Source organism: Streptomyces goshikiensis (assembly GCF_014650555.1).
In the GTDB taxonomy this organism is placed as follows: domain Bacteria; phylum Actinomycetota; class Actinomycetes; order Streptomycetales; family Streptomycetaceae; genus Streptomyces; species Streptomyces goshikiensis.
Genome location: NZ_BMVE01000022.1, coordinates 1 through 55,216 on the forward strand (window position 1 = coordinate 1; position 55,216 = coordinate 55,216).

Below are 55,216 nucleotides of genomic sequence, written 5' to 3' on the forward strand. Positions count from 1 at the left end.
GGCCGGCCTCCAGGCCGTCCTCACGGACGTCGACCTTCGGGTCGATGTCACCGAAGAACTCGGCGACCGGCTCGGTGCGCTCCCAGCCCAGGCGCGAGGGCGCGTACGCCTTCTTCGCCGCCTCGACGTCCCCGGCCTTGACGGCATCGGCGAAGGCCTGCGCCTTCGGCAAGGTCTCGTCGGCCTGCTCCTGCGCGTACGCGCGGTAGGCGGCGACCGCGGCATCCAGCTCGGGGCTGCGCTTCTCGCCGCCCTTGCCGGTGGCCTTGACCTTGGTGCGGATGCCGTCGCCCTTCATGCCCGGCTTGCAGGCGAACTCGTAGTCGCCCGCCTTGATCTCGGCGGTGATGGTGGCCTTGGTGCCGGGGCCGATGTTCTCGCGCTCGGCGACGATGCGGCCGTCCGGGAAGAGGACGTACAGCTCGGTGACCTTGGCGCCCTTGTTCTCGACCTCGATGGTCGCCTTGCCCGCCGGGAAGTCCTTCTTCGAGACCTCGCACGCCGTGTCAGAGGCCGCCACCTTGATCGCGCCGTCGCCATCGGCGCCGCTCTTCTGGGCGCACCCCGTGGCGGCGGCGACGGCTATCGCGAGACCGGTGGTCGCGAGGAGCGCCGAACGGACAGTGGTGGACATGCGTACTCCCAGGCAGGGCGGAGCGGATGGACTTCGATGGATCACGGTAAGGCAAGGCTGCCCTTTCGTCTACGGAACTGTAGACGATCGTGGGCCGGGCGGCGCCGGCCGGTCGGTGCGGTACGTCCTCGCGGCCCACGCGGCCGCGGCGGCGAGCCAGGTCAGGGCGTAGAGCCAGCCGCCCAGCACATCGCTGGGCCAGTGCACGCCGAGGTAGCCGCGGGTCAGGCCGACCGCGACGGCCCAGCAGGCCAGCACGCACCAGCCGGCCCGGGCGGCGGCCGGAGTCGCCGTCCGCCACAGGGCCCATGCCAGCAGCCCCGCCGCCGTGGCCGACGTACTGGTGTGGCCGGAGGGAAAGGCGAACCCGTGGGCATGGGTGGCCCAGCCCCCGGCCGGCGGGCGGGGCCGGGACACCGCGAACAGGACGGCGTACCGCATGCCCTGGACCAGCAGCAGGAACCCCAGGGCTCCCGCGACCGGCGACAACCGGCCCCACGCGCCCCGGCCCACGCCCACACCCACGACGAGACCCGCGGTGACGGCACAGAGGTAGGGAACGGGACCGGTACCCGTCGCGGTGATCGCGCGGGCGACGGCCAAGAGGACCGGGGGGCGGTGCCGTACCGACCACAGGTACAGGCTCCGGTCCAGGGCCCAGGGGGTTCCGTGACGGGCGGTCACGAGGAGGGCCAGGAGCCCGAACAGGGCGGCGGACAGGGCCGAGACCAGCGCCCAGCGAGTCGGGAGGGAGACCGCGCCCGGGTTCACCGGGGGGCGACCAGGGGTCGCAGCGCGGTGGAGTCCAGCCGCTTCACGAGCGGGGCTGCGCGGCGGGCGGCACGGGTGAGCGGCCAGGCGACGCACACGCCGACGGCGAGGCCGAGAAGTACGTCGTGGGGGTAGTGCGCGCCCACCCAGACGCGGGACAGGGCCATGAGCAGCGCGGCGGGGACCGCGATGGCCGCGAGCCGGCGATCGAGGAGCCACAGGGCCGTCGCGGCGGCGGCCGCGATCGCGGCGTGGTTGCTGGGGAAGGACCAGTCGCCCAGGGGCGGACAGGCCTCCAGCGTCAGCGTGTGCAGGGTCTGGCAGGGCCGCTGTTCCCGGACGAGGGACTTGATGCCCGTATCGGCCAGGAAGGCCGTGGTGACCACGAGGGGCGCGGCCAGCGCCGTCGCCGTTACGTGCGGATCGCCGGCCTTCCTCGCGCGCCACCAGCCGAGCAGCATCAAGGCCGCGAAGAGGGCGAGGCCGTAGGTGGACCAGGCGGAGATCAGGCCGTCCAGCCAGGAGGGGGCCTGCCGGGCGACTCCCGTGAGCCAGGTGTACAGGTTTCCGTCGACGGCGGGTCCGTCCAGGGCGATCGGGCTCAATGCGGGCTTCCGTTCGAGGTGCGGTCGCTGTGGCGGCGGATCATCTCCACCGCCAGCGGGGTCAGGGATACGAGGACGACGAGGGCGACGATCGGCAGCAGGTAGCGGTCGACATCGGGAACCGAGGAGCCGAGCCCGTAGCCGGCGAGAACCAGGCCGACGGTCCACACGAGGCCGCCGACGACCTGCCAGAGGGTGAAGACGCGCGCGGGGACGCCCAGGGCGCCGGCCATCGGGTTCGCGACGGTGCGCACGATCGGGACGAAGCGGGCCAGGAGGATGGCTTTGGCGTGTCCGTAGCGGTCGAGGAATCCCTCGGCCCGTTCGGCTCCCTCGTGGAGTTTGCGGCTGCGGCTTCGAGCGAGCAGGGCGCCTCCGCCCCGGCGGCCGATGAGATAGCCGGTCTGGGCGCCGAGGAGGGCGCCGGCCACCGCCGCGCACAAGACGTGCGGGAGGGAGAGGTGCACCGGCCCGTGGTTTCCGCGCACGCACAGCAGGCCTGCGGTGAAGAGGAGGGAGTCGCCGGGGAGGAAGAAGCCGACGAGGAGACCCGTCTCGACGAAGAGGACGACCGCGACGCCGAGAGCGCCGAAGGCCGACAGGAGCGAGCCGGCGTCGAGCAGGTTGACGGCCTGTGGACCGAGCGTCCGCGACGCTGCCGCGAGGATGTGCAGGGGCATGCCGAGCAGCTCCCGTGAGGTGAGAGGAACAGGGGCCGGGCCACGCCCCGCCACCTACGACTACAACTCTGTAGACGGTCTACGTTACTGTAGACGACCGGTGAGGAAAGGAGCGAGCGCATGGGCGACACACACGGGGAGCGGCGTCCCGCCGGCGAACTGGAGGCGGGGGTCCTGGCCGCGCTCTGGGCCGCCGGACGGCCGTTGACGCCGGGACGGGTACAGGAGGCCCTCGGCGGTGCGCTCGCCCGCACGACGGTGACGACGATCCTGACCCGCTTGTACGAGAAGGGGACCGTGAGCCGGGAACGGTCCGGCCGCGGCTTCGCCTACCTCCCGACCGAGGACGCCTCGGGACTCACCGCCCGGCGGATGCACGCGGAACTGGCGAAGGACGAGGACCGGGGCGCGGTGCTGAGCCGGTTCGTCTCGCAGCTGGGCGACGAGGACGAGCGCCTGTTGCGCTCGCTGCTCGACGGGGACGGACGCCCTTCGTGATCTACACCGTGTGGCTGCCCCTGGTCCTGCCGTTCCTCGCCGGTCCGGCGGCCCGGCGGCTTCCCGCGAGCCTGCCGCCGCGGCGCGCCGTCCTCGTGCTGGCCCTGGCGGCGATCGGCCTCGCCGGTGCGAGCACGTGCGCCCTGGCCCTGCTCGTCGTCCCCGGCGCCACCCACCTGCCCGTCGTGGCCGCCGTGGGGCACCTGCTCGTACCGCTCGCGTCCGGGGCGCCGGATGCCGTCGTCGCCGTCGCCGCCGTGGCGGCGGCCCTCCTGGTCTGCTGCACCACCCTGCTGGTCCGGGGAGCCGGGCGGCGACAGCGGCGGCTGCGGCGGGCACGGGCTCTGGCGGCCCGGTCGGAGGGCGAGCTCGTCGTCCTGGCCGACCACCACCCCGATGCCTATGCGCTTCCCGGCCGCCCCGGCCGCATCGTGGTCACCACGGGCATGATCCGTGCGCTCTCCGCGCCCGAGCGCGAGGCCCTGCTCGCCCACGAGCGGGCCCACCTCAAGGACCGCCACCACCTCTTCACCGCGGTGGTCGACCTGGCCGGCCTGTGCCACCCGGGCCTTCGCGCACTGCGCGAACCCCTGGCCTACGCGGTGGAACGCAGCGCCGACGAGTCCGCGGCCGCGGCCGTCGGAGACCGCGGTCTGACGGCCCGGGCCATCGCGCGGGCCGCTCTCGCTGCCCGCGCCGCGTCCGCCGCCGCGACCCCGCGCCCGGGACCGGCCCTCGCGGCGACCGCGGGTCCCGTTCCGAAGCGCGTCGCCGCTCTGCTGGGCGTCCCCGACCCCGGCTCCGGCAGGGCGATGCGGCCCCTCGTCCGCCGGGCGGCGGCGCTCGCGCTGCTGTCCTGCGTGGTCCTGTCCGCCGGGGCGTCCCTCCACGCGGCCGACGAGCTGCACGACGGCATCGAGATCGCCCAGGGCGAATCCCCCTGAGGTGGTACTCCGAGGAGTACGGGGCCGCTTCGCGCCGGCCCTCCGGGCCCGGTCGGCCATGGCGGTACGGCCTGGGCCCGGCCTGATCCGCGCCCCGTAGAGTGAGCCAAGGCAAACCTACGTATCAGCGTCCGGGCGCATCGGTCCGGTACAGCAGCAGGGCGGTAGCGGGATGGTGGAGGACGGTCGGGACGCGAGGCGTCCGCACGGCGAGCTCGTCGCGGACGTGCTGGCGGTCTTGTGGGCGGCCGAAGGGCCTTTGACGCCGCAGCAGATCAACGGCGCGCTCGGCCGGGACCTGGCCCGGACGACGGTCACGACGATCCTGACCCGGCTCCACGAGAAGGGCACGCTCGTACGGACCCGCTCCGGCCGGGGCTTCGCCTACGCGGCGGCGGACGACGCCGCCGGCCTGGCGGCCGGCCGCATGCGGCGGGAGCTGGACCGGGAGCCGCAGCGCGACCTCGTACTGAAGCGGTTCGTGTCCTCACTGTCCGGGGATGACGAGGAGGCGCTGCGGCGCCTGCTCCTGGAGTCCGAGGACGGCGAATGACCCTGGTGCTGGCCCTGGTGGCGCTGGCGCTCGTACTGCCGTGGGGCGCGGCGGCCGCCGCCCGCCGGCTGGCGGCGCTGCTGCCGCCGCGAGAGGCCTGCGCGGCCTTGACCGGGGCGGCCCTGCTGCTGGCCGGGGGCACCGTGGCGGCGTTGATCGGCTTGTTCCACGTCCCCTTCCTCGCCGCCCTCGAACAGGTCCCCCTCCCCCGCGCGGCCGCCGAATGGCCGGCTACCGTGCCGGTCGCCGCCGCGGCCGGAGCGGCACTGGCCCTCCAGACGGTGCTGGTGGTCCGCCGCTGGCACGAACACCGCTCCGTGCTCGCGCGCGCCTGGTCCGCCACGGGCGACGCGGTGCCCGACGGTGACCTGCTGGTGGTACCGGGCCCCGACCCGCAGGCGTTCGCGCTGCCGGGGTGGCGGGGGCGCAGTGGGCGGATCGTGGTGACGACGGGCATGATCCGGGCTCTTGACCCGGCGGAGCGCGAGGTGCTCTTCGGCCACGAGCGGGCCCATCTCGCGGGCCGCCACCACCTGTTGTCCGTCACCGCCTATCTCGCCGCCGCGGTGCACCCGGCCCTGCGGTCCCTGCGCCCCGCCCTGGACCTGCACCTCGAACGGTGGGCGGACGAGACGGCGGCCTCCTCGGTGGGCAACCGGCGGCTGGCGGCGACCGCCATCGCGCGTGCGGCGCTGGCCGCCGCCTCCACCGGGCAGCCCGGCAAGGGCCACGGCCCCCTCCGGTCGGTGGGCAGCGGGCCGGTCCCGCAACGGGTGGAAGCCCTGCTGCGGCCGGCGCCGGTCCGGCCGCGGGCACGCGGGGCACAGGCCGCCGCGGTGGGCCTGGCGACCGCGGTGGCGGTATCGGCGGTACTGGCACTGGGCCTGGCGTACGGGCTGCACGAGTACGTGGAGTTCACCGCGCGGGCCCTGCTGAGCGGCTGAGCCGGCGGCCGTCGAGGCCCCTGAGCGTCGACTTTGATGTAGACCAATCACCCTGGGTTTAAGTATGGTGAGCCTGGACTTGCCGCATCTACCTCGGCACGCCCGAGTGATTGGATGCGACGTGTACGACAGGGGGAACGGGTCATCGAATCCCTCCGGGACGACCGTGGAACTCCTGGCAGCCGCGGGCAGATCCGTCGAGACGCTGATGGCCGAGAGCCTGGAGGCGCGCGCGTCGAGCGTGCTCCACCAATCGATCCTCAAGGTGCTGGCCGATCTCGGCCCGCACGCGCGGCGCGACCTCGCAGCGCAGGTGGACGCCCCGGCGGCCGTGGCCTCACGGGTCATGGACGACCTCCAGAGCCAGGGTCTGATCCAGGCGTTGGTGGTCAACGTGGGTGGCCGGCAGGAGGTCCTGACGCTCACCGCGGCGGGTGCCGCGGCCCGGGCGACCGCGCTCGACCACGTGAACGGCGTACAGGACGTCCTCCTGGCGTCCCTCACGAAGGGTGAGCGCGCGCAGCTCCACTACCTGCTGCGCCGGGTGTGCGCGACAGCCGCCCGGTCCGGTGGGGCGCAACGGGGTTTCCGGATCTAGAGGAGCGGGCCGGCCGGTCAGCCTGGACGGGGCTCGTTGAAGTCGGTCCGTACCTCCGCGCCGGCTCAGGGACCGATCTCGAACTCGGGCGGTTCGAGGCCCTTCAGGCATCCGGTCTTCGGCGCGGCCGGGGTGTCGAAGAAGGAGGTGGCGATCTCCTGGGCGCACTTCGAGGTGGCGAACACCACGTGCGGCTCGTAGGGGACCGTGACGACCTTGGCCTTGCTCAGCGTACGGGCGACGTACGGCCCGTTGTCCGCGCCGGTCTGGGAGTCGAAGCCGCCCGACAGGGCGAGGGTGGGGATGTCCCCGCGCGTGGCGTCCCGGATCGAGGGCGCCGCCGCGGGGACGTTCCAGGCGGCGCAGTCCGGATGCAGGAACGTGAGCTGCGGAGCCTGGGCCTGCACCGAGCGGGGGAAGGACGGGAACGCCGCCTGTCCGCCTCGGAGTGCCGCTTCCTCGCTCTCGTACGGAGTCCACGCGCTGCAGAAGACCCCGTAGCTGAGACCGTGCGCGACCCTGCCCACGGCCGCGGGGCTGAGCTTGCCGCCGGCCCATTGCGTGGCGATCCGCTGGGGCTTGCCGTGCGCCAGCTCGTCGAGGGCGATGGGGACTTGGGGTGCGACGTGGGTGGCGGAGGTCATCCAGTTCACCAGGGCCCCGCCGTCCAGTACGACCTTCACCGGCTTGTCGCTCCCGGGAAGGGTGACGGTGGTCGTGACCGGCTTGGCTTCGAGGTCGCGGACGAGCTTGTCGAAGGTGGCCGGCAGGTCCGGGTAGCGCTTCGCGCAGGCGGGCTGGTCCGCGCAGGCCTTGAACAGGCCGTCGAAGCCCTGCCGGGCGCTGCTCCAGGTCAGGGCCGAGCCGCCCTTGGACGGCGGCAGTATGCCGTCGAGGGCCACCGAGCGGAGCCCGCCGGGGTGCAGGCGCATGTAGACCAGTGCCAGGTGGGTGCCGTAGGAGATGGCGTACAGGTTCCACTGCTTGATGCCGAGCGCGGTGCGCAGGTCGTCGTAGTCGGCGGCGCTCTCGGTGTCGTTGTAGGCGCTGAGGTCGATGCCCCGGGCCGCGAGCCGGTCGCGGCAGGCCTTCGTGGCCTTGACGTGCAGCCGCTCGGTGGAGGGCGCGTCGTAGACGAGGCCGACGGCGCGGGCGTTGAACTCGTCGATGTTGGGGCACAGGAGGTTCGGCTCGGCCGAGTACGTGCCGCGCTGGGACATGAAGACCACGTCGCGGTCGCGGTTCAGGCCGCCGTCGATCGCCATCTTCGCCTCCCCGACCGCGTCGTCGCCGGGTCCGCCCGCGAGCCACACGACGGGGTCGGGTTTCGGTGTGGGGGACTCGGCGGGCACGATCGCGACGCCGAGCCTGATCGTTTTGCCGGTCGGCCTGGCACGGTTCTCGGGGACGGTGAGGGTTCCGCAGCGGGCTCCCTTGAGCGCCTCGACCGGTTCCGGCGTCCTGGGGCAGGGGCCCGGTTCGTAGCGGGCGTCGCCCACCGTGCGGGCGGTGGTGCCGATCGGCGCCCCGGGGCCGGTGCTGCTGTCGGTGCGAGAGCGCGCCTGGGCGGGCGCCACGAGCAGGCCGGTGACGAGGAGCCCCGTCGCCAGGCCGGCCGACGTGGCCCGCAGTCGTCGTACGACGCTCCGCCGACGGGGCGCGTGGTGGCGTGTCATCTGGCCTCCCCGCTACTTCGGGATGATCGTGAACGGTGTGGGTTCGAGACCGTCCACGCACGAGGTGTCGGGCGCGGTCGGGCGGGCGAGGAACGACGCCAGCACGCGCTGCGCGCAGGGCGACTGTGGGACCACCCAGTGGCCGATTCCGGGGACCTGTACGGAGGTCGAGCGGGACAGGTCGCGGGCGACGCCCTTCGCCCAGCTCGCCCCGGTCTTCACGTCGAACGTGCCGGAGACCAGCAGCGCGGGCACAGAGCTGACCGTCGCCAGCCGCTGGACCTTCGCTCGGTCCGCGACGTTCCAGAGACCGCACACCGGGTACTGGAAGGGCAGTTGCGGCACTTGGGCCAGGACCGTGTCCGGCCACCCGGGGAAGGCCTTGCGCCCCGCCTTCAGCACGTCGGACTCCGAGTAGCCCGGAGCCCACTCGCCGCACGCTATCGAGTTCGTCAGGCCGTGCGCGAACATGCCGACCGGCTGGACCGAGCCGGCGGCGCGGGCCTGCGCGAAGCGCTGCGGGTTTCCGCGGCTGAGCTCGTCGAGCGCCGCCGGGATGTCCTTGGGCCGGGGGGTGAAGGCGACGATCAGGTTCAGCAGCGCGCCCCCGTCGAGGACGGTCTTGACCGGCTTCCCTCCGCTCGGCGGCTTGACGTACAGCGTGAGGGGGTGGGCCTCCAGCTTGCGCACCTGCTCCGTCAGCGTGCGGGGGAGGTCCGGGTAGCGGTCCTTGCAGGCCGGCTGCGCCGCGCACGCCGCGAAGATGTTGTGGATTCCCTCGGCGGTGCTGCCCCAGGTCCACGGCAGGGTCACGTCCCGGGGAGGTGTGACCGAGTCGATCGCCACCGACCGGATCCCCTCGGGGTGCAGGCGCAGGTACGTGAGGGCCAGGTTGCTGCCGTAGGAGTAGCCGTAGACGTTCCACCGGGGTATGGCCAGCGCCTTGCGCAGGTCGGCGAAGTCCGCCGCGTTCTCGGTGGTGTTGTAGGCGCTCAGGTCGACGCCGTCGGCCGTGAGGCGGGCGCGGCAGTCCTTCACCGCCTTGAGCATGAGCTGTTCGGCCTGCGGGGCGTCGTAGCCCAGGCCCACGGCCCGCTCGTTGAACCGGTCGACCTCCGGGCAGGCGAGGTTCGGCTGGTCGTACAGGTTGCCGCGCTGAGCCATGACGATCAGGTCGCGGTCCTTGTTCAGGCCGGAGTCGATGAGGAACGGTATGTCGTCGAACGTGTCGGCGCCGGGGCCGCCCGCCATGAACACCACCGGGTCCGCGGCGGGCTTCGCCGTGGCGGCCGCGATGACCGCCACGGCCAGCCTGACGGTCCGGCCGCCGGGGCGGGAGCGGTTCTCGGGGACCTCCAGGAAGCCGCACCGCGCCTTGGCCAGCGCTTCCATGGGCTCGGGCGTCTTCGGACAGGTTCCGGGCACGAACCGGGGGGCTGCCGGGGTGGGCGTCACGCCGGGCGTCGCACCGGGCGTCGCACCGGGCCAGGCGGCGCCGTCGGATGCCGTCGAGGCGCTGACCGGTGCGGGGCCGAACGCGGCCAGGCAGGCCACAGCCGCCGCGGCGGCCACGGCGCGGATCGTGTGCTTGGGCATGTGATCTCGTTCCTTTGCCGACATCGGCGGCGGCCTCCGACGGGACCGGGCCGCAGCGGTTTGCGGGAACGTTGTGGGCCGAACATGCGCTTTCGACGCTACCGGGTGAAGCGTTCGGGTGCACGCGGAGTGGTCACGACCCGTACCCACCGGCCGTCCGACACGATGGGGCACCCCCTACCCACCTCGTCGGAGTCACCGTGACCCCACCGCCCGGCCCGCCGCCGGACCCGCCTCGCCCACGCGGCTCCGGCGGGTCGATCCTGCCGGTGCTGCTGCCCATCGCGGTCCTGATCGTGGTGGCGGTGGGTGTGGGCTCGTGGCTGCAGTTCACCGAGCGGCAGGCGGTCGACACCGTGCACACCGTCGGCGCCTCGGCCGCCGACCGGGTGGACGTGGACGCCGTCATCCAGAACGTCGACGCCACGGGCAGAGAGCTGGTGCTGCGCGTCTGGGTCACTCCACGCGGAACCCTCGGCGAAGCGGAGGGGACCGCACCCGTGGCCGATCTCAGACTCAGGACCTCCGGGGCCACCCTGGGCGATCTGATGTTCAAGGCCCACGAGCGGCTTGAGACCAGGGACGTGCAGGTCGCGCTCACCGGCGGATCGGTCAGCGACTACCCGTTCGACAGCTACGCGACCGCCATCGGCTTCCAGGCGCAGCTCGGGGACGAGCAGGTGCCGGTGCGCTTGCACTTCTCCAACAAGGACACGCTCTTCTCGGCCTCCGCGAACCAAGCGGCCTCCCGGCAGTCGGCCGTCGTGGCGCTGAGGCTGTCCCGGTCGGGCAGCGTGCTCGTCTTCGCGGTCTTCATGATGGTCGTGATGTGGGCGCTCGCGGCCTCCGTGCTCCTGGGGACCTGGTACCTGACGACCCGCGTCGAGGGACTGGTCTGGCCCGCGCTCGCCTGGATGGCCGCCACCCTGTTCGCCCTCGCGGCGTTCCGCAACACGGCTCCCGGCACACCCCCGATCGGGTGCGTGCTGGACTGGTTCGCCTTCCTGTGGGCCGAGACCCTCATCGCCCTCTGCCTGATCACCGTGGTCCTCACCGGCGTCCGCACCGCCCTCCGGCCGGACGAGGACCCCCAGCCCGCCCTCTGAGGAGATGCGGGACTCAGCCGAGGGCCGGGACCGGGGCCTGCCGTCGACTCGTCCGGGCGAGGCCCGGGGACGGGGCCCGGGCCTCCGCTCGGGTGCGGTCGGTCATCGGGCGCCGGTGATCCATCGCTGGATGGCCGCGTTGACGGCGTCGTCGAGTGCGGAGACGGCTTCGATGGCGCGCAGGTCCCCGGCGCGCGGCGGGATTCCGGCGGCGGTCAACGCGGCGTGCAGGTCGAGGCGCCGGTGGTCCGTCGCGCTGATCCGGCTGACGGACTCCTGCTGCTCCTGGCTCGGGTTCGCGTTCGGCGGGGAGTTCTGGAAGCACCTGTCCTTGTTGCGCTCGAATCCCCGCAGACCGGGGAAGCGGTAGGGGTCGAGCTCCTCCGGTGTCTTCGGCGCCTGTGGGGGAACTCGCCACGTGTTCATGCCAGGACCTCCGGGAGTCCGGTTGGTGGTGGGGGAAGGTGTGGTGGGAGGGCGCCGGCTCATGTCCGGTGCTCCTGCAGGACGTGGGCACCCGCGGCGATCACCTCGGCGAGCTGGTTGGCGAGGTCGACGCTGCATCCGCCGAGCCGGACGAACCCGCGGGAGCCCAAGGGCCCGTCGTTGGCCAGGGAGGGGAGGGACAGCCCCGCGAGCGCGAGGGCTGCCTCAAGGTTGGTGACGGCGTCCAGGCCTGCCTGGTAGGCGGCGTCCTGAAGCTGTTTGTACTGGATCCGCTCGGCGTAGGAAGTGTCGTAGGGCATGGTCGCTCTCCTCTTGCAGGTGTTGGGGGGTGCCGAGATCGCGGATCGCCCGTGACTTATTGGATCCGATTGTCGTTCCCCAGGTGAAGATCATCACTTCGGCTCGGGGAAGGACTCCGCTCTCCATGTGGCTGGCGCTTGTCGCGTGTCCGTCGATGGCCGTGGTGGCCCCGCTCCGCCCGGGCGTCGTCACGGTCTTCACCGCTCTCGACGCACCCGGGCGACCGCCCTCCGAGCACAGACCCACCGCGCACGCGGCGGACCGCTTCCCGCCGGGGCCTTCGCGGAGGTGACCGTCAGCCCCGGTGATGGAGCTTCGAGGCGGGGGAGGGCCTGGAATTACGGTGTCGTGGCGTCGGCTGGCGAGGGGGTCGGGTGAGCGTGATCGTGCGGACGAGCTGCTGGAAGCAGGCGAGCGCGGCGATGGCGGGGAGGGTCGCCGATGCCTGGGCGGCGAACGTTCTCGGCGCTTGAGACACGCACAGGAGCGTGGCCAGCAAGGAGAACAACAGGACGATGGACCAGGAGTGGGCGGCTCGGCGCTGGTGCAGGGCCGCCCTGAGGATGGACAGGGAGCCGACCATCCAGGGCCCGTAGATCAGCAGCGGCCACCAACTGACCACTTCGTGTGCGGTGTGGGGCGTGGCACTGTGCCGGAGGGCGTCGCAGAGGGCGAGGCCGCTGAGGATGCTCACGACGGCGGCGATGATCGCCACCAGTACCGCGGTGCAGAAGCTGCCCGTCCGCATCAACGGCGCCGTCGACCTCTTCGCCGTCGCGGTCCGGCGGTGCCCGCCGGACACGTGTGTCCGGGGCATTCCGATGGTGTCCGACGGTCCGCCCACCAGACCGGTGGTACGCATCGTGTCGCCTTCATCGTCGAAGACGATGCGGTCGAGGGTCTCCCCCTGGCCGGCGGCCATGCTCCCCTGAAGAAGACAGGCGAGCTCCTCCGCCGGATCCCATCCGCCGTTCTGCTGGCTCAGCCCGAACGCCGCGTGCATCGCGGCGATGTCCTCTTCGGGATCCGGTACTTGCCGGAACGTGTGGGGATCCGGCTGGACGGGAAAGCCGTTCCTGCCGTGATGACCGTAGGGTTCATACACGGGCGCGGAGCCTCACTTGATCGTCGGCGCACATCCGGGACGCGTCCAGGTCCTGCGACCGTCGATCGAAATCGTGATGGATCACTTCCATCGCCTTGAGGAAGTCCTCGAACACCGCGGACGAGTATCTCAGCTCGATTTCCCCACCCTCGTGGCACAGGGTCGCGTGTTCGCTCTGGGCGCGGTCCGATGAGGCCGGCATGAATGCCCATTTGCCCATCCGGGGAACCTCGGAACCGATGGAGGGAACCTCCCCCGCCGTATACCGATGAAGGATTGCATCAAGGTTTGCCGTTGTCATAGTCCAACTAACGCTCCCGGCCTCGGACAGGGCATGCGCCATGCGGGTGATGATGGCGGAGCGTATCCAGGTTGACCTGTCGGGTTTCGCTTCGCGCGCCCTCCCACAGCACGTCGTCGCAGCTCAGGACGGTGAGGGCGGGGCGGCGACCGGCGCGGCGCAGGGGAGCGCGCTCCCGGCTCGCACGGCTCTCGCGAGACCTGGCACCGCCCGGGCGGGGCCGCCCGATCCCCGGCGAATGGCCAGGCCGTCGCGTTCCCGACCGGCCCCGCCGAGGCGCCCGGGCCGCCTGATGGAAGTCGGAAGTAACGGTAATCCGACAGGTGCTGCTTATGGCTGCAACAAGAAGACGGGGCATAACTCTGCATATGCCGAAGCGTTATGACGAACTGTTGGCGAGGGTTCGACCGCGAGCCCCTGAACCAGTCCGCCAGCGGAAAGGACTTGCCGTGGCAGACGTGTTGTTGAAGGTTGTGCTGGTCTGCGCCGTACTGGGAGCGTTCTGGGGCGCGTTGGCATCGTCGGGGGTGGGCCGGATGCGGCACGGGGACATCCTCGAACTGAGGCGCCAGCAACGCTTCAGGCACGTTCTGGACAGGAACGTGCAAGCCACCTGGCCCTCCTACCCGGAAGTGCCGCTGGCTGCCGTGCCGGTACGAGAACCCGTGGGCGCGACCACCTGCGCCGCCTGTGGAGCGCTGTCCGGACCGGGAGGTGGTGTCGCCGGCTGAGTACGGACACCGCCTGCGGCTCACGGGGGTCAGGTGTGGATCCGGAGGGCGTCGTGGATGAACTCGCGGCTCTGTTCGGGGCCGAGGGCCTGCGCCTGGAGGTGGTCGTACATGAACTGGTAGGGCCGGCGGTCCGCCGGCTTCTCCAGGTAGAGGTCGCTGGTGAAGCGCTCCAGGTACACGGCTCCCCCGTCGCTGTCGGGAAACGTCAGGATGGAGAACTGCCCCGAGACTCCGGGGTGCGCTCCCGCGCCGTGTGCGAGGACCTGCGTCGTGACGTGCGGCTGGGCGCTGAGGAGGTGCAGGTGTTCGAGCTGCTCGCGCATGATCCCGGCGGTACCGACGGCGCGGTGCAGCACCGATTCGTCCAGGACGACCCACAACCGGAGGGAACGGGCCGGATGGTGGGCGCGGTGCTGGCGCCGTAACCGCACCTCAAGACGGGTGGCGACCTCCTCGGCCGTGATGTGAGGGTTCGTTTCCCTGATGACCGCGGCGGCATAGGCGGGGGTCTGCAGCAGGCCGGGGATCACCAGTGGCTCGTACGAGTGGATGGAGGCGGCCTCGGTCTCCATCCCGACGAACACGCTGTACGGGACGTCGCCGTAGGCGACCCACCAGCCCTGCCGGCCGGACTCGCTCGCCATCCGCATCAGCGCGGCGACGAACGACTGGTCGGTGACCTCGTAGAGCTCACACACGTCCCGTACGTCACGGGGGTTGATGGCGCGACGCCCCGTCTCCAACAGGCTGATCTTGGACTGGGACACCAGAAGCCGCCCGGCCACCTCTTGGGCCGTCATACCTGCGGCACGGCGCAGGCGGCGGAGTTCCGCACCCAGGCGCCGCCTTCTGATGGTGGGGCTTCCGTTCGCCGCCATGGGCGGTCTACCTCCGACTACAGGACCTCATGCTGAGACGCACACCCAGGACAAGCGGCAAAAGCATTCTGCGTATCCGGACCGCCGAGGAGCCACACCAGGACCACGAAGATCACCTATTCAGCCCAGAGGCCCAACGCGCCCGGCGCTGCGCCGGGGCATTCACGGCTCCCGCGCGGTCGGCTCACACCCCGGACGGCGCGGATCGCCCGTCTGCCGCTCCCGCTGGGCGGGGCGGGACCAGGCGTCCTAGCCTCGTGCGAGTCCGCTCCGGTGTCGGCGGGGCGGAGGAGCGGCCGGGCCCGATGCCCGGGGCGCGGGTGGCGGCTCTTGCCAGGTACACGATTCTCAGGGAGCCCGTGTGAGCATCTCCGAACGGCAGCTGATCGGATCACCGGAGCCATGGAGCCGCGGCCCGTACGCGGAGGCGATGTTCGCTCCCGCCGGCGACATCACGCTGCGGGACTGCGAGGGCTGGACCTTCCCGTTGGAGGTCGGCCGCTGGTCACAGCGGGTGGACCCGACGGACCGGACGGTCCTGGAGCGCTGTGCCGGGCGGGTCCTGGACCTCGGGTGCGGGGCCGGACGCCTCGTTGAGGCACTCGCTTCGCGGGGCCACACCGTCCTGGGCATCGACGTCTCCCCGGTCGCCGTCATCTCCACGGTGTGCCGGGGCGGTCCCGCGCGCAGCGGTACGGTCTTCAGCCCGGTACCGGACGAGGGCACGTGGGACACGGCGCTCCTGATGGACGGCAACATCGGCATCGGGGGCGACCCGCTCCACCTGCTGCGGCGCGTCCACGACCTCGTACACCCGGGAGGGCTCCTGATCGTGGAGGCCGCGCCCTCGGAGGTGGACGAGAGGCGACGGGTACGGATCCATTCCGGGCAGGCGGCGATCAGCACCGTCTTCGCCTGGGCCCGAGCGGGATCCGGTGCGGTGGTCCGGTACGCCCGGCTGTCGGGCTGGTCTCCCGTCGAGGAGTGGACCGTGCCCGGGACACGTCACTTCGTGGCCTTGCGGGCGTGTGTCTGAGCCCTTGCCCCGTTGCGTTCCGGTCGCAGGCGCAGCCAGGTCCGTACCGTCCAGACGGGGAGGTGGGCCAGGTGAACAGGTAGAAGCCGAGCCAGCCCTTGTCCGGCGTCTGGTCGTTGCGGGGGGCGAGGTCGGGGTTGTAGGCGGCGTACGACAGCAGGCCCGTCACGAACAGCACCGTGACCCCGGCCAGCAGGACCAGCCCGAACACTGCGGTCAGCCACGGCCCGCGCAGAGGGCTGCGCCAGAAACCCGGACGCGTGGGGCCCGGAGGCGGCCCCGCCGACCGTGCCCGGCCCACCGCGCTCCGCACCCGCTCGCCGAACCGCGCACATGACACGCGGAACCGCCCTGCTCCCCCGGTCGGCGCAACGGCCCCGCCCAGCGACGACGAACGGGGTGGGCCGGTCACCGCGTGCGGTGACCGGCCCACCCGGCGCTCTGTCGTACGGATGCCCTGACCGTAGGGTTACTTGGGCATCAGGACCGTGTCGACGATGTAGACGGTCGCGTTGGCGGTGGGGACGTTGCCGCAGACGACGTTGGAGGTGTCGTTGACCTTGTAGGACTCACCGGAACCGCTGGTGGTGAGCTTGGTCTTCTCCAGGGTGTCGTAGGAGCCGTTCTCCAGCTGCTTCGGGGTGAGCTTCTGGCCCACGACGTGGTAGGTGAGGATCTTGGTGAGCATGGCCTTGTCGGCGAGGACCTTGTCGAGGTCGGCCTTCGGGATCTTGGCGAAGGCGTCGTTGGTGGGCGCGAAGACGGTGATGTCCTTGGCGTTGTTCAGGGTGTCCACGAGGCCGGCCTTCTTCACGGCGGCGACCAGCGTCGACAGGGCGGGGTTGTTCGAGGCGGCGGTGGCGACCGGGTCCTTGGCCATCCCGTCGAAGGAGCCCGCACCCTCCTTCGGGACGCCCGCACACGCCGAACCGAACGGCTTGTCCATCGCCATCGCCGGCTCGGAGGCGGCACCCGAAGCGGATCCGTCCGTGCTCGCCGAGGCGGCGGAACCCGCGGCGGGAGAGTCGCTGTCCCCGGAGCATGCGGTCAGCGCGAAGGGCAGCACGGCGGCGGCTGCAACGGCGACGGCGGTACGACGGAAGCGAAGCGTGTGCACTGTGTTCTCCATGGGGTGTCAGTGTGTGGTGACGAAAGAAGCGGAACCTGCGGACCGGATGCGGCGGCGGTGCAGATGTGCGATACGGGGTGACCAGATCCGGTGCCCCTCACGACCTGTATTCGGCGCCCCGAGCACACCGGATGGGTCTCTCATACGATCGAGTGAATATCTCTTGTTGTGTTGACGAGCCGGGCCCTCCCCGCTCCCGGGGAGGGCCGGGCTCCGGCCTACCGTCAGGCGTTGACGCAGGTGTTGCCGAAGGCCGGGTTGAGCAGCCCGATCACGCTGACCGAGTTCCCGCACGCGTTGACCGGGATGTGGATCGGGACCTGGATCAGGTTCCCCGACAGCACGCCCGGGGAGCCGATGGCCGCACCCTGCGCGCCCGCGTCGGCCGAAGCCATCGAGGCACCGCCCACCACCACGGCGCCGGCGGCCAGGGCGAGGGCTGCACTCTTCAGAACACGCGACATGACGATGTCTCCCTTGATGAACTCTCAGCGCCGCCCCCTGTGGGGGGCGATGCGCACGGCCCTGGATCAGGCCCGCGTCCCCCCTTCGTCGCCCGGGCCCGCTCCGGCTTGGCCGCGGACGGCTGCTTCCCTCCAACGGATGACGGCTCCGGCCATACGGCCGAATGCTCACGGATCCGTGAGCAGGTCAGGACGTCCGGGGCCGCGACCGGGGCGCTGCGGTCCGGCGTCATCGCCGTAGAGCGCCTGCACCCAGTTCGCCTGGTAGACAGTGTCGAGGTAGCGCTCCCCCAGATCGGGGGCGATGGCGACGGCGGTGAGACCGGGATCCTGATGGCGCGCCAGCCAGTCCTTCGCCCCGCTGACGACGGTGCCGGTCGAACCGCCGAAGAGGAAGCCGCGTCGGGCGAGGCTCCGGCAGGTGCGGATGGAGTCCGACTCCTCGACGATCACCGCCTCGTCCACCAGGGACCTGTCGAGCAGCGGAGGGGGCACGCTCATGCCCAGGCCCGGAAGCATCCGTCGCCCCGGCGCACCGCCGAAGGTCACCGAACCGGCGCTGTCCACGGCGATGATCTTCACGGGCCGGTGCCAGTGCCGGAAGTAGCGGGCGCACCCCATGAGGGTCCCGGTGGTGCCCGCCCCGACGAACAGGACGTCCAGTGCCGGAAATCCCCTGGCGATGGCGGGCGCGGTGTTTCGGTAGTGGGCCTTCCAGTTGCCCGGATTGGTGTACTGGCTGAGCCACACGCAACGGTCGTCGGCTTCGCACAGCCCCTGTACGTAGGCGAGACGTGCGGCGAGGAAACCACCGGGGACGTGTCGGTCGGTGATGACGTGGACGGTACTGCCCAGGGCCTCCATCATGAGCCGGGTCGCCAGGTTGCAGCGGGGGTCCGTCACGCAGATGAAGCGGTACCCCTTGCTGGCCGCGATCACGCTGAGGGCGACCCCGAGGTTCCCGGAGGAGGATTCGACCAGGACGGAGCCCGGTGTCAGGGTGCCGTCCTGCTCGGCGGCCTCCACCATTTCCGTGGCGGCCTTCAGCTTGACGGACCCGGCGAAGTTGAATCCCTCGCACTTGAGGAACAGTGGGCAATCGAGACTCGGGCGGAGGTCGACGAAGAGTTCCTCTTCGTTGAAGGCGTAGGGAACGGATATGAAACGCACGATGATCTCCTCAGGTCAGCGCGAACCGTGCCGTCCGGGTCATCCGTAGCGGGTCAGTTCGTGGAAGAAGTCGTCTACGGTCCGCAGTTCACGGGAGCGCACCACCTCGTCGTAGACGTACTTGCCGAGGGCGAGGTCGAGCACCCCGAGTCCGAACGGTGAGAACACCGTGGTCCTGCCCGCCGGTACGGTCACCCGCCCGGCCATCACGTCGTCCAGGGTGCCCGCGAGGAACCGGCGGCTGCCGGTGAGCTGTTCGGTGAGGTGGGGTGAGGTGTCGGCCCTGAGGCAGTGGTCGATGTCGTCGACGATGTTGGTCGAGCCGAGCAGGACCTGTGGGGCGAGGTCGCGCAAGGACAGGTGCAGGACCAGCGGATGGTGGCCGAACCACGCCGGGTCGACCACATGGGGCCTGGCGGCGACGGTGGCGAAGACCACCAGGTCACTGACCCGGACGAGCGCCTCCGGGCTGTCGTGGATGGTGATGTGGCCGGTTGCTCCCGACTGCTCCAGGCACATGCGGAATCCGGACGCGCTGCTGGGTGACAGGTCGTGCACCCCGATCTCGTCGAAGGTCCATCCGGTGGCGGCCAGGAACGTGTGGACGTAGCGGGCGATCAGGCCCGTACCGAAGAATCCGACGCGGGTGGGGCGGGGGCGGCTCCGGCTGAGCCGGTCCGCCGCCAGGGCCGCGGACGCGGCGGTTCTGCTGGCGCTGATGATCGAGCTTTCCAGGCAGGCGAAGGGGTAGCCGGTGGCCGGGTCGTTGAGGATGAGAACGGCCGAGGCCCTGGGTACTTCGCGCGCCACGTTCTGCGGGAAGCTGGAGATCCATTTCAGCCCGTCCACGGGTGCCGGTCCGCCGATGGACGCGGGCAGCGCGATGATGCGCGCGCTTCCGCGGTCCGGGAGCCTGAGGAACGAGGACGGCGGATTGACGGTCCGCCCGACCCCGTGCAGGCGGTACGTCTCCTCGACGACCCGCACGATGTGCCTTTCGCGTCCCCGCAGGGCGCTGTGGACCTGGGCTCCGGGGATCACCGCGAACGGTGGCACGCGCAGCCGGTTCTGTGACGGGTTCGCCGCGGCTCCGCCGGCGGTGGTCATGGGAGGTCACCTCGCTGACGGGAGCGGTCGTCCGGATGCGGTGGCCCGCCCATGGCCACGACCACTTCGCGGGGTCCCTCGAAGGCTTCCCGGCCGTGGGCGGTACGGAGGTTGTCCACCAGGAGGAGATCGCCCGCCCGCCACGGCCGGCGGACGGTGTGGGCCTCGTAGACGGCGTTGACGAGCCGGACGGTCTCCTCGGTGACGGGGTCGCCATCGCCGTAGTAGGTGTTGAACGGCAGGCCGTCCGCGCCGTACTCGGCGAGGAGGTACTCGCGTATCTCGGGGTCGAGGGTCCATTCGTTCAGGAACGCGATCTGGTTGAACCAGCAGCGGTGTCCGGTGACCGGATGCCGCAGCACGGCGCTGCGTCGCTGCCGGGTGTGGAGGGTGCCGTCGGGCCGCCAGGCGAAGGCGATCGCGTTGGCCCGGCAGTAGGTCTCGACGCGTTCCCGGTCGTCGGTGCCGAAGGCCTCCGCCACGGAGGCTCCGATGCCGTTCCCGTAGGAGCGGGCGAGCTGCCAGCCTTCGCGGATGAAGCGCTCGGACACGGTGGACGGCAGTGCGTCGAGCACGGCTGCGGAATCCGCGGTCACCGTGGCTCCGCCGGCGGTGGGTGCGCTGAGGCAGGCGAACAGCAGGAGGGAGGGGAACTCAAGGGCGTAGCTGAGTTCGTGGTGCATGCACATCGGCTGGTTCGGGGGCCATCTCGACGAGGAGTAGACGCCCGCCGCGTGTCTCTGGCGGGGTGCGAAGGCCTCCTTCTCCGTGACCGCCGGGGCGCCGAGGCCGCGCAGGAGCTCGCCGGCCATCGCCGGATCACCGATGCCGAGGCCGCGGACCCGCACGGCGCCGTGCTCGACGAGGGCGGCGCGCAGGGCCTCGCGGTGCGCCGCGGCCCAGTTGGCCGGGTCGGCGGGGCCGTCGGCGCGCAGCAGCGGGGTGGGGTCCGGCCGTGGGTCGGGGAAGGCGACGGGACCCGGGACGGGGGTGGGGATGGGGGTGGTCATCGGGTTCTCGTTTCGATCAGGCGGGCGAGGTCGGCGAGCCGGGGATGGAGGGTGATGTCCTTGAGTGACACGTCCCGGTTCAGGGTGACCACGACCCGCATGGCCGACAGGGAGGTCCCTCCCAGGTCGAAGAACCGGTCCTGTCGGCCGATGCGGTCCAGGGGGATGCCGAGGGCCTGTGACCAGGCCGCGGCGAGGCGTTGTTCGGCCGGTGTGCCGGGAGGGTGCCGGTCCTCCCGCGGGACGCCCCGGTCCGCGGCGAGGGCGCCCAGGGCCTTCCTGTCGGTCTTGCCGTTGGCGGTCACCGGGAGCCGGTGGAGCCGGTGGAAGGACGACGGGACCATGTACGCCGGCAGTTCGGCGCTCAGGAGGTCCCACAGGCGCTTCGGTTCGCACCCCGTCGTACTGGTGTAGAAGGCCGCCAGATGTGGTCCGCGGCCCGCGCGTCGTACGGCGACCACGGCCGCGTCGTGGACTCCGGGCAGACGCAGCATGGCGCTGTCGATCTCCGCGAGCTCGATCCGGAGTCCGTGGATCTTGACTTGTGTGTCGCGGCGGCCGAGGAACTCGAGCTTCCCGTCGGGGAGCCACCGGCCGTGGTCCCCGCTGCGGTAGAGGCGGCTCGCCGGACGGTAGGGGTCGGTCGTGAACGCGAGGCGGGTCCGTTCGGGGTCGCCCGCGTACCCGCGGCCGACGCAGACGCCGGAGAGGACTATCTCCCCGGGCGCGCCGAGGGGCACCGGCTCCAGGGCGGCGCCGAGGACGTAGGCGCGCACGTTGGCGACGGGCCGGCCGAGCGGGACGCGTTCGCCGTCCGGGGGCCGGTCCATGACCTCGTGGTTGGTGTCGTCGCAGGTCTCGGTGAGCCCGTAGGCGTTGACCAGCCGGATGCCGGGCTCGCGGGCGAACCAGCGCTCGACGAGTTCCTTGCTCACCGCCTCGCCGGTCACGGACACGCAGCGCAGGTCGGGCAGGTCGCGGGGGCGGCGTCGCAGACAGGCGAGCATCGCGTCGAGGTAGGACGGCACGACTTGGAGCACGCTGGCTCCCCCGGCGGTGACGGTGTCGAGGAACCGCTCGATGTCCAGGACGCGGTCCTGCTCGACGAGCAGGGTCCGCCCGCCGGCGAGCGGCCCGGCGAGCAGCTGCCACAGGGAGATGTCGAAGCACTGCGGCGCCGTCTGGGCGACGACGTCTCCCTCGCGGATCCCGAGGTCGTCGATCTTCGCGTAGAGGTGGTTCAGCATTCCCTCGTGCTCGCACATCACGCCCTTGGGCTCGCCGGTGGAGCCCGAGGTGAAGTAGATGTAGGCGAGGGAGTCCGCCGGGACGGGGACCCGCGGGTCTTCGCCGCCGCGGCTCTCGTCGTACGCCGTCTCGATGGGCAACAGCCGGACCTCGGGCAGCGCGTCCAGGGCCCGGTCGAGCAGGCTGGTGGCGGACTCGGTCAGCGCGAAGCGGCACGAGGCGCGCGTCAGCATGGTGGTGATGCGGTCGGCGGGGAAGCGCGGATCGATCGGCACGTACGCTCCGCCCGCCTTGAGGACGGCCAGGACGGCTGCCATCCAGCCCAGACCGCGCTCGCTCACCACGGCGACGGCGTCCTCCCGGCGCAGCCCCAGCCGGAGAAGGGCGCGGGCCAGCCGGTTGGCACGGACGTTCAGTTCGCGGCGGGTCCAGTGCCGCTCGCCCCGCACGGCCACCACGGCGTCCGGGTGGGTGCGCGCCCGCTGCTCGAACAGCTCGTGGACCCGCAGGTCCGGCAGGTCGCGGCGGCGCGGGCCGGCGAGTTCGGTGAGCTGACGGTGCAGTTCTACGGCGCCCACCAGGCTCTGCGGCCCCGGTGCGGCATCCGGGCCGGCGACGATCAGTGCCAGCGCGGTGAGGTGGTAGCCGGCGATCCTGGCGGCGAGGTCGGCGTCGAGCACGTCGGTGCGGTACCGCAGCCGCAGCACGCGTCGGCCGTCCCGGTCCGCCACCGAAACGTGGAGCGCGGGGGCATCGGCGGCTCGGGCGGCGCCGTCACCACGCGGATCGAAGACGACTTCGGGCGGGGCGTTGGGGAGGCGCGGCTCGGCGCGCGGGGCATCGACCGGGAAACGGTGCGCGGCCACCAGCCGTGCCTCGGCCCGGTCCGCTTCGCGCAGCAGGGTCCGCCAGGAGCGGGAGTCGGCCGTCATCCGGCAGGGCAGCGGGGAACCGCCCGGCACGGCGACGTAGCCGCAACCGACGTCGGGTTCCCCGGACAGCGCGCTGAGGACCTTGAGATGTGCGGCCAGCAGCACCGAGGTGGATGTCACGCCCAGTGCGTCCGCCAGTCGGCCCAGCGAAGCGATGAGGCCGGCGGGGACCGGTGTCTCGTACTCGGCCGTCCCCGGCTCCGGTGCGCGGCTCCAGCGCGGTACGGCGGTGAACCCGCCGTCAGCGGAGGCGCGTTCGCGGCGTTCCGCGTCGGGCTTCACTGGTGTTCCCATGACTCCCACCTCTTCTTGGTCAGGTGCTGTCCGCCCGGCCGGTCTGTCGGGCCGGGTTCCCTCCCCAGTGCGCGTTCCGGGGAACGGTCTCGCCTTTCATGAGGAAGGAGTCGGGGGCGAGCACGGCGCCGTCGCCGAGGGTGACCCCGTAGTGGACGAGGGCGCCGGTGCCGAGCGTGCAGTCGGCTCCGACGGTGCTGGGGTCGGACTTGAAGGCGCCGTCCTCCTGCGAGTGGCACTGGACGACGCTGCCGGCGCCCAGCGTGCAGCGGTCGCCGAGGGTGACCATCGTCCGCTCGGTCAGGTAGCAGCCGTCGTCGAAGACCCTGCGGCCGAGCCGGACGCCGAGCAGCCGCCAGATCGCGTTCTTGAACGGCGTGCCGTTGAAGAGCCGCAGATAGGTTTCCGACGGCACCTTCCAGAAGCGTTCGCGCTCCCAGAAGCGGAGGTCGTAGATCGAGCAGAACAGCGGACCGGGCGGGCGGCGGGAGATGACGACGCGTTCGACGGCGGCGAAGTAGAGGACGGTGACGAGCAGGGCCAGTACGTTGGCCAGCGCCACCACGGCCGCGTCCAGCACGTCGTAGAGCTCGGCGGCGACCGCGAACAGCAGGCTGATCAGGAAGAAGTAGAGCCACCGGACCAGCAGGTACCAGGCCATGGTGAGGGCGTTGTGGCGGTTCTTGGCGCGCAGCAGGCCGTGTGGCGGCCGGCCGCCGGTCAGCCGGTCGACGCCGGCGTCCCGCCGGACCGACCGGGGAATCTCGAAGCTGGGCGACCCCAGCAGCCCCACGCCCTCGCGGACCTTCCCGTCTACGGGCACCATCACCTTGGTCGCGAGGAGGCAGTTGTCGCCCGTCCTGCCGCCCGGGGGGTAGGCGATCCGGTTGCCGAGGAAGTTCCGCGGCCCGATGGTCACACGGGACACCCGGAAGGACGTGCTGGAGAACTCGGCGTTGTTGATCGACAGGCCGTCCGCGACCATCGTCGCGCTGCCGACGGAACTCAGGTACGGGGAGTCGTGCTTGACCTCCGTGCCGAAGTTCGAACCGGTCTGCTCGACGCGGGAGAGGTCGTAGCCGAGGTAGCGCAGGTAGTGCACGACGGCGGAGCTGTCACCGAACAGACGGGTCAGGAAACGCTGGTTGGTGATCAGGGTGATCGCCCGCTGCGCCCCGTACCGGAAGCCGTACAGGGGGTACACCCTGCCCGGGGTGATGGCCCTGCCGAGCAGCCGGGGAACCGTGGCGACCGCCGCCAGCCCCAGGGCGATGGCGCCGAAGAAGAGGACCAGCGAAGCCGCCAGGGCCTCGGCGTAGAACGTCCACGTCGTCAGGGCCGTCGGCCCCGGTTCCAGGACGGCGGCCAGTTGCGGTGCCTCGGCGAGCAGGAGGCCGACACCGCCGAAGCACAGGGGCAGGTAGACGAGCAGGACGGCCAGGATCTGCCAGGCGCCGTGCGCCGCCCGACGCAGCTCGCCGCAGCGGGCCGGGGCGAGCCGCGGGTATGCGGCGTCGGCCCGCGACGCGGGCGAGCCGTGCCAGTGCTCCCCGTCCGGCACGGCCTGCCCCCGGTGCAGGGAGGAGGCGTGGCCGAGCCGCGCGCGGTTCCCGAGCGAGGTTCCGATGTCGAGGACGGTGGCCTCGCCGACGACCGCGTCGCTCCCGACGGAGACCGGGCCCGTCTGGATCAGGCCGGCATGGGCGCGGTAGCAGTTGACGTAGGAGTCCTTGCGGATCACCGTGCCGGCCCCGATGGTGAGCAGGTCGGTACAGACCGGTACGTTGCGGGAGAAGATGGCGGCGCCCCGGCCGATCCGCGCTCCCAGCGCCCTGAGGTAGAGCACGTACAGCGGTGAACCGACGAGCAGCGCCGGCGGCGCGGACCGGACGAGGGTCTTGACCACCCAGAACCGGAGGTACGCGATGCTCCAGACGCGGATCTGGCAGGGCTGCCACCGGCCTATCAGCACCCACTTCAGCAGCACCGGGAAAGCGCACAGCCACAGCAGGACGGCCGCACCGAACACCACCGACCGCAGGTACACGCCGCCGGGACCCGATCCGGCGGAGATCCAGTCGTAACCGCGGACGCCCACGAGCGCGATGAGGTAGGAGTACGTGAGGAACGCCAGAAGTTGCAGCGCACCGCAGAGCACGTAGTGCGGGGCTCCCCCGGCGGGCTCCGGCAGTGGCGGTGCCTCGGCGACGGGGCCGGCGGCGCTCGCGGAGGCGGGCACCGCGAGCGCCGCGGCGAGTCTCCCGATGGTCGGGTGACGGTAGACGTCCTTCATCGACACCGCCGGCAGGCCCCCGGCCTTTCTGGCGCGTGCGCAGAACCGGGCCATCACCATGGAGTCGGCGCCCAGGTCGTCGAAGAAGTGGCTGTCGACGGACACCCGGTCGCACCCTGTGACGTCGGCGAGGATGCCCGCGAGGACGCCCTCCGCGCGGGCGGGCGCCGCATCGGCGGTGTCCACGCCCGTCACACGCTCCCGGGGGACGGGAGATGGATGGTCTACCGGTCCTCTGGTCACTGTGGGCTCCCTCGGAGAGCTTCCCCCGGCGCGGGCGGCGGCCGTACGCCATGTCCCCTATTCGTCGCCACCGCGCAGAAGGATGGGAAAGCCGCAGAAATAACCTTTCGGCGCAAGTCCTCTGAAATGCAGTGATACGCGGATCCCGGTCGCTTCGGACCTTCCTCCACCAGTCCGCCCGCCCCGGGGCAACGAATGACTCATCGAGGGTGAGGACTCCGCGTCCGCACTTGAGTGATCGGACCGGCCGCGGTCCCTCCCCCCGCGAACCGCCGACTCGGGGAACGAGCGGACCCCGTGACGGGGCGACCCGTCGGGCCCGCCTCCAGCAGGAGGAACGAATGACCACTCATCGCACGCGCCGCTCCGCCGTACTCGGCGCAGCCGCGTTCACACTGCCCTTCGTCCTGGGCCTGGCAGCCCCGGCCTTCGCCGACAGCCAGCAGAGCGGACCCTACGGCCCGGCCTGCGCGTCAGTCCCCAAAGAGGGTGCCGGCAGCCTCGCGGGCATGGCCAAGGACCCCGTGGCGACCGCGGCTTCCAACAACCCCGCACTGTCCACGCTGGTCACGGCCGTCAAGCGGGCGGGCCTCGTCGACACCCTGAACAACGCCAAGGACATCACCGTCTTCGCGCCGACCAACGAGGCGTTCGCGAAGATCCCGAAGGCCGACCTCGCCAGGATCCTGGCCGACAAGACCGAACTGACCAAGATCCTCACCTACCACGTGGTGGGCGAGAGGATCACGCCGAAGCAGCTCACCTCGGGCCCGTTCAAGACGCTCGAAGGCGGCTCCCTCACCACGGCGCGATCCGGCGGTTCCTTCACCGTCAACGACAAGGCGAAGATCGTCTGCGGCGATGTCCACACCTCCAACGCCACGGTCAACATCATCGACACGGTGCTCACCCCGATGTGATCCCGCGACCCCATGTGACCCCGTGTGACCCCGTTTTCCGGTCCCCTTCCGCGTGTCGCGCGCATCCGCGCGCGGCGGCGCGGGAGGGGACCGGATGCCAATCCGAGAGTGACGGAGCTACGAATCACCCGCTGAGGAGGACGGACCGACCGGCCCTCCCGCTGGAGGAGGCGGTCCCCATGCTCACCCTGGTCCTCATCGGATTGCTCGGCGGCCTCATCACCGCGGTGTCCCCGTGCATCCTGCCGGTCCTGCCGGTCGTGTTCCTCGCCGGCGGAGGCGATGCGGGGCCCCCACCCGGAGCGGGCCCGCCCTCGGCGGCGCGCGACCGGGACCTCGCGGGGCCGGCCCCCGACGAGGACAGCGCCGTACTGGTCGACGATCCCCCGGTCCAGCCACCCCGCCCGCGCCGCAACCGGCGCCCCTACGCCGTCGTCGCCGGGCTCGTGGTCAGCTTCAGCTTCTTCACCCTGCTGGGCGTCACCATCATCTCGGCGCTCGGCCTGCCGCAGGACATCCTCCGCTATCTCGGACTGGGCCTGCTGGTCATGATCGGCCTCGGTCTGATCCTCCCGCCCGTCGAGCGCCTGCTGGAGAAGCCCTTCGCGCGCATCCCGCAGCGCCAGGTGAACAAGGAGGGCAGCGCCTTCGTCCTCGGTCTCGGGCTCGGCCTCCTCTACGTTCCCTGCGCGGGCCCGGTCCTGGCCGCGATCACGGTGGCCGGTGCGCGCGGCGAGATCAGCTCCGGCATCGTCGCCCTGACCCTGTCCTTCGCCCTCGGCACCGCCATCCCGCTGCTGGTGTTCGCTCTCGCCGGGCGCCGGGTCAGTGCGCGGGTCGCCGCCTTCCGCACCCGTGCCCGCGGACTGCGGATCGCCGCCGGCACCCTGATGATCGTGCTCGCGTTCGCCCTCGCCTTCGACGCGACCACCGCCCTCCAGCGGGCGCTGCCGAACTACACGGCCGCCGCGCAGAAGGAGGTCGAGGACAGCGACGGCGCCCGCCAGCAGCTGTCCGGCCTCTACGACGACTCGAACAAGGAGCTCTCCGCCTGCGAGGACGGCGTGAACGAGCTCCGCTCCTGCGGGCAGGCCCCGCCCGTCACCGGCATCGCCAAGTGGCTCAACACGCCGGACGGGCAGCCCGTCGACCTCACCGCGCTCCGGGGCAAGGTGGTTCTGATCGACTTCTGGACCTACTCCTGCATCAACTGCCAGCGCAGCCTGCCGCACGTCAAGGACTGGGACCGCGTCTACAAGAGCAGCGGCTTCCAGGTCATCGGCGTCCACTCGCCCGAGTTCGCCTTCGAGAAGGACCCCGGGAACGTCGCCGACCAGACCCGCAAGCTCGGCGTCCGCTACCCGGTGGCCCTCGACAACCGGCTCGACACCTGGAACGCCTACCGCAACCGCTTCTGGCCCGCCAAGTACCTCATCGACGCCAACGGCACCGTCCGCTACTTCACTTTCGGCGAGGGCCGCTACGACCAGACCGAGGACCTGATCCGCACCCTGCTGCGGCAGGCCGACCCCGGCGTCAAACTGCCGCCCAGGACCGGCCGGGGGAACGACCGCCTCACGGCCGGCCGCACCCCCGAGACGTACCTGAGCACCCTGCGCCTGCGCGGCTACACCGGCACCCCCCTCACGCTCGGCCGGCCGGCCGCCTACCGCTTCCCGGCGGCCATCCCGCTGAACGGGCTCTCCCTCGACGGGACCTGGACCGCCGCCTACGAGCAGTTCACCGCCGGCGACAACGCCCGGCTCGCGATCACCTACCGCGCCAAGAACGCCAACCTCGTCCTCGCCGGCGAGGGCCGCGTCACCGTCTTCCTGGACGGCAAGAAGACCAAGACCATCCAGGTCCACGGCGCCCCCACCCTCTACCGCCTCACCGACGACGACCACCCGCGCAAGGGCCGGCTGGAGATCCGCCCCGCCCCCGGGATCCAGGCCTTCGCCTTCACCTTCGGATAGTCGGACAGCGGGCGCGGCTCCCTGGAACGGACAGAAAGGCGATGAAACAGGTCATCCAAAGAATGGATTTCGACCAGAGATTTGATACTTTCATATATTTTTCGCCTTGGGGTCAGATCATCCGACCGAGCGAGCAGACTTCAGGCGCGTCGACGCGGACGAGCAACGGCGCGCATCCGGAAACTCGGAGGTCTACTTGAAGAAGGCCCTGTTCTCCCTCATGACGGCCGCGGCGCTGGTCACGTCCGTCATGGCCGCCACACCGGCTCAGGCATCGGTTTCCTACCAGGTGAATCCGACCCGCGCCTGCCAGCAGCAGTACGGCGGCGGCGTGTTCGGTGCCAGCCACTACAAGTGGTCGCCGGACGGCCTGTACTGCTACGGCCTGTCCTTCCCGGCCGCCATCACGTGGATCGGCACCCTGGACAAGCACAGGATCTACAGCTATTGCCGCGCGACCTACGGCAACCGCGCGGACGCCAAGGTCGGCGCCGGCTGGCGGCTCCCCGAGAGCGCCTGGTGGTGCGTCATCTCGTAGCCCGCGTGTCCGGACCGCCCTGATCGGCCTGCCCCTGCCGGGGTGTTTCTCCGGCGGGTTGCAGGTGGGCGGTCCACTTCTCCTCGATGCGGCCGTACTTCCACAGCACCAGCGCCAGGATCCAGGTGACGAAGAACAGGCCGACGACGACGAAGCCGATGGCGTTGAGGTCCAGGCCGCCGGCCCAGTCCCAGAAGGTGCCGTGGAGGTCGAGCTTCTCGGCCAGGAGGCCGAGGACCTCCACGGTGCCGATGACGAGGGCCACGGCCACCGAGAGCCCGGTGACGGTGAGGTTGTAGTAGACCTTGCGGACCGGCTTGGAGAAGGCCCAGCCGTAGGCGAAGTTCATGAACGAGCCGTCGATCGTGTCGAGCAGGGACATGCCCGCCGCGAAGAGGACGGGCAGGCAGAGGATCGCGTACCAGGGCAGTCCCGATGCCGCGCCGGAGCCGGCGAGGACGAGCAGGGCGATCTCGGTGGCGGTGTCGAAGCCGAGGCCGAAGAGGAGTCCGAGCGGGTACATCTGCCAGGGCTTGGTGATCGACTTCATGGTGCGGCCGAGGAGCCGGTTCATGAAGCCACGGTTGTCCAGGTGCCTCTCCAGGGCGGCCTCGTCGTACGCGCCGGAACGCATCTGACGGAAGACCTTCCAGATGCCGGACAGGATGACGAGGTTGATCGCGGCGATCACGTAGAGGAACGCCGCCGAGACACTGGTTCCGATCAGCCCGGTGACGTTGTGGAGCTCGGAATCGTCGTCGCGGACCGGCCCGGCCAGTGCCTTGATCCCGAGGGAGAGCAGGACGGCCAGGCCGAAGACGATCGTGGAGTGGCCGAGGGAGAACCAGAAGCCCACCGAGAGCGGGCGCTGCCCGTCGTTCATGAGCTTGCGGGTGGTGTTGTCGATCGCCGCGATGTGGTCGGCGTCGAACGCGTGGCGCATCCCGAGGGTGTACGCGGTGACGCCGATGCCGATGCCGATGCCGAAGGTCTGGGCGCCGATGCTGTGGTGCTCCGGGGTCACGATCGCGACGAGCGTGAACCAGCCGATGAAGTGGAGCGACAGGATGAAGGCCGCCATCCCGCCCAGGCGGGCCCATTCCTTGCGGTTCAGGGAGCGGCGAACGCGACGGAGACGGTCCTTGGGGCCGGATGCGGTGACCACGGGCGGACGACCTTCCTCGTGCGGCGCCGCCTGGTGCGGTCGGGCCTCACCCGTAGCCCTATCCTTATTGCGACCTAGTTGCAATAACGCCACTCAGGCAGGAAGAGGGGTGCTGTGGTGAGCTCTCCGGTGGTGCTCGGGATCGAGTCGTCGTGTGACGAGACCGGCGCGGGGATCGTGAAGGACGGCAAGCTGCTCGCGCACGTGGTGGCGTCGAGCATGGACGAGCACGCCCGCTTCGGCGGCGTCGTGCCCGAGATCGCCGCCCGCGCGCACCTGCACGCCTTCAACCCGGTCGTCCGGGAGGCCCTGGACCAGGCCGGACTGCGGCTCGGCCAGATCGACGCGGTCGCCGTCACCACCGGGCCCGGCCTGTCGGGCGCGCTCCAGGTGGGTCTGGCCGGGGCGAAGACGCTCGCGTACGCGGCCGGGGTGCCGCTGTACGGCGTCCATCACCTGGCCGGGCACGTCGCCGCCGACACCCTGGAACACGGCCCGCTGCCCGACCCGTGCGTGGTGCTGATCGTCTCCGGCGGCCACACCTCGCTCCTCCTGGTCCGGGATCTGGTCCGCGAGCCGATCCTGCACCTCGGGGACACCCTCGACGACGCGGCGGGCGAGTGCTTCGACAAGGTCGCCCGGATCCTGGGCCTGCCGTACCCGGGCGGGCCCGCCATCGACCGGGCCGCCCGCGACGGCGACCCGAAGGCCGTGGCCTTCCCGCGCCCGCTGACCCGGCCCGGGGACGACCCGTACGCCTTCTCCTTCTCCGGCCTGAAGACGGCCGCGGCCCGCTGGGCCGAGAAGCACCGCCAGCGCGGGGAGGAGCCGCCGGTCGCCGACGGGGCAGCCGCGCTCCAGGAGGCCGTCGCGGACGTGCTGACCCGCAAGGCTCTCGCGGCCTGCCGCGCCTACGACGTGAAGACGCTGATCGTGGTAGGCGGCGTGGCCGCGAACTCGCGGGTCAGGGCGCTGGCGGAGCGGCGATGCGCCTCCGCCGGCATCGAACTGCGCGTTCCGCCCATGACCCTGTGCACGGACAACGGAGCCATGATCGCGGCCGTCGGCGACCTGCTGGTCCGCTCCGGCGCGGAGCCCGCCCCGCTGAACGTGTCCATCGACCCGTCCGCACCCCTGGAGTACGCCTCGCTGACACCGCTCCCCGCCCGGCCCGTCGCAGTCCCCCGGTGACACCCCGCCCCGTCCGGCCGGTCCCGGGCGGGCGGGCTCCGCGCGGCGGTGAGGCCTGGGTGTGCGTCGCGCGGCGCCGGGCCGTAGCCTGCGGCCATGACTGAGATATCGATGCCCACGCCCGCCGAGGCCTTCGACATGCTGCTGTCCGGCAACCTGCGGTTCGTCGCCGGCTCGCCGGAGCACCCCAACCAGGACGCCGCGCGCCGCACCGAGACCGCCCCGGCACAGCAGCCGTTCGCGGTGATGTTCGGGTGCTCCGACTCCCGCCTGGCCGCGGAGATCATCTTTGACCAGGGGCTCGGCGACCTCTTCGTGGTGCGCACCGCGGGTCACGTCGTGGGGGCGGAGGTGCTGGGCAGCATCGAGTACGGGGTGAGCGTGCTGGACTGCCCGCTGGTCGTGGTGCTCGGCCATGACTCCTGCGGGGCCATCGCGGCGGCCCGCGACGCCGCCGACGGCGGCCAGGTGCCGGCCGGTTTCGTGCGTGACGTCGTCGAGCGGGTCACCCCGAGCGTGCTGGCGGCCCGCGCCGCCGGGCGTGACTCGGCCGATGAGATCCTTCACCACCACATCCGGCACACCGTCGATCTGATGCTGGAACGCTCCCGCGTCCTCGCCGAGCGCGTGGCCTCCGGCCGGCTCGCCGTGGCCGGCCTGTCCTACCGGCTGGCCGACGGCAGCGCGCAGCTGGTCGCCGCGCACGGCCTTCCCGTACCCGCCGCCCAGGCCTCGTGACGCAGGGGCGCCGCACGGAGCACTGCCGGCCGGTGTTCAGCGTTCCCGCAGGTCCGGTGTGACCTCTCGGAGCCGTGCGGCGCTCAGTGCGCCTTCCCGCAGCAGGACGGGGGTCTTGGCGGTGACGTCGACGATCGATGACGGGACGTCCGCCGGGGTCGGGCCCGCGTCGAGGTAGACGGCAACCGTGTCGCCCAGCATGGCCAGCGCCGCGTCGCAGTCCTGCGGGGAGGGCCGGCCGGTCAGGTTGGCGCTGGAGACCGCGAGCGGTCCCGTCTGGTCGAGGAGGCTGAGGGCGACGGGATGGGCGGGCATCCGGATCGCCACCGTGCCGTGGGTTTCGCCCAAGTCCCACTTGATCGACGGCTCGTGACGGGCGACCAGGGTCAGGCCGCCAGGCCAGAAGGCGTCGATGAGCTCTCGCGCCTGCACCGACAGGTCGATGACCAGGCCGTCCAGGGCGTCCGGGGAACCGACCAGTACCGGTGAGGGCATCTGCCGGCCCCGGCCCTTGGCCCGCAGCACACGACCGACCGCGTCAGGGCTGAAGGCGTCAGCGCCCACCCCGTACACCGTGTCCGTGGGCAGCACCACCAGCTCACCCCGGCGCACCGCGTCCGCGGCCTCGCGCAGGCCCTCGGCTCGTCCGGGCCCGGCCGAACAGTCAAATCGAAGCGCCATCGTTCTCCCTTCGCACGGCTCCTCGTGCCGCGACTTCATGGCGTCCGCAGGCTATCGCTTCCGGGAGACCCGCTCAGGCCGTACGATGCGTTCTGCTCCGGCCCCAACCGGCCTGAGCCCACAACCGAATGCATGCACAACTGGGGGAAGCCGGTGGGAATCCGGCGCTGACCTGCAACCGTGAACGGCGCTGTCCGCGCCGTGAGTCGGAGAACCCGGGGTGCGATGTGCACCGCTTCCCACTGTCACGGTCTGCAGTTCGAAGCCCCAGCCTGACTCGGCACCCCCGTGCGCCCTCCCCGAGGGCGCACGTCCGGGGTGTGCGCGAGTGCGGGTCGGCGGGTTCGCGTCAGCAGACCCGGAGATCCCTCAGGAAGGCACTCCATGCGCCAGATCCTCGCCCGCCGTTCCGTGATCACCACGGTCGCCCTCGGGCTCGCCCTCGTCGCCGCTCCGACGGTGGCCGAGGCCAAGCCGAAGCTGAACACCAACGCCACCGTCAAGGTGAACCTCACCGTCCAGGGGCCCGACGGGCTGCTGTTCAAGGGCAAGGTCAAGACCAAGGGCCACGACGTCACCACGGCCACCGGCGGCACCCACAAGTGCGACGGCACCAACGGCGGCGCCAACCCTTCCAAGGTCCCCACCCCGACCGCCGCCCTCGATGACGCCGCCCACAAGAAGGGCTTCACCTGGGACGGCACCTGGTACGCGTCCTTCGACGACTTCTCGGTCGACACCATAAAGAGCGTCAGCGGCGGGGGTTCCGCCTACTGGAGCATCGCCGTCAACGGCACCCCCACCCCGGTGGGCGGCTGCCAGTTCAAGATCAACGCCGGTGACCAGGTGTCCTTCACCTGGACGGCCTTCTAGTACGGCCCGTCCGCCCGGCCGGTGCCGCGGCCCCGAAGGCCCGCGGCACCGGCCGGCGTCCGCAGGTCAGGCGCCCCAGCGCAGGGCGATGGTGTCGCCCACGCCCACGACCTTGTTGCGGGCGGCGCCGGCGAAGGCGGAGCCGTCGACACTGACCTTCCAGGTGTTGGAGCCGCTGTTGGCCTTGCCGTTGACGGCCGTGACGGTACCGGTGCCCGACGAGGGGGTCACGCTCGTCACGCAGCCGGAAGGCGTCGCGGCGGTGGTCGCCGCGTTCAGAACGTCCCCGAGGGTGGTGGTCGTACCGGTCGGGGTGAAGGCGACCGAGCACACCTTGAGGCTGCCGGCCCCGTCGTCGACGGTCAGCGCCAGCTGGGTGGCCGTACCGGCGGTGAAGGCGGACTGGGCGACCCACTGCGGGGCCCCGGGGGTGACCGGAACGGGCGGGGCCGTGGTGAAGCCGCCGCCCGCGACGGCCCGCAGCGCGTCGATGGAGGAGTAGGCGGAGGGCACGGTGTCGGACGGCTTGTACTTGAAGCCGCCCGCCGGGTTGTACTGATTGGCGATCAGGAAGTCGATCGGGGTCTTACCGCTGCCGGTGAGGAAGTCCCCGGTCTGCGGGTTGAACCCGCAGGCGTTGAGGCCGGCGACACCCCAGCCGTTGGAGCTGGTGTTCACCCCGTACAAGGAGTTGAAGGCACCGCTGCCGGAAACCAGCGTGCTCTTCAGGAAGTTCTTCGCCTGGACGACGTCCGTGTCGGTGTTCGGTACGCCGGACACACACAGGGCGGCCATGGCGGCGCCGGTCATGTCGACGTCGCCCGCGGAGTTCAGAACGGTCGGGTTGCCCTCGCCCTTCTGGTAGGTCCAGCCGCCGTCCACGTGCTGGTTGGCGCGGATGCGGGCGACCATCGAGTCCGTCAGCGCTTGCGGGACGCGGGCGCCGCCGGCCTGGGTCTTGGCGCCGCCCAGCGAAAGGGCCGCGAAGACCGTGCCGTTGAAGTTGCCCGAGGGGCCGAAGTACCCTGCTTCCGCGGTCTGCCAGTAGGAGTAGATGCTCGCGACGAGGTTGCGGGAGGCGGACACGCGGGCCGGGTCGATGCCGGCGGCGTACGCGTTGAGGGTGCCGCGCTCGTAGTCCGTGACCACCGGGGAGGCCTGCGGCCAGCCCGCCGTCGACAGCAGGTTGCGGTAGACGGTGCGAGCGTTCTTCGTGGTGTCGCCACCCGGGTAGACGTCGACGACGGCCGTGCCCGCCGCCGCGAAGGTACTGAACGCCCACTCGTTTGACAGACCGGAGCCGGCGTACGAACCGTCCGCCGCCTGGAGGGACTTGAGGTACGCCACGCCGTTGGTCTTGGAGGTGGCGATCTGGGCGGGCGACGAGGTCGCGGACGCGGGGAGCGCGGTGAGCGCGAAGGCGCCGAGCGCTGCGGGCACCACGAGCGCGAGGCGGCGGGAAGTGCGGGGACGGGGACGGGACATGGCCTGCTCCTGGAATCGGCGGACGCCGACCTCATCCGGCGCTGCGCCGGCGTGCGGACGCACGGGCGGGCATGCCGGAGGGCCGCCGCCCGGAACGCGTGGTACGGCTTCCTGTACTGCATCGCCGTATGGGCATTCGGGCTCGGAGACGGCCCCCGCCGTCCCACACCGCTGCGCGTCAGCTCCGGCTTCCCACCGGATTCCCCCATCTGGCAGCCCAGGACGCTACCCGAGTGATCAAGGGTCCGCCAGCCATCGTGAGACGCGCCGCCCGGACCCGCCGTGAGCGCTCCCGGATGAGATGCAGGACACCTTGACGCTGCCTTTATCAGCGTGTTCCACTCCGACTGATAAGCACTCAGCTCCAGGGGAAGCCGGTCTGAATCCGGCGCTGACCCGCAACCGTAGGCCCGGCATCGCCGGGCGAGCCGGAATGCCTGGAGCCAGATTTTGCAGCGAGAAACGCCGTCGCGGACTACGGCGTGGTTCGAAGGCTTCTTCCGCGCCCTGCGCATCGCGCAGTGTGCACGGCGCAGTGTGCACGGCGCACCGCGCTCCGTGCGTGCGGGAAGCCCTTTGCCACGCACTGGTCCGCCCGGCTGACACGAGGGGCCGTGGTGGGGACCGCAGAGCTAGCAGAGCGACGCACGGGAAGAATGAGGCTGGTGTCGCTGATGTCGGCGGCGCTGCTGACGTTCGGCGCGAGCGCGGTCTTCGTCACCGGGACGACGCCCGCGGCGGCCGACCCGATCGAGGGGTGCACCGCCACGACCGGCGCAGTCGTCGCCGTCGACTTCGGCCCGTTCGGCGGCAAGGTGGAGCGCGGCTGCGACACCACGCCCACCACGGGCTACGAACTGCTCCGGGACGCCGGTTTCACCACCGAGGGCACCGTCCACGACGGCCCCGCCTTCATCTGCCGCATCGGCAACGCCTCCTTCAACTCCGGTACGCAGTACCCGACTCCGGACAAGGAGGCCTGCGTCCTCACCCCGCAGGCGACCGCCTACTGGTCGTACTGGATCGCCTCGCCCGGCCAGAAGAACTGGACCTACAGCCCCCTCGGCGCGATGACCCGCACGCCGAAGGACGGCGACGTGGACGCCTGGGTGTTCGGCGGTACGGACATCGGCGGGACCTCCGGCAAGCCCACCTTCTCCCCCGACGACGTACGCGCCGCGGGCGGCGGCAGCCCCAGCCCGGACCCGACCGGGCCCACGGGCCCGCCCACCGTGCCGCCGGGCACCGTCGACCTGCCCGCCGCCACCCGGTGGCTCAGTGGGCAACTGACCGACGGTGAAAGGGTCGTCGACGAGGGCGCCACGACGGCGAACCACTTCCTCACGACCGAGGCCGTCTACGCGCTCGCGGGCGCCGACCCCAAGAGCGCGACGGCCCGCAAGGCCGCCGACTTCCTCGCCACGCCCGCGCAGACGGACGCGTACGCCTACCCGGCCGGAAAGGACGGGATCCCCGACGCCACCGCCGCGGCGCGCCTCGCGCTCGTCGCCGAGGCCACCGGCAGGGATCCGCGCGCCTTCGGCGGGCACGACCTGCTCGCAGACCTGGTCAAGTACGTCTGCCCGCGGGACATCGGCGACGGCGAGACGATCGACGGCTGCCTCACCAAGGGCGATTTCCGCACCACCGGCCAGTCGGACGCCCAGGCCCTGGCCGTCATCGCCCTGCTGAACGGCGGCGTGACGCCCCCGGCCGACGCCGTGAACCGGCTGACCGGCCTCCAGTGCGAGGACGGCGGATTCACCGGCATCCTCATCCGCTCCGGCGGATGGTGCGACAGCGACGCCGGCTCCACGGGGCTCATCACCCTGGCCCTCAAGCGGGCCGGCGGCCACGACGCGGCGGTCGCGAAGGCCCGGGCCTACCTGAGGAAGTCCCAGCTGGCGACCGGGGCTTGGCCCTCCGCCTCGTACATGACGACCGGCGCCCCGGCCGCCACCGCCCGGGCCGCCCAGGCGCTGCGCGCCCTCGGTGACACGCCCTACGCGGACGCGGGCCTCTTCTGGCTCTCCAAGCAGCAACTCCCCTCGGGCGGCTTCGGCTTCGAGGAGGGCGAGACCGACGCGCGGGTGTTCGCCGCCGCGCCGGTGGTGCTCGCCGCCGCCAAGAGCGACCTGGTGACGCTGACCACCCCGCCGGCCGTTCCGCCGACGATTCCGCCGGGCGAGGGGCCCGACGCGAAGAAGGGCACGGCCTACCTCACCGACAAGTCCCGTCTGATCCAGGGCCGTTACTACGAGAACGCGCCCGGCAGCGGCTTCGCCGACTACGGCCTGACCATCGACGGCGCCTATGCCCTGGCCGCCACCGGCCAGGACAACGCCACCCTGCGCAACGTCGTCGACTTCCTCGACAAGGGCGGCAAGGACGGCAAGGGGCGCGGCGTCCACGACTGGACCCTGATCGGCACCAAGCACGCCGGCGGGGGTTCCATCGGCAAGACCGCCGTCCTCGCGGAGGCCGTCGGCCGCAACCCGCGCGCCTTCGGCGGACAGGACCTGATCGCCGCCCTCGCCAAGGCCGTCTGCCCGGCCCCGAGCACCGCGCCCGACCGGAGCTGCGCCGCCAAGGGCGCTTACACCAACGCCCCGTCCGTGTTCTCCCAGTCCCTCGGCATCATCGCCCAGGTCCGCGCCGGTGACGGCGCGGCGGCGGCCGAGCCGATCGCGTACCTGGAGAGCCTCCAGGAGTCCTCGGGTGCCTGGCCCAGCCTGATCGGGACGCCCAGCGGGGCCGAGGTCGACTCCACCGCGATGGCCGCCATGGCCCTCGACCTGCTCCCGGACGCCAAGGCGCAGGCGGCCGTGGACAAGGCGCTGGCCTGGCTGGCCACCCAGCAGAAGGACGACGGCGGCTTCCCCGGGGCGTCGGGCAACTCCGTCAACTCCGCCGCCCTCGCCATCCAGGGGATGTCGCTGGACGCGCCGAAGTACGGTGCCCAGATCGGCAAGGCCCGTAAGTTCCTGGTGACCCAGCAGAACACCGACGGCGGCTTCAACGTCGCCAAGGGCGGCCAGCCCGGTTCCGACGTCCGCGCCTCCACCCAGGCGGTCGGCGGCGCCACCGGTATCTCCTTCGCCACCCTGACCCGCAGCCTGGAGGGCACCACCCCCGAACCCATTCCCAGCACCTCGACGGGAACGGGCGGGACGGGCGGAACTGGGGGGACGGGCGGCACCGGTGGCACCAGTGGGACGGGCAACACCACAGGCGGCACCAGCGGCACGGGCGGGACCACCGGATCCGGCGGCACCAACGGCACAGGCGGCACTCCCGTCATCATCACCCCTGGCGAAAGCCCGAGCTCTTCCAGCGGCGCCGGTTCCGCCGGCGGCAACTCCGGCAGCTCCGGCAGCTCCAGCAGCGGTTCGGGCGCATCCGGCGGCACCGGCACCACCGGCGGCAACAGCGCCGTCGTGACCGGCGGTTCGGGCGGCGGCCTGGCCTCCACCGGCGTCCAGGCCGGTGCGCTGGCCGGCGCCGCGGCGGTACTGACCCTGGCCGGATGGCGGCTCGTCGTCATGGCCCGTACGCGCCGCAACCCGGCGGAGGAGGACCGATGAGCTCGCGCGTCACACGCGCCGTGGCCCGCCTGACGGCGGCCCTCGGGCTGACGGTGGCGGCCCTCGCCGCCACCGTCGCCCCGGCCGGGGCCGCGCCCCAGGCGATGGGCCAGTGCACCACCTCCTCCGGAGTCGTGCTCGCCGTGGACTTCAGCCACTGGGGAGGGCCCGTCTACCGCTCCTGCGGCACCACGCCCACCACGGGCTACGAGCTCCTCAACCAGGGCGGCTGGGCCACCACCGGTACCGGCCACGACGGCCCCGCCTTCATCTGCCGCATCGGCTACAGCGGCCACCAGGGCGGCAAGCAGTACCCGACCCCGCAGCAGGACGACTGCGTTCTGACCCCGCCGGCCTCCGCGTACTGGTCGTACTGGCACGCGAACCCGGGGCAGAACACCTGGGAGTACAGCCAGCTCGGCGCGATGCTCTACAAGCCGAAGCCGGGCAGTGTCGATCTGTGGATCTTCGGTGGGACCAACATCGAGGGCACCGAGGGCAAGCCCACCGTCACCCCCGACCAGCTGCGGGCCCACAACACCCGGCCCGCGGGGGCTCCGGCTCCGAAGGACACCCGTACGGCGGCTCCCCTGCCGCCCGACGTCAACACGGGTCCCAGGCCGGAGAACCCGCCGCCGGCCGACCGCACACCCCCTACGGCGGCCCCGCCCGCGCAGGGCGCGGCGCCCCCCGTCCCGTCCACCCCCGCGTCCCCCGCATCCCCCTCGGCCCAGCCCACCGAGAGCGCCTCCCCCTCCCCCTCGTCCTCGGTGTCGCCCCCGGCGTCACCGTCGCCGTCGACCGGTACGGGAGCGGTCGCCGCTCAGGCCCCCGGGCCCCAGGTGGTCGAGGCGGCGCCGGCCGCCGATGCCGAACACGACACGGGCTCGTACCTGCCCGCCGTCGCCACCGGGGCGCTGGTGCTGCTGATCGGCGCCGCCGCCGTGTTCGCGGCCAAGCGCCGCCGTCGTACGGAGTAGCCGCGTGTCACGCACCACCACGGCCGCGGCCGCGCCGCCCGTGTCCGGCACCGCGCCGGACCCGGGCGGCCGCCGTCTGCCCCGCACCCTGCACCCGGTCGCCTGGTGGATCTGGGCGCTCGCCCTGGCCACCGCCGTCAGCCGCACCAACAACCCGCTGCTGCTGTTCCTCGTCCTCGCGGTCCTCGGTTACGTCATCACCATGCGGCGTACCGAAGCCCCCTGGGCCCGCGGCTTCAAGTACTACCTCTACCTGGCCCTCACCGTCGTCGCGATCCGGGTGGCCTTCCGGGCGGTCTTCGCCACCGGCATCACCCCGCGGGACCACTTCCTCTTCTCCCTCCCCCACATCCCCACCCCCGACTGGTACGCGGGCATCCAGCTCGGCGGTCCGGTCTCCCTCGAAGCGCTGCTCTCCGCGGCCACCGACGGACTGCGGCTCGCCTGCATGCTGTGCTGCATCGGGGCGGCCAACACCCTCGCCAACCCCAAACGCGCCCTGCGGGTCCTGCCCGGCGCGCTGTACGAGCTGGGCGTCGCGGTCACCGTCTCCATCAGCGTCGCGCCCCAGCTGGTGGCGAGCGTCCAGCGCGTGCACCGCGCCCGCAGACTGCGCGCCGGCCGCCCCAAGGGCCCGCGCGCCCTGCGCGGCATCATCGTCCCCGTTCTGGAGGACGCCCTGGAGCGTTCGCTGCGGCTCGCGGCCGCCATGGACTCCCGTGGCTACGGCCGCGCCGGGACCGCCACCCGCCGTTCCCGGCGGCTGACCGGTGCGCTGATGCTGCTCGGCATGTGCGGGCTGTGCGCGGGCGCGTACGGGCTCCTCGACGCGACCGCGCCGAAACTGCTCGGGCTCCCCGCGATGGGAGCGGGCGCGGTGCTGTGCTTCGCCGGACTCCGGCTCGGCGGGCGCCGCATCACCCGTACGACCTACCGGCCCGACCCGTGGCGGGCCGCGGAGTGGGCCGTCGCCGGGTGCGGGGTGGTGTCGGCCGTCCTGCTGTTCAGCAATGCCGGTTTCAACGCCGCCGAGCTCAACCCCTCGATCTACCCGCTGAGTTGGCCGACCCTGCCGCTCGTGCCGGCGGCGGCGATCCTGCTCGCCGGCGCCGCCGGCTTCCTCGCCCCGCCCCCGACAGCCCCGGTACCCGCTCCGGCACCCGTACCCGTACCCGTACAGCGCAACGAGGAAGCCAAGTGATCCACTTCGACCAGGTCACCGTCCAGTACGACGACGCGGCCGAACCGGTCCTGCGCGAGGTGGACCTCACCGTCGAGGAGGGCGAGCTGTGCCTCGTCGTCGGCCACACCGGCGTCGGCAAGTCCACCCTCCTCGGCGCCGTCAACGGACTCGTACCGCACTTCACCGGCGGCACCCTCTACGGCCGCGTCACCGTCGACGGACGCGACACCGCCGCACACCCGCCCCGCGAACTCGCCGACGTGGTCGGGGTCGTCGGGCAGGACCCGCTCGACGGCTTCGTCACCGACACCGTCGAGGAGGAACTCGCTTACGCAATGGAGCAGTTGGCGGTGCCACCCGCCACCATGCGCAAGCGCGTCGAGGAGACCCTGGACCTCCTCGGCCTCGCGGACCTGCGCCACCGCGCCCTGCACGAGCTCTCCGGCGGCCAGCAGCAGCGGGTCGCCATCGGCTCCGTCCTCACCGCCCACCCGCGCGTACTCGTCCTGGACGAACCGACCTCCGCCCTCGACCCCACGGCCGCGGAGGAGGTCCTCGCCGCCGTCACCCGCCTCGTCCACGACCTCGGCGTCACCGTACTGCTCGCCGAACACCGCCTGGAGCGCGTGGTCCAGTACGCCGACCGCGTCATCCACCTCCCCGGCGACGGGCGTGTCGTCTCCGGGCCGCCCGCCGAGGTCTTCCGTACGTCTTCCATCGCACCGCCCATCGTGGAGCTCGGCCGCACCGCCGGATGGTCCCCGCTGCAGCTCTCGATCCGCGACGCGCGCCGCGCCGCCGCACCCCTGCGGGCACGGCTGGCCGACACGACGCCCGTACCCGTGCGCCCGGCGCCCGCCGCGGACCCCGTCACGCTGCTGAAGGCCCGCGGGGTGACCGTCACGTACCAGGGCGTCCCGGCCGTGCGCCAGGTCGGCCTCGACCTGCGCGGCGGGGAGATCACCGCCCTCATGGGCCGCAACGGCTCGGGCAAGTCCTCCCTGCTGTGGGCGCTCCAGGGCTCCGGTCCCCGCAAGGCGGGCTCCGTCGCCGTACCCACTGCCGACGGCGGGAAGGACGCGGATCCGCAGAAGCTGTCCGCGGCCGAGGCCCGCCGGCTCGTCGGTCTGGTCCCGCAGACCCCCACCGACCTCCTCTACCTGGAGAGCGTCAAGCAGGAACTCGACCAGGCGGACAGCGAATCGGGGGTGAGCGGTCCGGGCCGGGTCCGCGCCCGCGCCCTCCTGGACCGCCTGACTCCGGGCATTCCCGACGGCACGCACCCCCGCGACCTCTCCGAGGGCCAGAAGCTGGCCCTGGTCCTCGCCATCCAGCTCTCGGCGGCGCCCCGTGTGCTGCTCCTGGACGAGCCCACCCGCGGCCTCGACTACCAGGCGAAGAACGAGCTGATCCGCATCGTCGACGACCTGGCGGCCGAGGGCCGCGCCGTCGTCATCTCCACCCACGACGTCGAGTTCGTCGCCCGCGCGGCCGACCGCGTCGTGGTGATGGCCGAGGGCGACATCGTCGCCGACGGGCCCACCACCGAGGTCATCGTCGCCTCCCCCGTCTTCGCCCCGCAGACCGCGAAGATCCTCTCCCCCCTCCCCTACCTCACGGTCGCCCAGGTGGCCTCCGCCCTCCCCGACGACGGAACGGACCCCGCCCCATGACCGCGCCCGCCGCCGCCACCGCCTCGGCCACCGCACGCACCGCCGCGATCCGGATCAACGCGCGCGCCGGCATCGTCATCGCCATGGCGGCCTTCCTCGGAATCGTCGCCTTCTTCTGGCCGTTCCTCGTCGCCCCGGGGAAGTTCGGCTCGAACTACGCCCCGCCCCTGATCTTCGGCGTCCTGCTGGTCATCGTCCTGTGCGTCGTGATCTCGGAGATCGCCGAGGGCGGCATCAACTCCAAGGCGCTGGCCATGCTGGGCGTCCTGTCCGCGGTGAACGCCGCCATCCGCCCCCTCGGCGCGGGCACGGCGGGCATCGAGACCGTGTTCTTCATCCTCGTCCTCGCCGGCCGGGTCTACGGCCCGGGCTTCGGCTTCACCCTCGGCTGCACCTCGCTCTTCGCCTCCGCCCTGATCACGGGCGGGGTCGGGCCCTGGATGCCGTACCAGATGTTCGGCTGCGCCTTCGTCGGCATGCTCGCCGGTTTCCTCCCCAAGGCCGGCGGCCGCCGCGAGGTCGGCCTGCTCGCCGTCTACGGATCGGTCTCCGGCTACCTCTTCGGCTTCCTCCTCAACCTCTCCTTCTGGCCCTTCTCCCTGGACCCCAACAGCTCCATCGCCTACCTGCCGGGACTGCCCTTCACCGAGCAGTTCCAGCGCTACCTGGCCTTCGACCTGGCCACGTCGCTCGGCTGGGACACCGGTCGCGCCGTCACGAACTTCGTCTGCATCTGCCTGGCCGGGCCTGCGGTCCTCACCGTCTTCCGCCGCGCGGCCCGCAAGGCCCGCTTCGAGGCTCCCGTCCGCTTCAGCCCCCGAGGCGGTACGGGCCACGACGTCCCGTAGCCCCACCAGCGAACCGTTAGCGAACCCACGCGGAAAGCGGTTGGCGGACCACGGCGACCACTGCTACTTTTCCCGAGGCCGTGCGAAAGAACGAGGAGGTGGTACCCGTGAACGCTGTATCGACATGGGTGCTCCCCTCCGGGGTCACGGTCGGACGATAGGCAGGTCGTCCGGGAGCGCCGATCACGAGCACTCCCGAAAGGCACGACCATGCACTTCACTTCCGAGCAGCGCCTCGACGACGGCGTCCTCGTACGCGAATTCACCCTCGGCGAGATCCCCGGCACCCTGTGGACCCCCGAATCCGCCGCACCAGTCCCGCTGATCCTGATGGCCCACAACAACGGCCTGCCCAAGGGGGCGGCCCGGCTGGTGGCCCGGGCCCGGCAGTGTGCGGCGCACGGCTACGCGGTGGCGACCATCGACGCCGCCGGGTGCGGCGACCGGCCCCGTTCCGCCGCCGACGAGCAGGCGCGCGCCGACCTCCGCCGGGCGATGCAGGCCGGCGAGCCGGTCGACGCGATCTTCGAGTCCTTCATCGGCCCGCTGGTCGAAAAGGCGGTCCCGGAATGGCGGACCACCCTGGACGCCCTCCTCGCGCTGCCGGAGATCGGCGGCCCCGTCGGGTACTCGGGGTGGACCGCCGTCGGCATCCACCTCGCGGCGGTCGACCCGCGCATCACGGCCGCCGGCTTCTTCGCCGGGGGTTACGTACCCCGCGCCCAGCGCGAGGAGGCCCGGCAGGTGACCGTTCCGCTGCTGTTCCTGTTGCAGTGGGACGACGAGGGGAACCCCCGGCAGCGGGCCCTCGACCTGTTCGACGCCTTCGGCAGCAAGGAGAAGACGCTCCACGCCAACCTGGGCGGACACACCGGTACCCCGTGGTTCGAGGTGGAGGACGGAAACCGTTTCTACGACCGCCACCTGAAGTGACGCCGCGCCGCCACCGGCCCGGCAGCAGCCAGTAGGCGGTGGGCGGCGCCCGCCAGGACGCCGCCCACCGCCGTCAGGTCCGGGAGGGATCCTGAGCGACCGTGCCGTCAGAACTGCCGGCGGTTGTCCGCGTCGAGGCCGCGGCAGGCCTCCAGAAGAGCGGCGAGGTCGCGGGACGGCGGGTGGGGTCTGACGGCGAGGGAGGTCGCGACGGTCGGTGCGGGCGCGGCGAAGGGGCGGAAGACGACGCCGGGGGCCGGCTGGATCGCGGCCTGGGCGGCGTAGTAGACGGTCCATGCGGGGCGGCCCGCGGCGATGGCGGCCAGGGTGTCCTGGTCGTTGGTGAACGCCGGTCCCGGGTTCAGCTCGAAGCCCGCCGCCCGGCAGGCCGCGGTGACGGCCTTCACCAGCGGCGGGTTCTCCTCGTGCGTGGCGATCCGCAGGGGCAGCCCGGCCAGGTCCGCCGCGGCCACCTCGGGGTCCGCGGCCAGGGGATGACGCGCGGGAAGGGCGGCGACCAGCTCCTCCTCCCACAGCGGCAGCACTTCCAAGCCGGGCAGGGAGTCCACGCCCCGGACGAACGCCGCGTCCAGCTCCCCGTCCCGGACGTGCCGCAACCGCGTGGCCAGGGGCACGCCGACCAGCTCCACCATCAGCGCGGGCGCGTGCTCGGCAAGGGCGGAGAGCGTCTTCGCCAGCCGACGGCCCAGGCCGGTGCTGGTACCCAGCCGCAGCGTGGCGTCCCGCTCCCGGCGCAGCCCCGTCAACACCTCGGATGCGGCCCGTTCGGCGTCCAGCAGGGCGCGTGCGTACGGCAGGAACACCCGCCCGGCGTGTGTCAGCGTGACCGTCCGCGTCGTGCGGTCGAAGAGCTGCGAGCCGAACTCCCGCTCCAGCCTGCGGATCTGCTGGCTGACGGTCGGCTGACCGATGTGCAGCCGACCGGCGGCGCGCCCGAAGTGCAGTTCCTCGGCCACCACGACGAAGTACCGGACCTGGCACAGCTCCACGAGCGCCTCCCGCCCCCCGCTGGATTCATCATGATCATCGATGAGTCTATGCGCGGATCGCGCGTTGGACGGAGGGCCTTCCTCGGCTGGAATGACCTCCTGCGTAGCACGCGGCGCAGGAACACCGGGCCGCACAACGGAGAGGGACCGCCATGGGAGTCGCGAACGTCAACGGGACCAGCCTCTACTACGAGGCGCACGGCGCGGGCCGTGCGCTGGTCTTCCTGCACGGCTGGGGCACCAGTGGCCGAGTGTGGGACGCGCAGGCCGCCGACCTGAGCCGCGACCACCACGTGATCACCGTCGACTGGCGCGGCTGCGGCCGGTCGGAGCGAGCCGCGACCGGCTACACCATCGCCGATGTCACCCACGACACCCTGGGGTTCCTGGACGCGCTGGAGCTCAAGGCACCCGTGCTGATCGGCTCGTCGATCGCGGGGGCGTTCGTGCTGGAGGCGGCGCTGGCCGCGCCCCGGCGGATCGGCGCGGTGATCCCGGTGGACGCGGGGGTGCACCACTTCTCGGCCGGCATGCGGGAGGCGATGGCCGGGCTGCTGGCCGACCTGCGGGCGGACCGTGCCGGCACTCTGGCCGACCTCGTGCCGCACTGGTATCGGCCGGGGGCCGACAGAGCCGTGATCGACCGGACGGTGCGACAGCTCCTGGACTCCACCTGCCTGATCGACCGCCTCGTGGCCGACCAGGCGGACTACGACCCCCGCCCCCGCCTGGGCGGGCTCCGGGTGCCCGTCCACTTCCTCCACGGCGAGCTGGACACCGAGGTCCCCCTCAAGGTGCCCCGGGAGTGCGCGGCGCTCATCCCGGGGGCCGGACTCACCGTGATCGAGGGCGCGGGCCACATGTCCCAGCAGGACCAGCCCGAACGCTTCAACACGGCACTGCGCGCAGCGCTCGCATCGATGCCGGAACGGGCTGCCTGAGGGTCCGCGGTACCCTGCCGCGCCGCGCCGTGCCCTGCCGTCAGAGGCGGTTGGACAGGTCTCCGTAGTAGCCGCCGACCTGGCGGTGGTAGTCCTGGTTGCCCAGGTGGGCATCCTTGTCGAACTCCGGAGCCGCCTTGATCTGTTCCTTGGTCTGGCCCACGTAGATCTTCTCCTCCTGCGCGTCGATCCGCTCGATCGTGCCCGCCGGCAGGAGGACCTCCTTGCCGAAGATCCACGGACCGGTGTCGACCACGATGTACGCGGAGTTGACGTCGTCGGAGTGCTTGTCGACCTTGCCGATGGAGCCGTCCGTCGCCTCGACCTTGTAGCCCGTCAGGTCGGAACCGGCCGTACGGCCGGACGTCTCGCGGTAGCCCCACACATTGGCAGTCATATGAAAGTCCCTCCAAAATGCTCGGTACCAAAGGCCACTTCATACCCACGATCCATCAGAACCGGGAAAGAGCGGCGCCGTCGGAATCACGCCTGCCCTGGAAAGACCGGACCACGCATCCGAATCGGACCGGGGTTTCGTCAGTGCGGCCACCGTGGCGCGGGAGACAGGTGTGGGGCCCGTACCTGGACGGTACGGGCCCCACATCACACCTGGTGGGCAGTGTTGCCCACTACCAGCGGTACCAGCGGCCGCTGCCGCCCTTCGGACGGGCGACGAAACCCAGCAGCCAGATGACCAGCACCGCGATCGCGATCCACCAAAGGATCTTGACCGCGAAACCGGCACCGAAAAGAAGCAGAACCAGCAGAAGAACGAGAAGCAGGGGAACCATAGTTATCAACCTCCGAGCAGTCATGTGCCCGGGCACTCCACAGCCATGCGTTCGAAATTTATCTGTTTCTTATCGGCGCGGACGGGAAATAGCGTGGGCCCCGCTCGACGGAATCCCTGACGATCATTGCCGGAAGTCCCGGCGGAGAGGCGCACGTACCGGTGAGCCGCATCCGCCGACCGGCCCTGGCCGGGGCGTGCCGCGGCCGGTTGCCGCTCCTGGCCTGCTAGGCAGGCAGGTGCCGCGGCCGGGTCTCCCGGCCCGGGCCCAGGGCCGGGGCGCCGGCCCTCCGCCCGTCCCCCACCGCACCCGCCCACCGCACCCAGGGAGATCCGCACGTGCCCATCCGCACCCGCGGCCACCGCCTGCGCACCGCGCTGTCCGCCATCGCCCTCACCTCCGCCGTGCTCGGCTCGACGCTGCTCCAGCCCGCGCAGGCTGCCGACGGCGGCCCGCCGCGGCACGACCAGCGCCTGCAGCGCCAGCTCGACGGGCTCGTCGCCCAGGACGACGGCCCGCCCGGGGTGATCGCCCTGCTCACGAGGGGCGACCGTACGCAGGTGTACACCGCCGGCGTCGGCGACATCGCCACCGGCCGTCCGCCGCGCCCTGACGACCACATGCGGATCGCCAGCGTCGCCAAGGCGTTCAGCGGCGCCGTCGCCCTCCGGCTCGTCGACCAGGGCCGGCTGTCCCTCGACGACACCATCGCCGACCGGCTGCCCGGACAGCCGGCTGCCTGGGGCGCGGTGACGCTGCGCCAGCTCCTGGCGCACACCAGCGGCCTGCCCGACTACTCCGCCGACCCCGAGTTCGTGGCCGTCCTCACCGCCGACCCCCGCCACGTCTTCGACCCGCGCCGGCTCCTCGACTTCGTCGCCGACGAGCCGCTGCGCTTCCGCCCCGGCTCCCTGTACGAGTACTCCAACTCCGACAACATCGCGATCGCGCTGATGGCGGAGGCCGCGACCGGCCGCCCGTACGAGGACCTCCTCCGCGAGCTCGTGTACCGGCCGCTGGGCCTGCACCGCACCAGCCTCCCGCTGGGCTACCGGCTCCCGCGGCCCTTCCTGCACGGCTACGCGGTCGCCCCGCCGGCCGCGCCCGAGGATGTGAGCGAGGCCTTCGGCGCCTCCGGAGCCTGGGCCTCGGGCGGTATCGTCTCCACCCCCAGGGAGCTGGGCACCTTCATCCGCGCCTACGGCGGTCCCGCGCTGCTCTCGGACCGGACCCGCGAGGCGCAGCTCGAATTCCGCCCGGGCGACTCCTCCGAGCCCCCGGGACCCGGCACGAACGCCGCCGGGCTGGCCATCTTCCGGTACACCACCCGATGCGGCGTGCTCTACGGCCACACCGGGAACACCGCCGGCTACACCCAGCTCGCCGCCACCACGCCCGACGGCACCCGCTCCCTGACGTTCTCCATCAACACCCAGACCAGCGCGAGCAACAAGCCCGCCCTGCTCGCGCGACTGCGCACCGTCCAGGAGGAGTTCGCCTGCGCCCTCCTCAAGGACGAGTGAGGCGGCCACCCACCGTTCGGCACGGGGAGCAACACCGCCACCGCCGAGGCGCAGGGCCGCGGGGTGCTCAGGAGCCCGTGCAGTGCTTGCTGCCCAGGGCCGCCTCGGCGCCCTTGTCGTAGCCGGACTGCCAGTTCGGGTCCGGGGCGAGGTTCTTCGGCGGGTTCTTCTCGCAGGTCGCCAGGGTGTCCTTCAGGCCCTGCTGGTAACCCGTCCGGTACTGCTCGTTCGCGGGCGGGGGGCTCGTCTGCGGGCTGGGCGGCGGGCTCTGCGGCGCCGCGGCCCTGGCGCAGCCCACGGCAGGATCCTGCGCGGACTCCGCCGTGTAGACGTGGTCGGGCAGGGAGGCGCGGGTGAACGAGCCGTTGGGCGCGGGTATGCCGCGCCGGCTCCCCCGTCGCCGCGTCCGCGCGATCTCCCTCCCACGATCGCGCCGCTCGCCCCCGGTGTCGAGCGGCGCCATACTGCGGTCGACAGGGTCGCGGGGCGGCAGGACGATGGAAGGTACGCGGGGAACTGCCGTGTCCGCCGTTCGGGGCCGGAACCGCGTGTACCCCTTGGCCACGCGAAGGGGGCGCCCTCCTCGCGTACGTTTCCCCGCGCTCCCGACCCGGACCGATCGCGGAAGGAACGAAGACATGCGCAGCTACCGACTCAGGTGCCTGGTGGCGACTCCTCCCCTGGTCATCTCCTCGCTCGCCATCGGGCCGGCCGCCTTCGCGCGTTCAGCCCCGGACGCCGTGCCGGCGGCGTCCTGCCAGGTCGTCGCGAACAAGTCGGCGCCCGGCACGGTCGTGTTCGACTTCCAGGGCTTCAACGGACCGTTCGTCCTCACGAACAAGGACGCCGGAACGTCCACGACCCTGACCGGCTTCGGAACTGACCTCCACTACTCCGGCGGTGAGAAGCCCGGCATCTACACGGCGACTCCGGCCGGCGGCCCCTCCGTCACCTGCACCGGGAACGGTGCGGCGGCGGAGGCCGAGGGGGAAGGCGACCAGGCCAAGGCGCAGGAGCAGTTCCGGACGGGTTACCAGCAGGGCCTGAGGGACACCCTGGCGACCTGTGAGAAGAACCCGCCGAAGAACCTCGCCCCGGACCCGAACTGGCAGTCCGGCTACGACAAGGGCGCTGCGACGGCCCTGGGCAGCAAGCGCTGCACCGACAACGGCTGAACGGCTCCCGCCCAGCGGTTTCCCCGGCGCTCCGGACATCCCCGTCCGGCGGGACCGGTCAGGGCAGCGGGACGGCCCGGGCAGTGATCCAGAGTTCGTACCACTCCTCGTGCGTGAGGTCGGGCTCGCGCACGGCCGCGTCCCGGCAGGCGCGGATGCGGTCCGGGCGGGCGCTGCCGATGACCGGGGCGATGCCCGCGGGATGACGGGCCAGCCACCACAGCAGGATCGTTTCGGGGGTCGTGTCCTTCTTGCGGGCGAGGTCGGCCAGGAGTTCCGCGGTGGCGTGCTCGGCGGCCGTGCTCTGACGGCCGGTGAAGCGCCCCTGCGCCAGAGCGCCCCAGGCCTGGAGGCGGATGCCGTGGTCGCGGCAGTGTTCCAGCGTGCCGAAGGGGAAGCCGTTGGAGGCGTACGCGGGGGTGTTGAGCAGGACACCGGCCTCGACCCAGTCGCGGCTGTGCAGGCTCATCTCCAGCTGGTTGGCGACGAGCGGTACGTCGAGCCGCGCCTGGAGGGCCGTGATCTGCGGGGCGCCCATGTTGGACACCCCGAAGGAGCGGACGAGGCCCTGCCGGTGGAGGGACATCAGCGCCCCCGCGGTCTCGTCCGGGTCCGCGAGCGGGTCGGGGCGGTGCAGCAGCAGTACGTCGATCACGTCCGTGCGCAGCCGCGTCAGGCTCTCCTCGACGCGCCGGACGATGCTCGGGCCGCGCAAGTCGTACCGGCCGGGGCCGTCCTCCCCGCCGAGGCGGATGCCGCACTTGGTCTGCAGGGTGATCCGCTCGCGCAGGCCGGGTGTGCGCGCGAGCACTTCGCCGAACACGGCCTCGGCCTTGCCGTGGCGGTAGATGTCGGCGTGGTCGAAGGTGGTGATGCCGCTGTCGAGGGCCGCTTCGACGGCGGCCTCGGCCACGTCGATGTCATCCGGTCCGTACGGGTCCGGTTCCCAGCTCCCGCCGAGGCCCATGCAGCCGTACAGCACCCGGTCGCCCGCGGCGTCCCCGCGCGCGCTGTCGTCTGTGTTCTTCAGGTTGTCCGCCACGCGCCCACCCTATGGGGCGTCCTGCCGTGAGCCCAGGGCCGGTATCCGGTGTGGGGTGTGGGGCCGGGGCGGACCCGGCTCGCGGGTGACGCGCCTAGTGCCTCGCCCGGGAGAGGCGGACGCCGGTCCAGTCCCCGGCGATGCTGATGGCCTTGGTCCGGGACAGCCCGGCCGTCGCCACCGCCTCGCCGATGTCGCCCGCTTCCACGAACCCCGCGCGTCCGGGCTTCGGGGTGCACAGCCAGAGCTCGCCGTCCGCTTCCAGGTAGGTGAGGGAGTCCACCAGGGCGTCCGTGAGATCGCCGTCGTCAAGGCGGAACCAGAGCAGGACCGCGTCGGCGACGTCGTCGAGCTCCTCCCCCTCCAGCGGCTTCCCGGTCAGCGAGGCGATCCCCTCGCGGAGTTCCTCGTCCACGTCACCGCCGTGGCCGATCTCCTGGACTACCTGCCCCGACACGAAGCCCATCCGCGCCGCCGCGCTCGCGCGCTCTTCCGCCTGATCCACAGCCGCCGACACCGGGCCTCTCGATCGCCAGGGCGCGCCCCACGGCGCACGTCACCCCGGTAGCCAATCAGAGAAAGGGGGTGATGGCGGGCATGTGACGCCAAGCCGGACATCGAGTCGATGGCTGCGGCCGCCGCTCGCCCACCCCTCCGCCCCTTGCCTCACCTATCGAGATTCGATAGATTCCCATCGTAAGTCGATGGAGGGATGGGGTTATGGGAAAGCTGGCAGTGGCCGCGTTGCGCGCCGTGCTCGCGGTGGTGCTCACCGGCACCGTGTTCGTACAGGCATCGATGGTGTGGGTGTTGTTCACCGACCCGGAGGACGAGACGCTTCCGCTGACCCCGCTGCGCGTGATCACGATCCTGGGCATGCTGGCGGCCCAGGCCGCCCTGGTCTGCGTGTGGCGGCTGGTGACGATGGTGCGGCGCGGCACCGTGTTCTCCCACGCCGCCTTCCGGTACGTGGACGTCGTGATCGGCGCGATCGTGGCCGCCTCCCTCCTGTGGTTCGCGGTCACGATCGTCAACGCGCCGGGCCAGCGGGAGGACCCGGGCGTCACCGTCATCATGGGCGGGATCGGCCTGGCCATCCTGGGGGTCGCGCTCATCGTGCTCGTACTGCGGATGCTGCTCGCCCAGGCCGTCGCGCGTGACGTCGAAGCCACGCAGATGCAGGCCGAGCTGGACGAGGTCATCTGATGCCGATCGCCGTCGACATCGACGTGATGCTGGCCAGGCGGAAGATGTCCGTGGGCGAGCTCGCGGACCGCGTGGGGATCACGCCCGCCAACCTGGCGGTACTCAAGAACGGCCGCGCCAAGGCGGTGCGCTTCGCGACGCTCGCCGCGCTGTGCGACGTACTCGAATGCCAGCCGGGCGACCTGCTGCGCTGGGAGGCCGAGGACGCGGAGGACGACTGACACCCCGGGCCGGACCGCCACCGGATGCGCCGCGCGGCGGCCGGACCGGACATCCGCATGCCGGCCACGCCTTCGCGGGCGTGGCCGGCATCGGCTTTCAACGCGTACCGGCCGGGCGTGCGGTCAGTGGTGGGCGGTCATGTGCGTGAGGATCTGTTCGGCGCTGTCGGGGGCGAAGGCACTGTCGAGGGCATCGGCCGCGCCCTCGGCCGCCTCGATGGAGCGGGGCAGGAGGAGCTTCTCGTAGGCGGTGACGGCGTCGTCGAGGGCCGCGTGGTCGACGAGGGCGCGGGCGAGGTCCGCGCCGTCCCGCATGGCGAGGTTGGCGCCCATGCCGGAGAACGGGGACATCAGGTGAGCGGCGTCGCCCAGCAGGGTGACGCCGTCGGTGCGGTCCCAGGTGTGGGGGACGGGAAGGGCGAACAGGGGGCGGTTGACGTAACCGGTGTCCGTGTCGGTGATGAAGCCCCGCAGGGCCGGGCTCCAGTCGGCGAAGCGTTCCAGTAGGGCGTCGCGGACGGCGCGGGGGTCGGCCAGGTCGACGCCGGCCCGCCGGTGCCAGTCCTCGGGCGTGCGCATGCCGACGTAGATGCGGATGTGGCCACCGCTGTTGCGCTGGGCGACGATGCCGAGGTTGTCGTCGAGAGCCATCATCGTGCCGGCGCCGGTGAGGGCGGCCAGCGCCGGGTGGCGGGTGTCGGCGTCGTTCAGGCCGGTTTCCACGAAGGTGACTCCCGTATAGACGGGCACGGCATCGGACACCAACGGGCGCACTCGCGACCAGGCGCCGTCCGCCCCGATGACCAAGTCGGCTTCGGTGGTGTGGGCGTGGGCGAAGTGCAGGCGGTGGCGGCCGTCGCCGAGCGGTTCGACGTGGTCCAGCCTGTGGCCCCACCGGACGGTGCCGGGCGCGAGGGAGCCGAGGAGGAGATCGCGCAACTGCCCGCGGTCGATCTCGGGATTCCCCTGGCCGCCTTGGGGCGGAGCCGCGTCGAACGTCATCCGCCCGTCGCGCCCGGCCAGACGCCACTGTTCGCCCTCGGGACGGGCCAGGACTGCGAAGTCGTCCCACAAGCCGGCGGCGCACAGGGCGTGCCGGCCGGTGTCGGGGTGCATGTCGAGGGAGCCGCCCTGGTCACGGGCCGTCGCGGAGGCGTCGAGGTCGTAGACGGTGACGTCGATGCCGTGGCGCTGGAGTATGCGGGCGCAGATCAGACCTCCGGGGCCGGCGCCGACCACGGCGATACGGGCGGGCGTGCGGGTGGGATTACGGGTCACGGGCGTTCTCCTTGTTGGGCCGGTCAGATCGACGGCGGTGGTTCCACAAAAGCACAACGACCCAATAAGTTCAACGATACAAGTTTTTTCATCAGGCAAGATCGAGTACGATGCAAGAATGACGACCACCATGGGACGGCGCGAACGCAAGAAGGCCGCCACCCGCAAAGCGCTCGCCGACGCCGCCCTGCGCCTCTTCATCGAGCACGGCTACGACGCCGTGACCCTGCACGACGTCGCCGAGGCGGCCGACGTGTCGACCACCACGCTCCTCAAGTACTTCCCGAGCAAAGAGGCCCTCGTCTTCGACGAAGAGGCAGACCAAGAGGCCGCACTCGTCTCCGCCGTCCGCGACCGCACCCCCGGCACGACCATCCCCCAGGCCCTGCGCGCGCACGTCAAACGCGTCCGCATCCGCCCCGCCGATCCCGACGCCCACTCCGAAACCGACACCGGCTACGGCGACTTCTTCGATCTGGTGGCCGGCACCCCCGCCCTCAGCGACTACGGCCACCGCATGTGGATGCGCCGCCAGGACGCCCTCGCCCGCGCCATCGCGGAAGACACCGGCGCCCCGTCCGATGACCTGCGCAGCGCCGCGCTGGCCCGCTTCGCGCTGGAGGCCTCCGCCTTCGCGCGCGCCGCCGCCGATGCCGAGCAAGCCCTCGACGCCGCTTTCGATCTCCTTGAGAACGGATGGAGCGCCACGGGATCTCGTGCCTAGGGCGTGGGGATGTCGCTGAGCCACATAGCCCTCTCCTCCGGTCGTTCGATCGAGCTCTCCGAGCTACGGATGTCCTCGACCTACGGCGGGATGCTGGAGGGCTACCCGTGCAAGCGCATCAACGACTGGAAGGTCAGCGGTCTTCTGCACCGGGCCGAACGCGCCTTCCCCTCCCTGCCCGTCCATCTCGTTTCCCCCGCACGCGAGTACCCGGATCAGAGCGGGGGCGCGTTCGGGCCCGTCGAGGTGCTGCCGTCCGTGGCCTGCGTCGGTGCCTTCAGCTCGACAGCGGTCGATCCCGGCCTCGACCCGGTCCTGCACCACTCCGTCCTCGTCATCGCCTGGTTCCAGCCCCTCCCGGACGTCCCGTCAGGCGAGAACGCCGATCCTGCGCTCCGCGGCATCCCCTGGGAGGAACTGGCCCGGGACCATGAGTTCTAGCCACGCCTGCGACGCATGACCAGGGGATACGGGCGCATCATCGGGCCGTGACGGGCAACAAGGGCTCCATGACGACCGAGAACGGCGGGCCCGCGAGACGGCTCCGGCATGTGTGGCTCGTGGCGGCCCAGGCCACCTTGATGATCCTCCTGGGATTCTTCGTGACCCGGGTGGCGGACGGCCATTGGCCGCTCACCCTGGAGGACCGGCTCCCCCGGGCGTTCGCCGAGCACCGCAGCCCCCTCGGCAACGGCCTCTCCGCGGGGCTGTCCCTCATGGCCAGCACGGAGGGCATCGTCGGCGTGACGCTGGTCTGCGTCGCCGCGCTGCTGGTGCTGCCGCGCGCCCCGCGGTGGACGGAAGCCGGGTTCCTGGGCGCGTCGGTCGCCGTCCAGTCCGCCGTGTTCCTCCTCGTCACCATCTTCGTGGAGCGGCCCCGCCCCGAGGTGCCCCAACTGGACGGAGCGCCGCCCACGTCGAGTTTCCCGTCGGGGCACGTCGGCGCGTCCGTCGCCCTGTACGGAGGGCTCGCCACCCTCGTACTGAGCCGTACGCGCGGCCCCTGGCGGTACCTCACGGCCGGGGTACTGCTGCTCGTTCCGCCGGCGGTCGGACTGTCCCGGGTGTACCGGGGAATGCACCACCCCTCCGATGTGGCGGGCGGCCTGCTCAACGGGGGCGCGACGCTGCTCGTCATGGGCCTCGTGTTCCTGTACGGCCGCGACCGTGACCGCGACTCCGCGAGCGAGCGGACAGCGTACGGAGTTCCGCGCGGCGGGGCCGAAGAGGTACCCGCTCAG

The 55,216-nt window shown here is 71.8% G+C and carries 56 protein-coding genes, 1 pseudogene and 2 riboswitches (1 of these 59 cut by a window edge); of the genes and pseudogenes, 28 read left to right on the forward strand and 29 right to left on the reverse strand.

Annotation, left to right across the window (positions count from 1 at the left end; genetic code table 11):
- The 4 genes from IE248_RS35440 to IE248_RS35455 form a co-directional block, all read right to left on the reverse strand.
- Nucleotides 1-634: cupredoxin domain-containing protein (locus IE248_RS35440; protein WP_190032928.1), on the reverse strand; the 634-nt coding region annotated here is incomplete at its 3' end.
- Nucleotides 635-703: 69 nt separating this feature from the next.
- Entirely contained in the window at nucleotides 704-1,405 is a 702-nt protein-coding gene (locus tag IE248_RS35445) for a phosphatase PAP2 family protein (protein ID WP_190032929.1), read from the reverse strand.
- A complete protein-coding gene (locus tag IE248_RS35450; RefSeq protein ID WP_073799059.1) occupies nucleotides 1,402-2,010 on the reverse strand; it encodes a phosphatase PAP2 family protein in 609 nt (202 codons plus the stop codon). Before IE248_RS35450 ends, IE248_RS35445 begins: the two co-directional genes overlap by 4 nt.
- Nucleotides 2,007-2,690: a DedA family protein gene (locus IE248_RS35455; protein ID WP_073799058.1), complete on the reverse strand. Its 684-nt coding sequence runs from the start codon at nucleotides 2,688-2,690 to the stop codon at nucleotides 2,007-2,009. Before IE248_RS35455 ends, IE248_RS35450 begins: the two co-directional genes overlap by 4 nt.
- A 120-nt stretch (nucleotides 2,691-2,810) precedes the next feature.
- On the opposite strand from IE248_RS35455, the gene IE248_RS35460 reads away from it, so the two are divergent.
- From IE248_RS35460 to IE248_RS35480, 5 genes are all read left to right on the forward strand, one after another.
- The gene (locus tag IE248_RS35460; RefSeq protein WP_008736934.1) at nucleotides 2,811-3,188 is read left to right on the forward strand and encodes a BlaI/MecI/CopY family transcriptional regulator; all 378 of its coding nucleotides are present in this window, start codon (nucleotides 2,811-2,813) and stop codon (nucleotides 3,186-3,188) included.
- Nucleotides 3,185-4,132, forward strand: coding sequence for a M56 family metallopeptidase (locus IE248_RS35465; protein ID WP_100580675.1), 948 nt, complete (start codon nucleotides 3,185-3,187; stop codon nucleotides 4,130-4,132). Before IE248_RS35460 ends, IE248_RS35465 begins: the two co-directional genes overlap by 4 nt.
- A gap of 172 nt (nucleotides 4,133-4,304) precedes the next feature.
- Nucleotides 4,305-4,685, forward strand: coding sequence for a BlaI/MecI/CopY family transcriptional regulator (locus IE248_RS35470; RefSeq protein WP_073799056.1), 381 nt, complete (start codon nucleotides 4,305-4,307; stop codon nucleotides 4,683-4,685).
- Nucleotides 4,682-5,629 (forward strand): M56 family metallopeptidase, encoded by a 948-nt coding sequence (locus tag IE248_RS35475; RefSeq protein WP_100580676.1) that lies wholly within the window; start codon nucleotides 4,682-4,684, stop codon nucleotides 5,627-5,629. Before IE248_RS35470 ends, IE248_RS35475 begins: the two co-directional genes overlap by 4 nt.
- 166 nt (nucleotides 5,630-5,795) lie before the next feature.
- Nucleotides 5,796-6,227 carry a hypothetical protein gene (locus tag IE248_RS35480; protein ID WP_190032930.1) on the forward strand — a complete coding sequence of 144 codons (432 nt, stop codon included), beginning with the start codon at nucleotides 5,796-5,798 and terminating at the stop codon, nucleotides 6,225-6,227.
- A gap of 65 nt (nucleotides 6,228-6,292) precedes the next feature.
- On the opposite strand, the gene IE248_RS35485 is transcribed toward IE248_RS35480, so the two are convergent.
- The gene (locus tag IE248_RS35485) at nucleotides 6,293-7,903 is read right to left on the reverse strand and encodes an alpha/beta fold hydrolase (protein ID WP_229895766.1); all 1,611 of its coding nucleotides are present in this window, start codon (nucleotides 7,901-7,903) and stop codon (nucleotides 6,293-6,295) included.
- Nucleotides 7,904-7,915: 12 nt separating this feature from the next.
- Nucleotides 7,916-9,499, reverse strand: coding sequence for an alpha/beta fold hydrolase (locus tag IE248_RS35490; RefSeq protein WP_190032931.1), 1,584 nt, complete (start codon nucleotides 9,497-9,499; stop codon nucleotides 7,916-7,918).
- A 263-nt stretch (nucleotides 9,500-9,762) separates the two neighbouring features.
- Between IE248_RS35490 and IE248_RS35495 the strand changes: the two genes are divergently transcribed.
- Nucleotides 9,763-10,605: a DUF4436 family protein gene (locus IE248_RS35495; RefSeq protein WP_073799289.1), complete on the forward strand. Its 843-nt coding sequence runs from the start codon at nucleotides 9,763-9,765 to the stop codon at nucleotides 10,603-10,605.
- 102 nt (nucleotides 10,606-10,707) lie between these two features.
- Here the strand turns inward: IE248_RS35495 and IE248_RS35500 are convergent, their stop codons facing one another.
- The 4 genes from IE248_RS35500 to IE248_RS35515 all read right to left on the reverse strand — a co-directional run bounded on the left by IE248_RS35500 (nucleotide 10,708) and on the right by IE248_RS35515 (nucleotide 12,800).
- Complete coding sequence (locus IE248_RS35500; RefSeq protein ID WP_100580687.1) at nucleotides 10,708-11,031, reverse strand: hypothetical protein; 324 nt, start codon at nucleotides 11,029-11,031, stop codon at nucleotides 10,708-10,710.
- 59 nt (nucleotides 11,032-11,090) lie between these two features.
- Entirely contained in the window at nucleotides 11,091-11,351 is a 261-nt protein-coding gene (locus IE248_RS35505; protein ID WP_008736948.1) for a hypothetical protein, read from the reverse strand.
- Between the two features lie 296 nt (nucleotides 11,352-11,647).
- Nucleotides 11,648-12,457: a hypothetical protein gene (locus IE248_RS35510; protein ID WP_073799051.1), complete on the reverse strand. Its 810-nt coding sequence runs from the start codon at nucleotides 12,455-12,457 to the stop codon at nucleotides 11,648-11,650.
- Nucleotides 12,450-12,800: a hypothetical protein gene (locus tag IE248_RS35515; RefSeq protein WP_190032932.1), complete on the reverse strand. Its 351-nt coding sequence runs from the start codon at nucleotides 12,798-12,800 to the stop codon at nucleotides 12,450-12,452. Before IE248_RS35515 ends, IE248_RS35510 begins: the two co-directional genes overlap by 8 nt.
- 407 nt (nucleotides 12,801-13,207) lie before the next feature.
- On the opposite strand from IE248_RS35515, the gene IE248_RS35520 reads away from it, so the two are divergent.
- Nucleotides 13,208-13,489 carry a hypothetical protein gene (locus IE248_RS35520; RefSeq protein WP_008736954.1) on the forward strand — a complete coding sequence of 94 codons (282 nt, stop codon included), beginning with the start codon at nucleotides 13,208-13,210 and terminating at the stop codon, nucleotides 13,487-13,489.
- A gap of 29 nt (nucleotides 13,490-13,518) precedes the next feature.
- Here the strand turns inward: IE248_RS35520 and IE248_RS35525 are convergent, their stop codons facing one another.
- Nucleotides 13,519-14,370 carry a helix-turn-helix domain-containing protein gene (locus IE248_RS35525; protein WP_190032933.1) on the reverse strand — a complete coding sequence of 284 codons (852 nt, stop codon included), beginning with the start codon at nucleotides 14,368-14,370 and terminating at the stop codon, nucleotides 13,519-13,521.
- Nucleotides 14,371-14,731: 361 nt separating this feature from the next.
- Here IE248_RS35525 and IE248_RS35530 point away from each other — a divergent pair, with 361 nt between their 5' ends.
- A complete protein-coding gene (locus IE248_RS35530) occupies nucleotides 14,732-15,406 on the forward strand; it encodes a class I SAM-dependent methyltransferase (protein WP_229895767.1) in 675 nt (224 codons plus the stop codon).
- Between the two features lie 43 nt (nucleotides 15,407-15,449).
- Here the strand turns inward: IE248_RS35530 and IE248_RS37990 are convergent.
- The 8 genes and pseudogenes from IE248_RS37990 to IE248_RS35565 all read right to left on the reverse strand — a co-directional run.
- Nucleotides 15,450-15,707, reverse strand: a pseudogene (locus IE248_RS37990) (molybdopterin-dependent oxidoreductase); the annotation flags it as partial.
- A gap of 168 nt (nucleotides 15,708-15,875) precedes the next feature.
- Nucleotides 15,876-16,523: a fasciclin domain-containing protein gene (locus IE248_RS35535; RefSeq protein ID WP_190032974.1), complete on the reverse strand. Its 648-nt coding sequence runs from the start codon at nucleotides 16,521-16,523 to the stop codon at nucleotides 15,876-15,878.
- Nucleotides 16,524-16,759: 236 nt separating this feature from the next.
- Nucleotides 16,760-16,999, reverse strand: coding sequence for a chaplin (locus IE248_RS35540; RefSeq protein ID WP_037790668.1), 240 nt, complete (start codon nucleotides 16,997-16,999; stop codon nucleotides 16,760-16,762).
- A gap of 168 nt (nucleotides 17,000-17,167) precedes the next feature.
- On the reverse strand, nucleotides 17,168-18,169 hold the full coding sequence (gene sbnA / locus IE248_RS35545) for a 2,3-diaminopropionate biosynthesis protein SbnA (protein WP_190032934.1): 1,002 nt from the start codon (nucleotides 18,167-18,169) through the stop codon (nucleotides 17,168-17,170).
- A 39-nt stretch (nucleotides 18,170-18,208) separates the two neighbouring features.
- Entirely contained in the window at nucleotides 18,209-19,276 is a 1,068-nt protein-coding gene (sbnB, locus tag IE248_RS35550) for a 2,3-diaminopropionate biosynthesis protein SbnB (protein WP_190032935.1), read from the reverse strand.
- A complete protein-coding gene (locus IE248_RS35555) occupies nucleotides 19,273-20,286 on the reverse strand; it encodes a TauD/TfdA family dioxygenase (protein ID WP_190032936.1) in 1,014 nt (337 codons plus the stop codon). Before IE248_RS35555 ends, sbnB begins: the two co-directional genes overlap by 4 nt.
- The gene (locus tag IE248_RS35560; protein ID WP_190032937.1) at nucleotides 20,283-22,760 is read right to left on the reverse strand and encodes a non-ribosomal peptide synthetase; all 2,478 of its coding nucleotides are present in this window, start codon (nucleotides 22,758-22,760) and stop codon (nucleotides 20,283-20,285) included. Before IE248_RS35560 ends, IE248_RS35555 begins: the two co-directional genes overlap by 4 nt.
- Nucleotides 22,761-22,779: 19 nt before the next feature.
- Complete coding sequence (locus IE248_RS35565) at nucleotides 22,780-25,239, reverse strand: Pls/PosA family non-ribosomal peptide synthetase (RefSeq protein WP_229895768.1); 2,460 nt, start codon at nucleotides 25,237-25,239, stop codon at nucleotides 22,780-22,782.
- A 398-nt stretch (nucleotides 25,240-25,637) separates the two neighbouring features.
- Between IE248_RS35565 and IE248_RS35570 the strand changes: the two genes are divergently transcribed.
- From IE248_RS35570 to IE248_RS35580, 3 genes are all read left to right on the forward strand, one after another.
- The gene (locus IE248_RS35570; RefSeq protein WP_190032939.1) at nucleotides 25,638-26,216 is read left to right on the forward strand and encodes a fasciclin domain-containing protein; all 579 of its coding nucleotides are present in this window, start codon (nucleotides 25,638-25,640) and stop codon (nucleotides 26,214-26,216) included.
- Nucleotides 26,217-26,395: 179 nt separating this feature from the next.
- Nucleotides 26,396-28,192, forward strand: a complete 1,797-nt coding sequence (locus IE248_RS35575) for a cytochrome c biogenesis protein DipZ (RefSeq protein ID WP_190032940.1) — start codon at nucleotides 26,396-26,398, stop codon at nucleotides 28,190-28,192.
- A gap of 196 nt (nucleotides 28,193-28,388) precedes the next feature.
- Complete coding sequence (locus IE248_RS35580; protein WP_008736976.1) at nucleotides 28,389-28,730, forward strand: hypothetical protein; 342 nt, start codon at nucleotides 28,389-28,391, stop codon at nucleotides 28,728-28,730.
- Here the strand turns inward: IE248_RS35580 and nicT are convergent.
- Nucleotides 28,720-29,844: a Nickel transporter NicT gene (nicT, locus tag IE248_RS35585; protein ID WP_190032975.1), complete on the reverse strand. Its 1,125-nt coding sequence runs from the start codon at nucleotides 29,842-29,844 to the stop codon at nucleotides 28,720-28,722. The two genes, IE248_RS35580 and nicT, sit on opposite strands and share 11 nt — an antisense overlap.
- A gap of 180 nt (nucleotides 29,845-30,024) precedes the next feature.
- Here nicT and tsaD point away from each other — a divergent pair, with 180 nt between their 5' ends.
- Together tsaD and IE248_RS35595 are read left to right on the forward strand one after the other, a co-directional pair.
- Entirely contained in the window at nucleotides 30,025-31,086 is a 1,062-nt protein-coding gene (gene tsaD / locus IE248_RS35590; RefSeq protein ID WP_073799044.1) for a tRNA (adenosine(37)-N6)-threonylcarbamoyltransferase complex transferase subunit TsaD, read from the forward strand.
- 96 nt (nucleotides 31,087-31,182) lie between these two features.
- Complete coding sequence (locus IE248_RS35595; protein ID WP_037790676.1) at nucleotides 31,183-31,824, forward strand: carbonic anhydrase; 642 nt, start codon at nucleotides 31,183-31,185, stop codon at nucleotides 31,822-31,824.
- A gap of 36 nt (nucleotides 31,825-31,860) precedes the next feature.
- Here IE248_RS35595 and IE248_RS35600 read toward each other — a convergent pair whose 3' ends face one another.
- Nucleotides 31,861-32,505: an L-threonylcarbamoyladenylate synthase gene (locus IE248_RS35600; RefSeq protein ID WP_190032941.1), complete on the reverse strand. Its 645-nt coding sequence runs from the start codon at nucleotides 32,503-32,505 to the stop codon at nucleotides 31,861-31,863.
- A 384-nt stretch (nucleotides 32,506-32,889) separates the two neighbouring features.
- On the opposite strand from IE248_RS35600, the gene IE248_RS35605 reads away from it, so the two are divergent.
- Entirely contained in the window at nucleotides 32,890-33,378 is a 489-nt protein-coding gene (locus tag IE248_RS35605) for a DUF4430 domain-containing protein (protein ID WP_190032942.1), read from the forward strand.
- 66 nt (nucleotides 33,379-33,444) lie between these two features.
- Here the strand turns inward: IE248_RS35605 and IE248_RS35610 are convergent, their stop codons facing one another.
- Nucleotides 33,445-34,863, reverse strand: coding sequence for a prenyltransferase/squalene oxidase repeat-containing protein (locus IE248_RS35610; RefSeq protein WP_190032943.1), 1,419 nt, complete (start codon nucleotides 34,861-34,863; stop codon nucleotides 33,445-33,447).
- A 115-nt stretch (nucleotides 34,864-34,978) separates the two neighbouring features.
- Nucleotides 34,979-35,107: riboswitch (cobalamin riboswitch) on the reverse strand.
- Nucleotides 35,108-35,185: 78 nt separating this feature from the next.
- Nucleotides 35,186-35,319: riboswitch (cobalamin riboswitch) on the forward strand.
- Nucleotides 35,320-35,480: 161 nt separating this feature from the next.
- On the opposite strand from IE248_RS35610, the gene IE248_RS35615 reads away from it, so the two are divergent.
- The 6 genes from IE248_RS35615 to IE248_RS35640 all read left to right on the forward strand — a co-directional run bounded on the left by IE248_RS35615 (nucleotide 35,481) and on the right by IE248_RS35640 (nucleotide 44,064).
- Nucleotides 35,481-38,447, forward strand: coding sequence for a prenyltransferase/squalene oxidase repeat-containing protein (locus tag IE248_RS35615; protein ID WP_491591055.1), 2,967 nt, complete (start codon nucleotides 35,481-35,483; stop codon nucleotides 38,445-38,447).
- A complete protein-coding gene (locus IE248_RS35620; protein ID WP_190032945.1) occupies nucleotides 38,444-39,427 on the forward strand; it encodes a hypothetical protein in 984 nt (327 codons plus the stop codon). The genes IE248_RS35615 and IE248_RS35620 overlap by 4 nt, the downstream gene beginning before the upstream one ends.
- Before the next feature lie 4 nt (nucleotides 39,428-39,431).
- Complete coding sequence (locus IE248_RS35625) at nucleotides 39,432-40,628, forward strand: energy-coupling factor transporter transmembrane component T (protein WP_190032946.1); 1,197 nt, start codon at nucleotides 39,432-39,434, stop codon at nucleotides 40,626-40,628.
- Complete coding sequence (locus tag IE248_RS35630) at nucleotides 40,625-42,283, forward strand: ABC transporter ATP-binding protein (RefSeq protein ID WP_190032947.1); 1,659 nt, start codon at nucleotides 40,625-40,627, stop codon at nucleotides 42,281-42,283. Before IE248_RS35625 ends, IE248_RS35630 begins: the two co-directional genes overlap by 4 nt.
- Nucleotides 42,280-43,131 (forward strand): ECF transporter S component, encoded by an 852-nt coding sequence (locus IE248_RS35635; protein ID WP_190032948.1) that lies wholly within the window; start codon nucleotides 42,280-42,282, stop codon nucleotides 43,129-43,131. Before IE248_RS35630 ends, IE248_RS35635 begins: the two co-directional genes overlap by 4 nt.
- Before the next feature lie 210 nt (nucleotides 43,132-43,341).
- Nucleotides 43,342-44,064, forward strand: coding sequence for a dienelactone hydrolase family protein (locus IE248_RS35640; RefSeq protein WP_190032949.1), 723 nt, complete (start codon nucleotides 43,342-43,344; stop codon nucleotides 44,062-44,064).
- A 107-nt stretch (nucleotides 44,065-44,171) separates the two neighbouring features.
- Here the strand turns inward: IE248_RS35640 and IE248_RS35645 are convergent, their stop codons facing one another.
- Nucleotides 44,172-45,074 carry a LysR family transcriptional regulator gene (locus IE248_RS35645; protein ID WP_190032950.1) on the reverse strand — a complete coding sequence of 301 codons (903 nt, stop codon included), beginning with the start codon at nucleotides 45,072-45,074 and terminating at the stop codon, nucleotides 44,172-44,174.
- Nucleotides 45,075-45,226: 152 nt separating this feature from the next.
- Between IE248_RS35645 and IE248_RS35650 the strand changes: the two genes are divergently transcribed.
- Complete coding sequence (locus IE248_RS35650; RefSeq protein WP_190032951.1) at nucleotides 45,227-46,015, forward strand: alpha/beta fold hydrolase; 789 nt, start codon at nucleotides 45,227-45,229, stop codon at nucleotides 46,013-46,015.
- A 40-nt stretch (nucleotides 46,016-46,055) separates the two neighbouring features.
- On the opposite strand, the gene IE248_RS35655 is transcribed toward IE248_RS35650, so the two are convergent.
- Both IE248_RS35655 and IE248_RS35660 read right to left on the reverse strand, forming a co-directional pair.
- Nucleotides 46,056-46,412, reverse strand: coding sequence for a PRC-barrel domain-containing protein (locus IE248_RS35655; RefSeq protein ID WP_073799039.1), 357 nt, complete (start codon nucleotides 46,410-46,412; stop codon nucleotides 46,056-46,058).
- A gap of 232 nt (nucleotides 46,413-46,644) precedes the next feature.
- A complete protein-coding gene (locus IE248_RS35660) occupies nucleotides 46,645-46,830 on the reverse strand; it encodes a hypothetical protein (protein ID WP_008736997.1) in 186 nt (61 codons plus the stop codon).
- 314 nt (nucleotides 46,831-47,144) lie between these two features.
- Between IE248_RS35660 and IE248_RS35665 the strand changes: the two genes are divergently transcribed.
- Nucleotides 47,145-48,329: a serine hydrolase domain-containing protein gene (locus IE248_RS35665; protein WP_190032952.1), complete on the forward strand. Its 1,185-nt coding sequence runs from the start codon at nucleotides 47,145-47,147 to the stop codon at nucleotides 48,327-48,329.
- Between the two features lie 67 nt (nucleotides 48,330-48,396).
- Here the strand turns inward: IE248_RS35665 and IE248_RS35670 are convergent, their stop codons facing one another.
- On the reverse strand, nucleotides 48,397-48,792 hold the full coding sequence (locus IE248_RS35670) for a hypothetical protein (RefSeq protein ID WP_190032953.1): 396 nt from the start codon (nucleotides 48,790-48,792) through the stop codon (nucleotides 48,397-48,399).
- Between the two features lie 175 nt (nucleotides 48,793-48,967).
- Between IE248_RS35670 and IE248_RS35675 the strand changes: the two genes are divergently transcribed.
- The gene (locus IE248_RS35675; protein ID WP_190032954.1) at nucleotides 48,968-49,504 is read left to right on the forward strand and encodes a hypothetical protein; all 537 of its coding nucleotides are present in this window, start codon (nucleotides 48,968-48,970) and stop codon (nucleotides 49,502-49,504) included.
- 58 nt (nucleotides 49,505-49,562) lie between these two features.
- Here IE248_RS35675 and IE248_RS35680 read toward each other — a convergent pair whose 3' ends face one another.
- Together IE248_RS35680 and IE248_RS35685 are read right to left on the reverse strand one after the other, a co-directional pair.
- A complete protein-coding gene (locus IE248_RS35680) occupies nucleotides 49,563-50,546 on the reverse strand; it encodes an aldo/keto reductase (RefSeq protein WP_229895770.1) in 984 nt (327 codons plus the stop codon).
- 94 nt (nucleotides 50,547-50,640) lie between these two features.
- Complete coding sequence (locus tag IE248_RS35685; protein WP_073796397.1) at nucleotides 50,641-51,063, reverse strand: DUF3052 domain-containing protein; 423 nt, start codon at nucleotides 51,061-51,063, stop codon at nucleotides 50,641-50,643.
- 203 nt (nucleotides 51,064-51,266) lie between these two features.
- Between IE248_RS35685 and IE248_RS35690 the strand changes: the two genes are divergently transcribed.
- Nucleotides 51,267-51,752 (forward strand): DUF2975 domain-containing protein, encoded by a 486-nt coding sequence (locus IE248_RS35690; protein WP_008737005.1) that lies wholly within the window; start codon nucleotides 51,267-51,269, stop codon nucleotides 51,750-51,752.
- Entirely contained in the window at nucleotides 51,752-51,973 is a 222-nt protein-coding gene (locus IE248_RS35695) for a helix-turn-helix domain-containing protein (protein WP_073796398.1), read from the forward strand. The genes IE248_RS35690 and IE248_RS35695 overlap by 1 nt, the downstream gene beginning before the upstream one ends.
- A 123-nt stretch (nucleotides 51,974-52,096) precedes the next feature.
- Here the strand turns inward: IE248_RS35695 and IE248_RS35700 are convergent, their stop codons facing one another.
- Nucleotides 52,097-53,251, reverse strand: a complete 1,155-nt coding sequence (locus IE248_RS35700) for an FAD-dependent oxidoreductase (protein WP_190032955.1) — start codon at nucleotides 53,249-53,251, stop codon at nucleotides 52,097-52,099.
- A gap of 130 nt (nucleotides 53,252-53,381) precedes the next feature.
- Here IE248_RS35700 and IE248_RS35705 point away from each other — a divergent pair, with 130 nt between their 5' ends.
- The 3 genes in view from IE248_RS35705 to IE248_RS35715 are tightly spaced (at most 47 nt apart) and all read left to right on the forward strand, a layout consistent with a single transcriptional unit that may run on beyond the window.
- Entirely contained in the window at nucleotides 53,382-53,975 is a 594-nt protein-coding gene (locus tag IE248_RS35705) for a TetR/AcrR family transcriptional regulator (RefSeq protein ID WP_190032976.1), read from the forward strand.
- Nucleotides 53,976-53,984: 9 nt separating this feature from the next.
- A complete protein-coding gene (locus tag IE248_RS35710; RefSeq protein ID WP_190032956.1) occupies nucleotides 53,985-54,416 on the forward strand; it encodes a hypothetical protein in 432 nt (143 codons plus the stop codon).
- 47 nt (nucleotides 54,417-54,463) lie between these two features.
- Nucleotides 54,464-55,216 carry the beginning of a bifunctional phosphatase PAP2/diacylglycerol kinase family protein gene (locus tag IE248_RS35715; RefSeq protein WP_229895771.1) on the forward strand. Its footprint extends 1,083 nt past the window's final position, so only the first 753 of its 1,836 coding nucleotides appear in the window; its start codon is at nucleotides 54,464-54,466; its stop codon lies off the right edge, out of view.

Excerpts from the sequence above, each read along its gene's own strand:
- IE248_RS35575 (WP_190032940.1), top strand. The coding sequence starts at position 26,396 with ATGCTCACCCTGGTCCTCATCGGATTGCTCGGCGGCCTCATCACCGCG.
- sbnB (WP_190032935.1), bottom strand. The coding sequence starts at position 19,276 with ATGACCACCGCCGGCGGAGCCGCGGCGAACCCGTCACAGAACCGGCTG.
- IE248_RS35695 (WP_073796398.1), top strand. The coding sequence starts at position 51,752 with ATGCCGATCGCCGTCGACATCGACGTGATGCTGGCCAGGCGGAAGATG.
- IE248_RS35655 (WP_073799039.1), bottom strand. The coding sequence starts at position 46,412 with ATGACTGCCAATGTGTGGGGCTACCGCGAGACGTCCGGCCGTACGGCC.
- IE248_RS35540 (WP_037790668.1), bottom strand. The coding sequence starts at position 16,999 with ATGTCGCGTGTTCTGAAGAGTGCAGCCCTCGCCCTGGCCGCCGGCGCC.
- IE248_RS35605 (WP_190032942.1), top strand. The coding sequence starts at position 32,890 with ATGCGCCAGATCCTCGCCCGCCGTTCCGTGATCACCACGGTCGCCCTC.
- IE248_RS35595 (WP_037790676.1), top strand. The coding sequence starts at position 31,183 with ATGACTGAGATATCGATGCCCACGCCCGCCGAGGCCTTCGACATGCTG.
- IE248_RS35635 (WP_190032948.1), top strand. The coding sequence starts at position 42,280 with ATGACCGCGCCCGCCGCCGCCACCGCCTCGGCCACCGCACGCACCGCC.
- IE248_RS35705 (WP_190032976.1), top strand. The coding sequence starts at position 53,382 with ATGGGACGGCGCGAACGCAAGAAGGCCGCCACCCGCAAAGCGCTCGCC.
- IE248_RS35600 (WP_190032941.1), bottom strand. The coding sequence starts at position 32,505 with ATGGCGCTTCGATTTGACTGTTCGGCCGGGCCCGGACGAGCCGAGGGC.
- IE248_RS35560 (WP_190032937.1), bottom strand. The coding sequence starts at position 22,760 with ATGGGAACACCAGTGAAGCCCGACGCGGAACGCCGCGAACGCGCCTCC.
- IE248_RS35500 (WP_100580687.1), bottom strand. The coding sequence starts at position 11,031 with ATGAACACGTGGCGAGTTCCCCCACAGGCGCCGAAGACACCGGAGGAG.
- IE248_RS35570 (WP_190032939.1), top strand. The coding sequence starts at position 25,638 with ATGACCACTCATCGCACGCGCCGCTCCGCCGTACTCGGCGCAGCCGCG.
- IE248_RS35640 (WP_190032949.1), top strand. The coding sequence starts at position 43,342 with ATGCACTTCACTTCCGAGCAGCGCCTCGACGACGGCGTCCTCGTACGC.
- IE248_RS35490 (WP_190032931.1), bottom strand. The coding sequence starts at position 9,499 with ATGCCCAAGCACACGATCCGCGCCGTGGCCGCCGCGGCGGCTGTGGCC.
- IE248_RS35610 (WP_190032943.1), bottom strand. The coding sequence starts at position 34,863 with ATGTCCCGTCCCCGTCCCCGCACTTCCCGCCGCCTCGCGCTCGTGGTG.
- IE248_RS35555 (WP_190032936.1), bottom strand. The coding sequence starts at position 20,286 with ATGACCACCCCCATCCCCACCCCCGTCCCGGGTCCCGTCGCCTTCCCC.
- IE248_RS35650 (WP_190032951.1), top strand. The coding sequence starts at position 45,227 with ATGGGAGTCGCGAACGTCAACGGGACCAGCCTCTACTACGAGGCGCAC.
- IE248_RS35515 (WP_190032932.1), bottom strand. The coding sequence starts at position 12,800 with ATGGCGCATGCCCTGTCCGAGGCCGGGAGCGTTAGTTGGACTATGACA.
- IE248_RS35675 (WP_190032954.1), top strand. The coding sequence starts at position 48,968 with ATGCGCAGCTACCGACTCAGGTGCCTGGTGGCGACTCCTCCCCTGGTC.
- IE248_RS35485 (WP_229895766.1), bottom strand. The coding sequence starts at position 7,903 with ATGACACGCCACCACGCGCCCCGTCGGCGGAGCGTCGTACGACGACTG.
- IE248_RS35710 (WP_190032956.1), top strand. The coding sequence starts at position 53,985 with ATGTCGCTGAGCCACATAGCCCTCTCCTCCGGTCGTTCGATCGAGCTC.
- IE248_RS35525 (WP_190032933.1), bottom strand. The coding sequence starts at position 14,370 with ATGGCGGCGAACGGAAGCCCCACCATCAGAAGGCGGCGCCTGGGTGCG.
- IE248_RS35470 (WP_073799056.1), top strand. The coding sequence starts at position 4,305 with ATGGTGGAGGACGGTCGGGACGCGAGGCGTCCGCACGGCGAGCTCGTC.
- IE248_RS35670 (WP_190032953.1), bottom strand. The coding sequence starts at position 48,792 with ATGGCGCCGCTCGACACCGGGGGCGAGCGGCGCGATCGTGGGAGGGAG.
- IE248_RS35660 (WP_008736997.1), bottom strand. The coding sequence starts at position 46,830 with ATGACTGCTCGGAGGTTGATAACTATGGTTCCCCTGCTTCTCGTTCTT.
- IE248_RS35505 (WP_008736948.1), bottom strand. The coding sequence starts at position 11,351 with ATGCCCTACGACACTTCCTACGCCGAGCGGATCCAGTACAAACAGCTT.
- IE248_RS35460 (WP_008736934.1), top strand. The coding sequence starts at position 2,811 with ATGGGCGACACACACGGGGAGCGGCGTCCCGCCGGCGAACTGGAGGCG.
- IE248_RS35475 (WP_100580676.1), top strand. The coding sequence starts at position 4,682 with ATGACCCTGGTGCTGGCCCTGGTGGCGCTGGCGCTCGTACTGCCGTGG.
- IE248_RS35690 (WP_008737005.1), top strand. The coding sequence starts at position 51,267 with ATGGGAAAGCTGGCAGTGGCCGCGTTGCGCGCCGTGCTCGCGGTGGTG.
- IE248_RS35620 (WP_190032945.1), top strand. The coding sequence starts at position 38,444 with ATGAGCTCGCGCGTCACACGCGCCGTGGCCCGCCTGACGGCGGCCCTC.
- IE248_RS35455 (WP_073799058.1), bottom strand. The coding sequence starts at position 2,690 with ATGCCCCTGCACATCCTCGCGGCAGCGTCGCGGACGCTCGGTCCACAG.